The organism is Aquirufa sp. Wall-65K1, from assembly GCF_054558475.1.
Genome location: NZ_JBPXKD010000003.1, coordinates 173,015 through 230,685 on the forward strand (window position 1 = coordinate 173,015; position 57,671 = coordinate 230,685).

The 57,671-nt window shown below is 37.3% G+C and carries 48 protein-coding genes (2 of these 48 running past the window's edge); 41 read left to right on the forward strand and 7 right to left on the reverse strand.

The window, feature by feature from the left end:
- The 4 genes from ACST15_RS06065 to ACST15_RS06080 form a co-directional block, all read right to left on the reverse strand.
- A protein-coding gene (locus ACST15_RS06065; protein WP_459453798.1) for a pirin family protein crosses the window boundary here: on the reverse strand, positions 1–355 show its start. The gene continues 365 nt to the left of window position 1, outside the view; the window shows 355 of its 720 coding nt (coding positions 1–355); the start codon lies at positions 353–355; its stop codon lies beyond the left edge, outside the window.
- Between the two features lie 141 nt (positions 356–496).
- Positions 497–982 carry a hypothetical protein gene (locus tag ACST15_RS06070; protein ID WP_459453799.1) on the reverse strand — a complete coding sequence of 162 codons (486 nt, stop codon included), beginning with the start codon at positions 980–982 and terminating at the stop codon, positions 497–499.
- Positions 983–1,927: 945 nt separating this feature from the next.
- On the reverse strand, positions 1,928–2,497 hold the full coding sequence (locus ACST15_RS06075) for a Crp/Fnr family transcriptional regulator (RefSeq protein WP_459453800.1): 570 nt from the start codon (positions 2,495–2,497) through the stop codon (positions 1,928–1,930).
- Positions 2,498–2,517: 20 nt separating this feature from the next.
- Positions 2,518–2,814 carry a Dabb family protein gene (locus ACST15_RS06080; RefSeq protein ID WP_459453801.1) on the reverse strand — a complete coding sequence of 99 codons (297 nt, stop codon included), beginning with the start codon at positions 2,812–2,814 and terminating at the stop codon, positions 2,518–2,520.
- Between the two features lie 390 nt (positions 2,815–3,204).
- Here ACST15_RS06080 and ACST15_RS06085 point away from each other — a divergent pair, with 390 nt between their 5' ends.
- The 9 genes from ACST15_RS06085 to ACST15_RS06125 all read left to right on the forward strand — a co-directional run bounded on the left by ACST15_RS06085 (position 3,205) and on the right by ACST15_RS06125 (position 21,414).
- A complete protein-coding gene (locus ACST15_RS06085; protein ID WP_459453802.1) occupies positions 3,205–6,273 on the forward strand; it encodes a SusC/RagA family TonB-linked outer membrane protein in 3,069 nt (1,022 codons plus the stop codon).
- Between the two features lie 10 nt (positions 6,274–6,283).
- The gene (locus ACST15_RS06090; RefSeq protein WP_459453803.1) at positions 6,284–7,786 is read left to right on the forward strand and encodes a RagB/SusD family nutrient uptake outer membrane protein; all 1,503 of its coding nucleotides are present in this window, start codon (positions 6,284–6,286) and stop codon (positions 7,784–7,786) included.
- Between the two features lie 105 nt (positions 7,787–7,891).
- On the forward strand, positions 7,892–10,681 hold the full coding sequence (locus ACST15_RS06095) for a DUF1549 domain-containing protein (RefSeq protein ID WP_459453804.1): 2,790 nt from the start codon (positions 7,892–7,894) through the stop codon (positions 10,679–10,681).
- Positions 10,682–10,713: 32 nt separating this feature from the next.
- Entirely contained in the window at positions 10,714–12,150 is a 1,437-nt protein-coding gene (locus ACST15_RS06100) for a DUF1501 domain-containing protein (protein WP_459453805.1), read from the forward strand.
- Entirely contained in the window at positions 12,150–14,483 is a 2,334-nt protein-coding gene (locus ACST15_RS06105; protein WP_459453806.1) for a PSD1 and planctomycete cytochrome C domain-containing protein, read from the forward strand. The genes ACST15_RS06100 and ACST15_RS06105 overlap by 1 nt, the downstream gene beginning before the upstream one ends.
- A gap of 4 nt (positions 14,484–14,487) precedes the next feature.
- On the forward strand, positions 14,488–15,945 hold the full coding sequence (locus ACST15_RS06110) for a DUF1501 domain-containing protein (protein WP_459453807.1): 1,458 nt from the start codon (positions 14,488–14,490) through the stop codon (positions 15,943–15,945).
- A gap of 9 nt (positions 15,946–15,954) precedes the next feature.
- The gene (locus ACST15_RS06115) at positions 15,955–18,126 is read left to right on the forward strand and encodes a c-type cytochrome domain-containing protein (RefSeq protein WP_459453808.1); all 2,172 of its coding nucleotides are present in this window, start codon (positions 15,955–15,957) and stop codon (positions 18,124–18,126) included.
- 103 nt (positions 18,127–18,229) lie between these two features.
- Entirely contained in the window at positions 18,230–18,886 is a 657-nt protein-coding gene (locus ACST15_RS06120) for a hypothetical protein (protein ID WP_459453809.1), read from the forward strand.
- A gap of 104 nt (positions 18,887–18,990) precedes the next feature.
- Positions 18,991–21,414 carry a bifunctional YncE family protein/alkaline phosphatase family protein gene (locus ACST15_RS06125; protein ID WP_459453810.1) on the forward strand — a complete coding sequence of 808 codons (2,424 nt, stop codon included), beginning with the start codon at positions 18,991–18,993 and terminating at the stop codon, positions 21,412–21,414.
- Positions 21,415–21,731: 317 nt separating this feature from the next.
- Here the strand turns inward: ACST15_RS06125 and ACST15_RS06130 are convergent, their stop codons facing one another.
- The 3 genes from ACST15_RS06130 to ACST15_RS06140 form a co-directional block, all read right to left on the reverse strand.
- The gene (locus tag ACST15_RS06130) at positions 21,732–22,154 is read right to left on the reverse strand and encodes a hypothetical protein (protein ID WP_459453811.1); all 423 of its coding nucleotides are present in this window, start codon (positions 22,152–22,154) and stop codon (positions 21,732–21,734) included.
- Positions 22,155–22,592: 438 nt separating this feature from the next.
- Positions 22,593–24,323 carry a single-stranded-DNA-specific exonuclease RecJ gene (gene recJ, locus ACST15_RS06135; protein ID WP_459453812.1) on the reverse strand — a complete coding sequence of 577 codons (1,731 nt, stop codon included), beginning with the start codon at positions 24,321–24,323 and terminating at the stop codon, positions 22,593–22,595.
- Positions 24,324–24,533: 210 nt separating this feature from the next.
- Positions 24,534–25,094, reverse strand: coding sequence for a sugar transferase (locus tag ACST15_RS06140; RefSeq protein ID WP_459453813.1), 561 nt, complete (start codon positions 25,092–25,094; stop codon positions 24,534–24,536).
- 236 nt (positions 25,095–25,330) lie between these two features.
- On the opposite strand from ACST15_RS06140, the gene ACST15_RS06145 reads away from it, so the two are divergent.
- The 32 genes from ACST15_RS06145 to ACST15_RS06300 form a co-directional block, all read left to right on the forward strand.
- Positions 25,331–25,825 carry an ArsR family transcriptional regulator gene (locus ACST15_RS06145; RefSeq protein WP_459453814.1) on the forward strand — a complete coding sequence of 165 codons (495 nt, stop codon included), beginning with the start codon at positions 25,331–25,333 and terminating at the stop codon, positions 25,823–25,825.
- Between the two features lie 9 nt (positions 25,826–25,834).
- Positions 25,835–26,254, forward strand: a complete 420-nt coding sequence (locus ACST15_RS06150; protein WP_459453815.1) for an adenylyltransferase/cytidyltransferase family protein — start codon at positions 25,835–25,837, stop codon at positions 26,252–26,254.
- Between the two features lie 27 nt (positions 26,255–26,281).
- A complete protein-coding gene (gene gmd, locus ACST15_RS06155) occupies positions 26,282–27,370 on the forward strand; it encodes a GDP-mannose 4,6-dehydratase (protein ID WP_459453816.1) in 1,089 nt (362 codons plus the stop codon).
- Between the two features lie 5 nt (positions 27,371–27,375).
- Positions 27,376–28,308 (forward strand): GDP-L-fucose synthase family protein, encoded by a 933-nt coding sequence (locus ACST15_RS06160; RefSeq protein WP_459453817.1) that lies wholly within the window; start codon positions 27,376–27,378, stop codon positions 28,306–28,308.
- A gap of 1 nt (position 28,309) precedes the next feature.
- Positions 28,310–29,326: an N-acetylneuraminate synthase gene (gene neuB, locus ACST15_RS06165; protein ID WP_459453818.1), complete on the forward strand. Its 1,017-nt coding sequence runs from the start codon at positions 28,310–28,312 to the stop codon at positions 29,324–29,326.
- A complete protein-coding gene (locus ACST15_RS06170; protein ID WP_459453819.1) occupies positions 29,320–29,751 on the forward strand; it encodes an N-acetyltransferase family protein in 432 nt (143 codons plus the stop codon). Before neuB ends, ACST15_RS06170 begins: the two co-directional genes overlap by 7 nt.
- Complete coding sequence (locus tag ACST15_RS06175) at positions 29,748–30,590, forward strand: sugar phosphate isomerase/epimerase family protein (protein ID WP_459453820.1); 843 nt, start codon at positions 29,748–29,750, stop codon at positions 30,588–30,590. Before ACST15_RS06170 ends, ACST15_RS06175 begins: the two co-directional genes overlap by 4 nt.
- Complete coding sequence (locus tag ACST15_RS06180) at positions 30,581–32,029, forward strand: aminotransferase class I/II-fold pyridoxal phosphate-dependent enzyme (protein ID WP_459453821.1); 1,449 nt, start codon at positions 30,581–30,583, stop codon at positions 32,027–32,029. Before ACST15_RS06175 ends, ACST15_RS06180 begins: the two co-directional genes overlap by 10 nt.
- The gene (locus ACST15_RS06185) at positions 32,026–32,709 is read left to right on the forward strand and encodes an acylneuraminate cytidylyltransferase family protein (RefSeq protein WP_459453822.1); all 684 of its coding nucleotides are present in this window, start codon (positions 32,026–32,028) and stop codon (positions 32,707–32,709) included. Before ACST15_RS06180 ends, ACST15_RS06185 begins: the two co-directional genes overlap by 4 nt.
- A 6-nt stretch (positions 32,710–32,715) precedes the next feature.
- Positions 32,716–33,567 (forward strand): imidazole glycerol phosphate synthase subunit HisF, encoded by an 852-nt coding sequence (hisF, locus tag ACST15_RS06190; RefSeq protein ID WP_459453823.1) that lies wholly within the window; start codon positions 32,716–32,718, stop codon positions 33,565–33,567.
- Between the two features lie 3 nt (positions 33,568–33,570).
- Positions 33,571–34,224 carry an imidazole glycerol phosphate synthase subunit HisH gene (hisH, locus tag ACST15_RS06195; RefSeq protein WP_459453824.1) on the forward strand — a complete coding sequence of 218 codons (654 nt, stop codon included), beginning with the start codon at positions 33,571–33,573 and terminating at the stop codon, positions 34,222–34,224.
- Positions 34,221–35,384 (forward strand): N-acetyl sugar amidotransferase, encoded by a 1,164-nt coding sequence (locus tag ACST15_RS06200; RefSeq protein ID WP_459453825.1) that lies wholly within the window; start codon positions 34,221–34,223, stop codon positions 35,382–35,384. Before hisH (ACST15_RS06195) ends, ACST15_RS06200 begins: the two co-directional genes overlap by 4 nt.
- Before the next feature lie 85 nt (positions 35,385–35,469).
- Positions 35,470–36,756, forward strand: coding sequence for a lipopolysaccharide biosynthesis protein (locus tag ACST15_RS06205; RefSeq protein ID WP_459453826.1), 1,287 nt, complete (start codon positions 35,470–35,472; stop codon positions 36,754–36,756).
- Positions 36,729–38,222 (forward strand): hypothetical protein, encoded by a 1,494-nt coding sequence (locus ACST15_RS06210; RefSeq protein WP_459453827.1) that lies wholly within the window; start codon positions 36,729–36,731, stop codon positions 38,220–38,222. The genes ACST15_RS06205 and ACST15_RS06210 overlap by 28 nt, the downstream gene beginning before the upstream one ends.
- A complete protein-coding gene (locus ACST15_RS06215) occupies positions 38,215–39,204 on the forward strand; it encodes a class I SAM-dependent methyltransferase (RefSeq protein ID WP_459453828.1) in 990 nt (329 codons plus the stop codon). The genes ACST15_RS06210 and ACST15_RS06215 overlap by 8 nt, the downstream gene beginning before the upstream one ends.
- A 105-nt stretch (positions 39,205–39,309) precedes the next feature.
- Positions 39,310–40,728 (forward strand): hypothetical protein, encoded by a 1,419-nt coding sequence (locus ACST15_RS06220; protein ID WP_459453829.1) that lies wholly within the window; start codon positions 39,310–39,312, stop codon positions 40,726–40,728.
- 12 nt (positions 40,729–40,740) lie between these two features.
- On the forward strand, positions 40,741–41,358 hold the full coding sequence (hisH, locus tag ACST15_RS06225) for an imidazole glycerol phosphate synthase subunit HisH (protein ID WP_459453830.1): 618 nt from the start codon (positions 40,741–40,743) through the stop codon (positions 41,356–41,358).
- Between the two features lie 2 nt (positions 41,359–41,360).
- Positions 41,361–42,122, forward strand: coding sequence for an AglZ/HisF2 family acetamidino modification protein (locus ACST15_RS06230; protein WP_459453831.1), 762 nt, complete (start codon positions 41,361–41,363; stop codon positions 42,120–42,122).
- Positions 42,115–43,227, forward strand: a complete 1,113-nt coding sequence (locus ACST15_RS06235; RefSeq protein WP_459453832.1) for an N-acetyl sugar amidotransferase — start codon at positions 42,115–42,117, stop codon at positions 43,225–43,227. Before ACST15_RS06230 ends, ACST15_RS06235 begins: the two co-directional genes overlap by 8 nt.
- Positions 43,220–44,491, forward strand: a complete 1,272-nt coding sequence (locus ACST15_RS06240) for a glycosyltransferase (protein ID WP_459453833.1) — start codon at positions 43,220–43,222, stop codon at positions 44,489–44,491. Before ACST15_RS06235 ends, ACST15_RS06240 begins: the two co-directional genes overlap by 8 nt.
- A 3-nt stretch (positions 44,492–44,494) precedes the next feature.
- On the forward strand, positions 44,495–45,682 hold the full coding sequence (locus ACST15_RS06245) for a glycosyltransferase (protein WP_459453834.1): 1,188 nt from the start codon (positions 44,495–44,497) through the stop codon (positions 45,680–45,682).
- Positions 45,683–45,699: 17 nt separating this feature from the next.
- On the forward strand, positions 45,700–46,692 hold the full coding sequence (locus ACST15_RS06250) for an NAD-dependent epimerase/dehydratase family protein (protein ID WP_459453835.1): 993 nt from the start codon (positions 45,700–45,702) through the stop codon (positions 46,690–46,692).
- A 43-nt stretch (positions 46,693–46,735) separates the two neighbouring features.
- Complete coding sequence (locus tag ACST15_RS06255) at positions 46,736–47,755, forward strand: Gfo/Idh/MocA family protein (protein ID WP_459453836.1); 1,020 nt, start codon at positions 46,736–46,738, stop codon at positions 47,753–47,755.
- Between the two features lie 10 nt (positions 47,756–47,765).
- The gene (locus ACST15_RS06260) at positions 47,766–48,236 is read left to right on the forward strand and encodes an acyltransferase (protein ID WP_459453837.1); all 471 of its coding nucleotides are present in this window, start codon (positions 47,766–47,768) and stop codon (positions 48,234–48,236) included.
- Entirely contained in the window at positions 48,233–49,345 is a 1,113-nt protein-coding gene (locus ACST15_RS06265; RefSeq protein ID WP_459453838.1) for a DegT/DnrJ/EryC1/StrS family aminotransferase, read from the forward strand. The genes ACST15_RS06260 and ACST15_RS06265 overlap by 4 nt, the downstream gene beginning before the upstream one ends.
- Before the next feature lie 247 nt (positions 49,346–49,592).
- The gene (locus ACST15_RS06270) at positions 49,593–50,894 is read left to right on the forward strand and encodes a nucleotide sugar dehydrogenase (RefSeq protein ID WP_459453839.1); all 1,302 of its coding nucleotides are present in this window, start codon (positions 49,593–49,595) and stop codon (positions 50,892–50,894) included.
- 15 nt (positions 50,895–50,909) lie between these two features.
- Positions 50,910–51,887 (forward strand): SDR family oxidoreductase, encoded by a 978-nt coding sequence (locus ACST15_RS06275; RefSeq protein ID WP_459453840.1) that lies wholly within the window; start codon positions 50,910–50,912, stop codon positions 51,885–51,887.
- 42 nt (positions 51,888–51,929) lie between these two features.
- A complete protein-coding gene (gene asnB, locus ACST15_RS06280) occupies positions 51,930–53,804 on the forward strand; it encodes an asparagine synthase (glutamine-hydrolyzing) (RefSeq protein WP_459453841.1) in 1,875 nt (624 codons plus the stop codon).
- Between the two features lie 10 nt (positions 53,805–53,814).
- Positions 53,815–54,957 (forward strand): glycosyltransferase family 4 protein, encoded by a 1,143-nt coding sequence (locus ACST15_RS06285; protein WP_459453842.1) that lies wholly within the window; start codon positions 53,815–53,817, stop codon positions 54,955–54,957.
- 11 nt (positions 54,958–54,968) lie between these two features.
- A complete protein-coding gene (locus ACST15_RS06290; protein WP_459453843.1) occupies positions 54,969–55,958 on the forward strand; it encodes a polysaccharide biosynthesis protein in 990 nt (329 codons plus the stop codon).
- A gap of 4 nt (positions 55,959–55,962) precedes the next feature.
- Complete coding sequence (wecB, locus tag ACST15_RS06295; RefSeq protein WP_459453844.1) at positions 55,963–57,099, forward strand: non-hydrolyzing UDP-N-acetylglucosamine 2-epimerase; 1,137 nt, start codon at positions 55,963–55,965, stop codon at positions 57,097–57,099.
- Positions 57,096–57,671, forward strand: partial view of a dTDP-4-dehydrorhamnose reductase family protein gene (locus ACST15_RS06300; RefSeq protein WP_459453845.1) — the 5' portion only. Its footprint extends 291 nt past the window's final position; 576 of the gene's 867 nt are visible here — the first part of the coding sequence; it begins with the start codon at positions 57,096–57,098; its stop codon lies off the right edge, out of view. The genes wecB and ACST15_RS06300 overlap by 4 nt, the downstream gene beginning before the upstream one ends.

The window sequence follows — 57,671 nt, forward strand, 5'->3', positions numbered from 1 at the left end:
TTTGCAGGAATTTGACGGCTTGTTCTTTATGGTGATTGTACTCGCTATGGTAAATACCCGTACCTGCACTCATCACCTGAATATCTCCTTGGCGTATGACTGCTAGGTTTCCCATACTATCCTTGTGTTCTAAATCTCCTTCTAAGGGGATACTGATGATTTCCATGTTGTCATGGGGATGTTGTCCAAAACCCATTCCCCCTTTTACAGAATCATCATTCAATACCCTAAGTGCTCCGAAATGAATTCTTTTCGGATCGTAATAATTGGCGAAACTAAAAGTATGAGCGCTAACCAACCATCCGTGGTTGGCTTGGCCTCTGGATTCAGCTTTGTGAAAGATGCTCTTTTTCATATTTTTTTGAATTAGCGATACAAAGATCTGAACTAATAGTAGCGAAAAAGATAATCTAGATTAAGAAAGTAAAAAGGCTATAAAGAAAAAACAAAGCCCATTCAAATGAACGGGCTTTGTGTAATATTCGTATGTTGATTTTTATTCTCCTACAATCTTGCCACGGATGATTTGTCCACAAGTAACAGTTCCTGATTTTCCTCCCCAACGTAAAATACCATAACCATCAGTAGGCAAAAAGTGGCCATTTACTGTCAAGCGGTAATAGTTAGTAGTCCCTCCGCCGTTGTAGTTAAATTTTAATAAAGACCCAAAGCCATCTTGACACTCTGTTGTGCTACCATCGCAGGTATTCATTTTATCTGAAGAAATAGTTTCCCATTCTGTTGAACCATTAGGAGAATTTTCCCCTTTAATTCCTGAACCACTAGGAAGACAAAAGTTTTGAATTACAAAATGACTCAAACCAGTTTGCTGACTTTCTTTCTGCGTAATCTTGTACAAGAAAGTAGATTTGTTCGTGGTACTATTGTATGAACTACTTTCTAGCGATACCGTAAATCCAACTTCCGCTACTTGCATATTGGCAGCTAACGATGGAATCGCAAGCGCCAATAGTAGTAGCAAGTTTAGAACACATATTTAGGAATTGGTAATGAAATTCTTTTTCATCGTTTATGTTGATATATAATTTTTTAACACAGAGTATACTTTATTCAGTTAGACCAACAGGCACAATAATTTCCCTGTCAAAATCCTGAAGATTTTCCAAGCATTATAATCCCATGTACTGGGTTTAGACAGACAAGGATTCGTCACACGTATTCATTTTGTGTGACGATAATGATCCAAGTTGTCTTTCAAAAACAAATTTTGATTATAATTTAGAAACACGAAGAGAAATAGTACTTTTCAATGACTTTTAAGTCTTATTATTATGGTCGAATTTGTATTTTTTTTAATGGTTATTGTGATTCATTTCAAAAATTCAAATTCAATCAGCCTGTTACTATTTTTTCATGTTGACGCAAATATAGTACCATATTTATCATAAAATAATCAAGTAGATTGGCTTAGTAGACTTTCGCAGCAAATCTTGAAGCCATTAATTGATAAATGAGAACATTTTAAATCAATTTAAAATACAAATATTTTTCATATGATATTTTAGGGCAATAAAATTACATTTTCATTTAAAATAAAAATTTTGATTTTTATTTTAAATTCAGCACAAATATTAATTTGTTGGCATATGTTTATTCCTTTTTAAAAGAATTTTTAAAAGAAGACATAAATGTTTTGGTAAGGATTTTACCATCATAAAATATGAAATTCAGAAAAATATATAGCTAAATGCCACATTTTGGAAATGAGATTTTTGAATAAAAAAATGAGTTCAACAATGTTTTTTTATGAGATTCGTCAGTTTTGCATTATTCTTCTAATGGATTCAAAGCATAGGATACGACCTATAAAAATGCCTAGAAATTGAATTTTTCTAAGACCTGCCAATAAAACTTTTACTAGTGAAGTCAAACCAAGAAGGAGATTCCAGGTTTGCTTTTAAGGATACTAGGATAAGCTACGAAGGTATTCGCTCCGCATTTTACTTAAGAATTCGGGAGTAACCCCTATGTAGGCTGCAACGAGCTTTTGGGGGATATCATTGGTTAATGATGGGAAAGTCTGACAAAAATTAGCATATCGTTGTTTAGCACTTAGACTAAGATTATCTATGAGCCTTTGTCGATAGGCAACCAATGAGTTTTCTGTTAATATCCGAAAATATCTTTCTAAGGCGGGTATTTGATCAAAAAGCATTAATTGGTCTTTTCGACTGAGGAGCATGACTTCTGAGTCCATGATGGCTTGAACACTCAGATCTCCTGGTTTTTGTGAAATAAAACTGTACATATCAGTTATCCACCAATTGGCAGGAGCAAATTGCATGATGTGTTCAAATCCATTTTCATCCACAGAAAAGGATCTTAAACAACCTGAAATGACTAAGGCTGCATCTTTGCTTACCTCTCCTCGTTCAAACAAAAAGTCCTTTTTATTCAGTTTCACTCTTCTCCAGGTACTCTCTATCAATGTACATTCAGCCTCCGTCAAGTGGATGAGTTTTTTTATGTTGTTCAAGACTGAGTTTTCTGTCATCGCTAGGAAGGAATCACGGTGTAATCAATCTCTTGAAAATCTGCTACCGATGGTATCCATATGTTTTCAACAAAATGAACATGGTCAGGATGGTTTGTATAAGCTTCATATAAGGCTACGTTTTCAAACTGCATGATTAGCCCAAATTCGTATGGATTTTTAGGGCTAATTTCTTTAAGGCACTGAAAGTTTTGTACGCCTGGTATTTGTGCTAATTTTTTAGCTTCAACAAAGAAAAGATCCTGTTGCTCTTGGTTTATCGTAGACTTAAAATGAAGAAAAACGGAATGATGAATCATGGCATATATTTAATGTTCAAAGGTAGAAATATTTTGTATACCGCAGTTTTGAATCTTGAATAGTTACTATTTTTTAAAGTATGCTTTGAGGGAGAATTGGCCTCTAAGGATTCACGATACGACTATAATTTAATTTTTTTTTGATAAAAAAGCATTTTATCTGACCAAGTCATGTTTTCCGCATTGCCGTATAATCAACCTTTCGTTGTTTCTGCTTGATTATCAAAAAGATACAATAAGCAGCTTCATAAATTTATAAGGATAGTTAAGGATGGTTGACTATGCTCAAATGAGTTAGTTGTACTTTATAATATTATTGTTTCTATGAATAGTTCTATTTATGAAGCAGCTTTTATTCAACCTTTTATAACCAAACTCAAACCTCTTATTATGAAAAAACTATCATTACTAATTTTTTGTATGCTCCTGGTTTACCAAGGACTTGCTCAAAGTGTGCAAGTCCGAGGTAAGGTTAGCACTACCGGAGGAGTAGGCGTTCCTGGCACCTCGGTGTTGGAGAAAGGAACGACCAACGGTGCAGTTACCAATGCAAATGGAGAGTACTCGATCCGAGTATCTTCCAAAAATGCCGTTCTAAATTTTTCTTCAGTAGGCTTATTACCTAAGTCAGAAGCCGTTCAAGGCCGTACGGTAATCGATGTCCTTTTAGAAGAAAATCAAAAAGAATTAACTGAAGTGGTTGTTGTGGGATATGGTTCCCAAAGAAAGCAAGATATTACTTCAGCCGTTTCTGTGATCGGTATGAAGGATATTGGAGAACAACCTGCCAATAACATGAACCAATTATTACAAGGCCGTGCATCAGGAGTTGTGGTAAAGCAAAAAGCCGGAACACCAGGTGGAGCTTTTGAGGTGCGAGTGCGTGGTATAGGTTCATTGGGAGCTGGTAGTGATCCTTTGTATGTAATCGATGGTTTCCCTGTGGGTACATCCGTAGGTGCTAACTTTAACCCGAATGACATAGAAAGTATCTCCGTATTAAAGGATGCTGCTTCTACGGCAATTTACGGTGCAAGGGGTTCAAACGGGGTAGTGTTAATTACTACCAAGAATGCGCAAGAAGGAAAAGTGAATGTAAATTTCTCCGTAGACTACGGAGTTAACTCCATTCCTGACTCTCGTCGTGTGAAAATGTTGACAGGCCAGGAGTTTGCGCAATTCAAGAAAGATGTTTTCATGGATGCCATCCGTATTTTACAAAAAAGAGAGCCATCTATTGAGGAGGTTCCGCTAGGATATCGTTTTCCTGAGCAGACTAAATATTCGACAGATTGGTTTGGCGCTATTCTGAATAAGAATTCGGCATATCAAGATGCCAACCTAACCATTAGTTCAGGTAAAGGGCCAATTAAATCCATGTTTTCTGTAGGTTACTACAAGGAAGATGGAGCTATCATGAATACCGATTATGATCGTATTTCTATTCGTTCAAATAACGGTGGTCAGGTGAGTAAGTTTTTAACTGTTGGATTGAATGTCAACGGAAGTTTGACTCGTCAAAATGTAGCGAATACAGATGGTCGCAGTGCCTTAGTAGGTGGCGCATTATTGATGGATCCACGTGAGCCTATTTATAATGCAGACGGATCGATGCGACCTTATATCGGAGGTGTGGATGGAGCTTTTGGTTTCCCTAATCCAGTATTTTTATTACAAAATGTTATTCGTAAAAGAAATATATCCGATGTTTTGGCGAATGCTTTTGCTGAGTTTACCATTCTTGATGGTTTGAAATTTAGATCTTCCATCAATGGAAAAATGAACTTTAACCGCTTCAAGGAGTTTGTGCCCTCTACCATTGGAGCTTCTGTAGCTTCAGGAACAGCTGGTGCGCCACCAAGGATAGCCACAGCTCGTGATATTTCTGAGCAATTACAAAACGTTTCTTTTGATGAGTTATTGACATATTCTCCAAAAATTGGAGAAGACCATAAATTGGATGCAATGCTAGGTTTTACTTCTCAAAAAGAGCAAGTATATGGCATTGATGGTTCTGCCAATACATTTCCAGATGACTTAGTTCCTTATTTAGGTGCTGGATCTATCCGTTCATCTAACTCTTATGAGTATAGCTGGTCTTTATTAGCCTATTTTGCTCGTGTAAACTATGCATTAAAAGATAAATACCTTTTCTCTGCTTCATTCCGTAGAGAAGGAAGCTCTCGTTTTGGAGAGAATAATAAGTTTGGAGATTTCCCAGCAGCATCGGTAGGTTGGAGAATTTCAGAAGAGCCTTTCATGAAGGATATCAGCTTTATCAATGACATGAAAATTCGTGCGAGCTGGGGTGTTACAGGTAACAATAACATTGGTAACTATCCAAGCTTGGCATTCGTAGGGGCAAATAACTACATCTTAGGAAACAGTTTTGCACCAGGTAAAGTGATTAGCAACTTTGCTAACTCTTCTTTGAAATGGGAAAAATCAGATCAGTTGGACATTGGTTTAGATTTAGCCACGTTTAACAATAAGTTGACCTTCACTTTTGAGTACTACAAGAAAGTAACCAACGATATGTTATTACCAGTTTCGATTCCAGCGGTTTCTGGTTTTACTACCAGTTTGGACAACATTGGTCAGGTTCAAAATACAGGGGTTGAATTAAGCGCAGATTATCGCACTAGTTTTGGTCCTGTGAATTTCAGAACTAACATGAACTTAACGATGAACCAAAGTAAAATTTTGGCCATCAAAGGAGCCAATGACATACTTTGGTATGGTAGTTTTTATGGTGGGTATAACGTCATGAAAGTGGGTCGTCCGATTGGTATGATTTACGGTTACAGAAAAGAAGGCATTTTCAATACTCAGGCAGAAATTGATGCTTGGGCTAAGCAAGATGGTGTAATTCCTGGCGGTATGAAGTTCAAAGACATGAACGGAGATGGTGTTATTTCATATGATACACAAGACATGACTGAAATTGGAAATCCAAATCCTGCCTTTACTTGGGCTTGGACCATGGCTGCTGATTACCGTCAATGGGATTTGAACGTATTATTTGTAGGAGCTCAAGATTTTGATATCTACCGTAACATTGAAGCATCTACCATGAACATGGACGGTGTGTTTAACGTATTAGATAAAGCCAAAGATCGTTGGAGATCGGCTACTAATCCGGGTACCAATCCGAATGACAAAAACTCACAAGGAGGAACTAGTTATTTCAAGTGGTCTCGTGAAAGTAGTGAGCGTTATGTATATGACGGAAGTTATGTTTGGTTAAAGGCAGTGACTTTAGGGTATAAACTTCCTAAAATGAGCAATATATTCAGCGAGTCTAGAGTATTCTTAACGGCGAATAACTTATTCTTATTTACCAATTACCCAGGAAATAACCCGGACGCAGGTGTTAGAGGTGGAACGGAATTGAACAATGACGATGAGTCATATCCAGTTCCTAGAACAGTGGCTCTTGGTGTTAAATTAAACTTCTAATTATACAGAAATGAAAAAAATAACAGCTTCAATATTATTATCCTTTTGCTTCATTCAGTTTTCTTGTCAAGAAGACTTTTTGAAGACAACAGACCCTACGAGGATTGGTCGAGATTTGTTTTATCAAAACGAAACTCAATTCAATCAAGCTTTGAATGGAATATATGGTCAATTGCAAACGATCACCAACTCGGCCTATATTCAGCAGGAATTTATGTCAGACAATACCACGCTAGACTTCAATCCATTGGATCGTGGAGGTGCAGCTGGTTGGGAGGCATTTGAATTCTCAACGGTTAACCAAGGAAATGGAGAAATCAATACGCTTTGGAATAACCATTATGCAACGATGTACAACATCAATTATGCTTTGGAAAAATTAGCTGCTTCTACTATTGATGCAACGGCTAAGGGAGCGATTGAAGGTCAATTGAAATTCTTACGTGCTTACCATTATTTCAACTTAACGCGTTATTTTGGTGATGTGGTTTTAGCAACGAAGACTTTATCAAATCCTAATGAGTCATTTAATTTAGTTCGTTCTCCTCAAGCTGAGGTTTACAAGCAGATTGAAACAGACTTGGGTGATGCAGTGAAGTTATTACCTGCTTCATATCCTGCTTCAGGAAGAGGAAAGGCGACCAAAGGAGCTGCCGTGGCATTGCTAGGAAAAGTATATTTAACTAGAAAGAACTATACAGCTGCAGCTACTACCTTAAAAGATGTTTTGAGCTTAGGGTATTCTTTGAATGCGAATTACAAAGACAACTTTGACCCAGCTAAGAAAAATGGGCCTGAGTCCATCTTTGAAGTTCAATATCAAGGAGGTAACGACTTAGGTGAGCAAAGTAACTTTGTTTATGTGTTTGCTCCTCGTTTATCTCAAGGTGCTGTAACTGGATACGCAAATACTACGCCAAGTGGTAGAAATATTCCTACTCGTGATATGATCAACGCCTATGAGGCGGGAGACTTGCGTAAAGATATTTCCTTGAAAACAGGATATACCTTGAACGGTACTTTTGTTGGTATTCCATTCGTAGCTAAATACCAATATCCGCACACCATTTCTGGTCGCTCGGATAATAACTGGCCGGTATTGCGTTATGCCGATGCATTATTGATGTTAGCTGAATCAATCAATGAATCAGCTGGACCAACAGCCGAAGCATTAGGGTATGTGAATGCCGTAAGAAAAAGAGCTGGATTGGCTGAATTGGCAGGTTTATCCAAAGAAGGTTTACGTGCAGCTATCATGCAAGAGCGTCGTGTGGAATTAGCCTTTGAAAATCACCGCTGGTTTGATTTACAAAGAACCATGACTCCTTCTGAATTGACGGCATTTATGAATGCTCATGGAGCTAGAGAAAAAGCAAATCCTACCGTTTCAAGAGGAGGAATTGCCTTCAACGCTTTGGATTATGTATATTCTGATTTTGAATATTACTTACCTATTCCTGCTCCTCAAATTTTGATTAACAGTAAATTAACCCAAAACCCAGGGTATAACTAAGGGATTTTTTATTTAGATTAATCTTTGTAAAATTGCCGAGTGCTTGGACTTGCTCTCCAAGCCTCGGCAACACAAAGATTTAAACCTATTATAACAAACATTTCTGTGCAAAATAGTACTGAATTTATTACCTTTTTGGGTCGATTACACCCACTGATTGTTCACTTCCCCCTAAGTTTATTATGGGTAGTATTGCTGCTTGAAGCCATTTCTTGGAAGCAATCATCCAATCAATTTAAACCAGCCATTCATTTGATGCTTTGGGTCGTAAGTATTTCTGCCCTATTGGCAGTGACTTTCGGCTTGATACTAGCCAATCAAGATGATTATGCAGGTAATACTGTGGTCTGGCACCAATGGTCGGGTATTGCAACCCTCGTGTTGGCAGCTTTGGCCTTATTAGCTTTTAAAGCGGATGAGACCAAATCCTATCGGGCCTTGTTAATCCTTTCCGTGTTTGGCGTAACTTTTGCCGGACATTATGGAGCCATGTTAACCCATGGTGACGATTATTTGAGTTCTGTTTGGAATCCTGAAATAGCCAAAGATTCTACTTCGGTAGCCCCTAAAATAGATGTTAAAAAATTACAAGGCGACATCAACGTCGATCAGAAAGAAGCTTTAGCCATAGAGGCTAGAAGTATTTTGACAAAACATTGTACCAGTTGTCATGGTACCAAAAAAGTAAAAGGGAAACTTCGTCTTGACGAATTAAAATACGTCTTAAAAGGGGGAGAAAATGGAAAGGCCTTGATTATCGGCCATCCAGAAAAAAGCGATATCATTCATCGCATCAAATTACCAGCTAGTCATGATGACGCTATGCCTACCAAGGGTAAGCGCCTGACCAAAGCAGAAATTGAAGTATTGGAAACATGGATTAAGCAGGGCGCTCCTTGGCCTAATTCTCCCAACACCACTCGTCCATTAGCTTTGCCTGAAGAAACAGATTTATCAGTTTCCAATGACCTACCTACTGGACCTGTTCCTGCTGCTTTTCAAGAAGTAGAAAGTGCTACAGTAAGTCCAGCAGCACAAATTTTAAATGCGAATCAAGTAGATGAATTGAACATAAAAGTTCGAACCATCTTAGCCCATAATTGTTACAGTTGCCATAATGCTACCAAAACCAAAGGAAAACTTCGTTTAGACAAAAAAGAATTTCTGTTTAAAGGGGGTGAAAACGGGCCTATTTTAGTAGCTGGTTATCCAGAGAAAAGTGATATCATTCGTCGGGTTAAATTGCCGGAAGGTCATGATGATGCCATGCCTACTAAAGGAAAGCGTTTAACCAAGGAAGACATTGCCTTACTCGAATTTTGGATTAAACAAGGTGCTCCTTGGCCAACTGGTCCAGAAAAAAGTTTGTATCGAGTAGCTGCCTTGGAGCCTCGTTTACCTAATTTACCTGCGGCTAATGCCCAGGCTCAGCAGCCCATTGATTTATTCGTGGATCAATATTTCAAGAAAAATAAAATTGCTTGGAAAAAACCAGTGGATGATGCTACCTACATCCGTCGGGTTTATCTAGATGTTCAAGGTTTATTACCTTCTCCACAAGCAATCCAAAATTTCATCACAGATAAGCGTCCAAACAAAAGGGAGCAATTAGTTCAATCTTTACTGAACGATAATTCTGCTTATGCCCAGCATTGGTTTAGTTTCTGGAATGATGCTTTGCGGAATGATTATACAGGAACCGGTTATATCACGGGTGGCCGATTTGCCATCTCCAAATGGCTTTATGGTTCATTGAAAAACAATAAACCTTATGAGCAATTTGTCAAGGAATTAATCAGTCCAAACAAAGAGTCTGAAGGGTTTATTAAGGGAATTAAATGGAGAGGAACCATCAACTCTAGCCAAAGTACCGAGATGCAGGCTGCTCAAAACGTAGCTCAAGTATTTTTAGGATTAAATTTAAAATGTGCTTCCTGCCACGACAGTTTTATCAGTGATTGGAAATTGGATGATGCTTATGCCTTTGCCAATGTTTTTGCGGATCAAACCTTAGAAATTCATAAATGCGACTTACCTACAGGCCGCATGGCTGGGCGAGGTGTTTTGTATAATTCTTTAGGTAAAATTAAAGAAACCCCGATTACAGCTGATCGTTTAGTGCAATTAGCGGATATTTTAGTTCAGAAGAAAAATGGCCGCCTTTACCGTACTTTGGTGAATCGGGTATGGGCTCAATTGATGGGAAGAGGAATTGTGGAGCCAGTGGATGTGATGGATAATGAACCATGGAGCCAGGATTTGTTGGATTACTTAGCCTATGATTTTGCCAATAATGGTTCAGATATGAAGCGTTTAATGTATCAGATTTTGACGTCTAAAACCTATCAATTGCCGACGGTTGGATTCAAAGAAGTATCCATGTTGACAGCTTCCAATTATGTCTTTAAAGGAATGACGAAAAGACGCTTAACAGCGGAACAATTTGCTGATGCCGTGAGTCAATCGTTCTTCCCCTTATATTCAGATTCTGCTCTAGCTGTAAAAATGTTACCAGCTGATATCAAGAAAGAAATTCCTTTTGCTCGGGCAGCTTTGGTTAAAAACGATCCATTCTTAACGGCTTTAGGAAGACCTAACCGGGAGACGGTTTCTACCAGTAGAACCTCACAAGCTAACTTATTACAAGCTTTGGAATTGACGAATGGTGTTAAATTTAATTATACCTTAAATACGGGCGCTAAGATTTGGGTTGCTAAATATGCTACCAGTGACGCTTTGGTAAATACCTTGTATCGTCAGGCATTGGGTCGTAATCCGAGTCCTCGCGAGATGGAATTGGCTATTAGGTACTTGGGCAAAAAGCCTACAGTAGAAGGTGTTCAGGATTTTGTTTGGGCTATTACCCTACTTCCTGAATTTCAATTAATTATCTAAGTTTTGAATTAGAATATCGTGTATTTTTGTATATGAAGACGAATTACAACAGAAGGGAATTTTTACAGAATACGAGCATGGCCACTTTGGCAGCTATGGGAATGAACTCGCCTATGGCAAGTTTGCTCGCAGGTTCTAATAATCCAATTGCCCAAAGGGCCGCTACGGCGGATACCGTTATCTTACTTTGGATGGCGGGTGGAATGGCTCATACGGAAACCTTTGATCCCAAACGATATACTCCCTATGAAAAAGGTATGGAGGGGAATCGGGTTTTAAGTACATTTAAATCGGTACCTACTAAGCTGGATGGCATTCATTTTTCAGAAGGTTTGGAAGGAATAGGAAGTGTTATGGACAAAGGAACCTTAATCCGTTCTTATGTAGCTGCCGACTTAGGTCACATCTTACACACGCGCCATCAGTACAATTGGCATACTTGCTATGAACCACCTCAAACGGTAGCGGCTCCGCACATGGGAGCTTGGATAGCCAAAGAATTAGGCCCTAAAAATCCAGTAATTCCAGCGTTTATTGACATTGGACAGCGATTCACCGTAGGTGAGGGGGAGGAATTAAAAGCTTTTCATTCGGCAGGATTTTTAGGAAATGAGTTTGGTCCATTTTTCATCCCAGATCCAAGTCAGGGATTGGACAGCGTTCGCCCTCCTGTAGGAATGAACATGAAGCGTTTTGAAAGCAGAAATAAGTTATACAATGATTTAATCAGCAAGAGTCCTTTTGGAGATTTTGGCAGTGATTATCAAAAAGAATCTCTTCGCCGTTCTATGGAGCAGGCTTATATTTTATTGAATTCTCCAGAATCTAAGGCCTTTAATTTAAGCTCTGAACCCAAAGAAAGCTATGATATTTACAATACAGGCCGTTTTGGTTTAGGATGTCTTTTGGCTCGTCGATTAACGGAACAAGGAGCTCGCTTTATTTCAGTGACCACTGAATACGAACCATTCTTTGGTTTTGACACCCATGAAAATGGCCATACGCGCATGGCGGGTATGAAAAAACAAATTGATGGACCTATATCTCAATTGATCAAAGATTTGGATAAAACCGGCCATTTAGATAGAACTTTAGTCATTGTGGCATCAGAGTTCAGTAGAGATATGATGGTAGAAGGGCGCCCTGATCAAACCGTGAAAGAACAAGTGAATCAGCCAGAAATTCTGAATGATATGAAGTTTTATGGAATGCATCGTCACTTTACAGATGGTTGCTCTATTCTGATGTTTGGAGGAGGCATTAAACGAGGACATGTTTATGGTAAAACAGCCGATGAAAGGCCATGTAAAACCATTGAAAATCCAGTGAAAATTGCGGGAATTCACCAAACAATGTACCATGCTTTGGGAATCAAACCTGATACACAGTATGAAATTGAAAAAAGACCTTTCTACACGACACCTGATGGTAAAGGTCAAGTAGTCAAAGATTTATTGATAAAAGCCTAATGAAAGGAATTTACCTTTTTTATACGTATTGTTTGGCACTTGGTTTTGTTCTGACTTTAGATGCATGCTCTTCAAGTAGCGCTTCTCAAGTAAAGGAAGAGCCAATACCCGAATTGGTCAGTTATAATTTTGATATACGGCCTATTCTTTCTGATAAATGCTCTGCTTGTCACGGACCAGATGCCAACAAACGAGAAGCCGGTTTACGACTAGACGATTCCGTTAGTGTATTTAAGGCATTAAAAGAGCATCCGAATGCTTATGCTTTAGTACCTGGAAAACCAGAATTATCGGAAGTTTTTCTTCGTATCACTACCGAGGATACCATCAAAATGATGCCCCCTAAAGCATCGCATCTGAAGCTTTCTGCAAGGGAAATAGACTTAATAGAAAAATGGATTAAGCAAGGTGCCAAATACGAAAAACATTGGGCATTTGTGGCGCCTAAAAAACCCACACTTCCCGAGGTAGATCAGAAGGACTGGGTAAAAAATGAGATTGATTATTTTGTGCTTCATAAAATGGAGCAAAAAGACCTAAGCCCGAATGAGGAAGCCGACAAAGAGCGTTTATTGAAGCGGGTCGCGTTGGATCTTAATGGCTTACCTCCAAGCATTAGACAAATGGATCGTTTTTTGGCGGATAATTCACCCAAGGCCTATGAAAAAATGGTGGATGAGTTATTGCGAAATCCAAGTTATGGTGAAAAGATGGCGGTGTATTGGTTGGACTTAGCGCGCTATGCCGACTCACATGGTTATCAAGATGATGGCTATCGTACTCAATGGCCTTGGAGAGATTGGGTCATTCATGCACTCAACAAAAATATTCCTTACAGTCAGTTTGTTACGTGGCAATTGGCAGGGGATTTAGTACCAACTTCTAATCCTGCGCAAGCTAAGGAGCAATTATTGGCCACGGGTTTTAACCGTAATCATAAAATTACGGAAGAAGGGGGCGTCATTCAAGAGGAATATCGGGTCAGTTATGTGGCCGACCGAAGCGATTTATTTGGAAAAGCATTTTTAGGGGTGACCATGGAATGTGCTCGTTGTCATGACCATAAATATGACCCCATTACACAGAAAGATTATTACCAGACATTTGCCTTTTTTAATAATGTAAAGGAAGTAGGGATAGAGTCGGTGATAGGTGGTCCAGAAACCTATGCCAAAAAGCCTTTGATGGAAATCAGTAATGAAGATGTCAAAGGGATTTTGAAGTTTATCAATAAACAGGATACATCGCGATTGATCGTGTCGGTTATGAGTGATTTAGATACCCCACGTGTCAGCACTATTTTAAAAAGGGGAAATTATGATGCCCCTGGCGATGTGGTTCAACCAGCCATGCCGAGTGTTATTTTGCCATTTGCTAAAAATTTGCCTAAGAATAGGCTTGGTTTAACCAAATGGTTATTTGACAGAAAAAATCCTTTAACATCACGCGTTTTTGTGAATCAAATGTGGCAGGAGTTTTTTGGTAAGGGTATTGTTAAAACGGCGGGAGATTTTGGTATGCAAGGAGAATTACCTACTAATCCAGCCTTATTGGATTGGTTGGCAGTAGACTTCATGGAGCATGGCTGGAATATCAAACGCCTAGTCAAGCAAATGGTGATGTCAGCCACTTATCGTCAGTCAGCCAAACTCAGCCCAGAAAAATTAGCCAAAGATCCAGAGAACATCTATTTGTCTCGTTCTTCTCGTTCACGTATCAATGCTGAATTCATTCGCGATGTGGTTTTGTCTAGCAGTGGTTTGTTAGTACCTCAGGTAGGTGGACCTAGTGTGAAGCCATATCAACCACCTGGATTATGGGAGGGTGCTACATCAGGCCGCGGTTTATTGTCTATGTATGTTCAAGACCATGGGGCTAGTTTGTACCGTCGGGGAATGTATACCTTAATTAAAAGAACAGTTCCTCCTCCCACCATGAGTATTTTTGATGCGAGTAATCGCGATGTTTGTGAGGTAAGAAGGTTGAAAACCAATACCCCTTTACAGGCTTTGGTTATGATGAATGACCCGACCGTGCTGGAAGCTTCACGAGTTTTAGCAGCTAAGCTTTTACAAGAAAATAATCAGGTTCCTGATAAAATCAAAAAAGCATTCCGATTGATTGTTTGTCGAAAACCTACGGAAAAGGAATTGACTATTTTGACCACTTATTATAGCAAAGAGTTGAAGAAAATCAATTTGAAACAAGCCAATAAAATATTGGCTGTGGGGGAATATCCTATTCCTAATCAAGTAGATAGACAACTTTTAGCGGCCTTAATGCGTGTGGTTAATACCATTTATAATTTAGAGGAAACCATTACTAGAACCTAAGCTGATGTTAGAAAAAGAGATATTAGAACACGGGCTAAGTTTTAATCGGAGAAGATTCTTATCTACGATGAGTCTAGGGCTAGGAAGTGTGGCCTTGGGCTCCCTTTTGGTCCCTAGTTTATTAAATGGTGGCGACCAAGATGGAGCAGATTTTACACCCGGTATTCCTCATTTTGCCCCGAAAGCAAAACGGGTAATTTACCTATTTCAAAATGGGGCACCCTCTCAGTTAGAGACTTTTGATTACAAGCCCAAACTTTGTGATATGATGGGTTTAGATCTTCCTGCTTCTGTACGAGGTTCGCAGCGTTTGACGGGAATGACGGCCAATCAGGCAAGTTTTCCTTTGGCGCCTTCCTTTACAAATTTCAAACAATATGGACAATCGGGAGCCTGGATAAGTGATATTATGCCTTATACATCTAAGATTGTAGATGATATTTGCATCATACGGTCCATGTATACGGAAGCTATCAACCATGACCCTGCCTTGACCTTTTTTCAGACGGGTTCTCAGCAGGGAAACCGTCCTAGTATGGGTTCCTGGTTGAGTTATGGTTTAGGAAACGAGAATAAAAATTTACCTGACTTTACTGTATTACTTTCACGTGGCATTGGTAATGGGCAAGGGGTATATTCAAAATTGTGGTCCAATGGTTTCTTAGACTCCATTCACCAAGGAGTACAATTTAGCAAAGGAGAGGATCCTGTTTTATACCTGAGAGATCCAGAAGGTATGGGTCGCAAAGAAAGAAGAGAGATGCTAGACCATTTAGCGGAACTCAATGATTTGTCATACCAAGAGTTTGGAGATCCAGAAATTTCTGCCAAAGTCAAGCAGTATGAAATGGCTTACCGCATGCAAACCGCCGTTCCTGAGGTGATGGATTTGTCGAAAGAGTCGGATGATATCATCAAATTATACGGTCCAGATTGTTTGGTTCCTGGAACCTTTGCGGCGAACTGCCTTTTAGCTAGAAAACTCTCTGAAAATGGGGTACGTTTTGTACAGTTATATCACCAAGGTTGGGATCAACATGGAAATCTGCCTTTTGAAATTCAAAGTCAGGCGAAAGATACAGATCAAGCATCTGCAGCCTTAATTACTGATTTAAAGCAACGAGGATTGTTGGATGAAACATTAGTCATTTGGGGCGGAGAGTTTGGCCGTACTTGCTACAGTCAAGGTAAATTGACTATTGAAAATTATGGTCGAGATCACCATCCACGTTGTTTCAGTATTTGGATGGCCGGCGGTGGCATTAAGCCTGGTATGGTATATGGTGAAACGGACGAATTGGGCTATAACGTTCAAAAAAATCCAGTCCATGTACATGATTTTCAAGCAACTGTATTGAATCAATTGGGCTTAGATCATGAAAAATTAGTCTATAAACATATGGGTCGTAGGTTCCGTTTAACTGATGTATCAGGAAAAGTGGTTCGAGATATCATTAGTTAAGTGCTTTATATGAAGAACAGTAAGCTTACCGGTATATTTGAACAGATATTATTAGCCTCTTTTTTCTTTGTAGGCTTTTTACTGGTATTCGAAAGTGAATTAAAAATCCCGGTGTATTTGCAACCAATCGGTCGACTGCACACACTTCTTCTGCATTTCCCCATTGTCTTGTTATTACTGGCTATGTTCATGGAATTTTTCCGTTTTCAAGCTAGCTTACATGAAAACAAGACCTATCTTCAGTTGACAGAATACCTGCTGCTTGTTGGGGCCTTAAGTGCTGGAATAACGGTTATTATGGGTATTTTCCTTGCCAAAGAGCCTGGCTATGGAGGAGGAGATTTATATTGGCATCGCTGGTTGGGTGTAAGCACCTATGTGTTGGCAGCTCTGATATATTGGATTCGAAATAAGAATTGGTATCAAGCCAATATAGCCAAGAGTACTTCGATTGGTATGGCTTTGCTGCTCGTTTTAGTGGGCCATTTTGGAGGGAATCTTACTCACGGAGGAAACTTTGTCCTAGAGCCTTTGATTAAAAGTCAATCAGTGCCCTTGGAAGAAGCAGTCGTATTTCAAGATGTAATACAACCTATTCTAGAAAAGAAATGTGTGGCTTGCCATAATCCAGATAAAATCAAAGGAGAGCTTTTATTAACGGATGCGAAGTCCATGGCTATGGGAGGTAAAACAGGACCACTTTGGGTAGCCGGAAAGCCGGAATTGAGTTTATTGATTCAGCGTGCCCATTTGTCCATAGACGACAAAAAACATATGCCGCCAATCGGGAGGCCACAGTTAAGCGATGATGAATTGCAATTATTAACTTGGTGGGTTAAGGAAAAAGCCTCCTTCACTAAAAAAGTGGTGGATTTAGCCTCCAATGATTCTTTACGGATATTTTCAACTAAACTTCTTGCTTCGGCTGGCCCGCAAGAAGAAGTGTATGATTTCCCAGAAGCAGATGAAGAGACTATTCAAAAGCTTTCCAATGAGTATCGAACCATAATGTTATTTGCCAAAGATTCGCCAGCTTTATCGGTTAATTTTTTTAATAAGGCTCAATATAAAGCCCAAAAATTAGAGGAGCTTACAGAGATCAAAGAACAAGTAGTTACCTTAAGTCTCGCTAAAATGCCTGTTCAAAATACCGATTTGGCATTTGTGAAAGTCTTTGAACATCTGCACACCTTGAATTTGAACTTTACGGATGTTACGGAAGCTGGCTTGAAGGAATTAGCAGGAATGAAGGAATTGATGGTCTTATCCCTTTCTGGAACCAAGTTAAAAGCAGCTGGATTGTCTTCAGCCTTGAAATCTATATCTAGCTTAAAAAAGGTTTATGTTTGGGATGCAGGATTAAGTCGAGAAGATATTTCATTGCTTCAAAAACAGCTGAGAGGCATTCAGGTAATAGGCGGTTTTCAAGATGATGGTAGCAATCCATTAAAATTGAATCCACCACAAGTTAAAAACCCATCGACCATTTTTGATGAGTTTATTGTGGCCCAATTGGGACACCCTATCAAAGGAGTTGAAATCCGATATACAACGGATGGAAGTGTCCCTGATAGTGCCCAATCACCTATTTTTGTAGGTAATTTACGCTTGAATCAGAATACATCCATTCGAGCGAGGGCGTTTAAAGCAGGCTGGATAGGTAGTGACGAAGCCATTTTTGATTTTTATCGGGGTCATTTTAGGCCAGATAGTTCGGTATTATTGACTCCACTTAATCGGGTTCATCAAGCTGCTGGAGCCAAGACTTTTTTTGATGGTAGATTAGGATCATTTAATGCCAACAGCCCTGCTTGGGCAAATAATTGGGCAGGCGTAAGAAATAATGATTTGGTTTTAGTTTCTATGTTTAAGCAAGCCATTTCCTTGTCCTCTGTGGAGTTAAGAATCATGGTGGAAACACAAACAGGGATTTTCCCCCCAGAATTAGTAGAAGTTTGGGGAGCAACGTTAGAAAACCAATGGAAGTTATTATCCAAGTTTAAACCAGCCATTCCAAAGGAAAATTTCACTCATACGCTGCCATTAATTGGGACAAAATTTAAGGCCTCAAGCGTTAAATATATCAAAATAGTGGTGAAGCCATTAGAGAAGATTCCTGGATGGCATCCTGCTAAAGATAAGCGAGCCTTATTTTTGGTCGACGAGATGTTTTTTAACTAGTTGAACTATTTTCATCCTGAAGATTTAGGGCTTTTGTCGCTTTATGCTTGACTCTGCGCAAAATAAGGTTTGTTGTCAAAAAATCCCTTTTATCTTTGTCGCCATGAAAAATAGCCTTTTAATTTTGGGAAGTACACTTCTATTTAGCGTTACATCCTTATTTGCTCAGCAAGCTGGCCCTCCACCAGCACCTATCCCGGTTGAAGTGATGTTTGGAAATAATCGTATGAATTTTCAATTGATTCTCAATAAACCCATCGATGCCAAAGGAAAATTCTCATTTTTTAATGTGACGAATGGGGCAGTGGATTATCATAATAAAAATGAAGAAACGGAGATTGTGGTAGTGAATTCCATAAACTACGAATTAGGTAATAATTTCAAGGCTAGTGCAGGAGCACAGTGGCATTTTAAATTAGGACTAGTGCCCATATTGGGTGTTCAATACTTTAAAGCTAATCCTACCTGGTTACTTTTGGTGTCTCCTAATATCTGTCTTTTACCAACCACCAATATGGAAGTGGTAAGCTTAGTGGAATACAAGCCTTCCTTGAGTCCTAAAACGAGGCTTTACACCAGAGCCCAAATTTTATATAATCAAGTGTTGGATGGAGGAATTCATGCCCGAAGTGGTTATACATTCCGAGCTGGAATAAGTCGCCAAAAGTTTACGTATGGTATTGGTATGAACTTCGACTATTATGGACCGTTCAAAGCCGAAAAATTGAATACTGGAGCCTTTGTTCGTATAAGCTTATAGCTTGATTTAGAGGAGTATAGGCATATTTAACAAACAGTTTATGTATGCTTATTGGTATTGCTAAGGACTTCCCTTAACTTGCCAATCTAAACCTCCTTTGAACCATGAAAAAGCTCTGTTTTTTACTAGGCATTTGCTGCTTTTCTTTTCTCTCATATTCACAGCATATAGGTGCTACCGTTTCCTTACCTAACGGATGGAAATTAAGCCCAGCTGGTAAATCATTTCCATTGGGCGACTTGCCGCTTAATATGGCCATTAGTCATTCCAAAAAATGGGCCGCGGTGACAAATAATGGGCAAAGTAAACACAGTGTTTATCTTGTTGATATCGCTAAACAACAAGTGGTTGATTCCATGACCGTGGCCAAGGCTTGGTATGGATTAGCATTTAATTCGGACGATTCCCAATTATTTGTTTCAGGGGGGCATGATAATAAAATATTAAGGCTGGGGGTTTCAGGAGGGAAACTAAGTTTATTAGGTGAGATCAAATTAGGAGATGCATGGCCCAATCGAATTGCGCCATCGGGATTAGCTTTTGATGATGCCCGTCAACGCTTGTATGTGGTTACACGCGATAATCGAAGTTTATATATTCTAGATGCCAAAAGTAATCAAGTCATTAAGCAATTTGGCATGGATGGAGAAGCCTATATGTGTTTGTTAAGTCCATCTAATAATGAACTTTATATTTCTTGCTGGGGGTGCAACCAAGTTTTGGTATTTGATTTAAAGACGAACCTATGGAAAAAGTCAATCGAAGTGGGGGATAATCCCAATGAAATGGTGCTCCATCCCAATGGAAAAACATTGATGGTTTGTAATGCGAATGACAATAGTGTTTCCGTAATTGATTTAAAGACACAGAAGGTAATAGAGACCTTGGATGTGGCTTTATATCCCAATTCTCCAGCTGGATCTACGACCAATGGTTTGGCCATAGATTCTAAAAGCAAATACCTCTACATTGCCAATGCGGATAATAATTGCTTGGCGGTATTTGATGTTAGTATTCCTGGAAAAAGTCAAGCTAAAGGTTTTATTCCTGTGGGTTGGTATCCCAGTAATGTTAAAGTGATTCAAAATCAAATCTGGGTCATCAATGGAAAAGGGAATACATCCATGGCTAATCCTTATGGTCCAAGACCTATTCGAAAAGGAGAAGAAGTGAATTTACACGCTGGGGATTCTAATGCCCCTAAAGAAGTGCAATACATTGGCTCTATGTTTAAAGGAACGATGAGTGTTATTCCTAGTCCTAGGCCTCAAGAATTACCTGTTTATACGAAGGCGGCCTATCAAAATTCAGCTTATCGGCCAGAAAAGTCTGATATAGCAGATAAGCAGGCTCCGGGTTTCCCAATTCCTATGAAAGCGGGTCAAGTTTCTCCCATTAAATATGTGTTTTATGTCATTAAGGAAAATAGAACCTATGATCAGGTTTTGGCAGATGTCAAAGGAGGCAACGGGGATACAACTTTATTGCTTTTTGGGAAAAAATATACGCCGAATCAACATGCCATTGCAGAATCATTTGTGCTATTGGATAACTTTTATGTGGATGCCGAAGTAAGTGCGGATGGCCACCATTGGACTATGGGTGCTTATGCTACTGATTATATGGAGAAAAGTTGGCCAACAAGTTACGGTGGCCGAGGCGGAGGAATTTATGGGGAAGCTGAGCGTAATGTATCTCAAAATAAAAATGGCTACATCTGGGATCAATGCAATCGATATGGTATAAGCTTTCGAACATATGGGGAGTTTGTTACCAATGGCAAGGCCAATATTCCCGTATTGAATAATCGCTTTCATCCAACTTTCCCGAGTTACAATTTAGCTATTCAAGACACGACTCGCTTAGCCATTTGGAAGAAGGAATTTGAGCAAATGGTCAAGGAGAATCGAGTGCCTCGTTTTAATTCTTTACGTTTGGGAAATGATCATACAGAAGGGTTACGTATTGGTAGACCGACACCCTATGCACATGTGGCCGACAATGATTTAGCGGTAGGTCAATTGATTGAAACTTTAGCAAAAAGTCCGATTTGGAATGAAACTGCTGTATTTATCTTAGAAGATGATGCCCAAAATGGGGCTGATCATGTGGATGCACATCGCAGTACAGCCTATGTAGCAGGAGGTTTTGTGAAAAGGAATTTTGTAGACCATACCATGTATACTACGAGCTCTATGTTACGAACGATGGAGTTGATTTTGGGTTTACCTCCTATGACTCAGTATGATGCAGCAGCGATGCCCATGTGGAGAAGTTTTGATGCTGTAGCTAAGCCCTTCGAGTTTAAAGCGATAATTCCTCAAATTAATTTATTGGAGAAAAATGTGGTTCGTAATGAATGGCAAAGACAATCGGAGCTATTTAATTTTGAAAAAGAGGATGCCAATAATGATGTGGCATTTAATCGAGTATTGTGGCATGGATTGAAGGGAAATATTCCTTTTCCTGGACCTAAAAGAGCCGCCTTTATCTTTCCGGTAAAGAAAAAGGATCAGGATGATGATTGATATATTCAAAGGTGGCTGAGGCTCTCGAAGCCACCTTTGATTATTATACGGTGACTTCGAGAACCTCGGTCACCTTGTAAGTTTAATCAGATAGTTATTACACGGAGACTTCGTGTATCTTAGGCACTTTTGAATTATAAGGACAAGGTTATTCCACGGTGGCTGAGGTTCTCGAAGTAACCGTACATTAGCTGTGCCTTTCAACAATAACTTTGAAATTTACCAATATGGTTATTATACAGTGGCTGAGGTTCTCGAAGTAACCGTACATTAGCTGTACCTTTCAACAATAACTTTGAATTTTACCAACATGGTTATTATACGGTGACTGAGGCACTCGAAGTCACCGTATGAGCCTCACGAACAAACCAAGCAGTTGATAAAAGTGCCAGGTTTTTGATGATGTATTGTCCTATTAAAGTTGGCGTAAAAATGAATTGCCAAGTGTCATTTGGAAGAAAAATGGTAGGAAGAAAAGTCGCGATGAGGTGCAATATCAGCGCGTAAAATGCCCAGGAAGTGAGTGCTGGGAATAGCCAAATTAGGCCTAAAGCACATTCAATAAATCCAAAATAAAAGGAGAAAGTATCTAAGCCTAATGTTTGATGTAGGGTCGCTTCATACAGATGTTCGACTAATTTTTCTGCAGGCGAAATCCCAATAACTTTTAGTGCACCAAACCAGAAGTAGATGATAAATAAGGAGAATCTACTGAACCAAATGATTGTCTTTCTTTCCATATTTGAATCCTTTCATTCAAAACTAAGTGAAGGTGAAATAATTAAAAATGACAATCATCAGCTCTCTGTTGGCTGAGGCTCTCGAAGCCAACAGAGAGGAATTCTGCTATTCGACATTTGTAATGTCGAATATTGGTAAAGTAGGCTGGCTTCGAGTGCCTCAGCCAGCGAAGTGCCACATATTCTGCTATTCGACATTTGTAATGTCGAATATTGGTAAAGTAGGCTGGCTTCGAGTGCCTCAGCCAGCGAAGTGCCACATACCACGGATATGCTAAATCGAATGGTTAACTACACTTCATAAAATTCTTAAACCATTTAAATATAAATATCATGGTGGCTGAGGCCCTCGAAGTCACCATTATTGCGGAGTGAAAATTGTTATTTAGGTGGCTGAGGTTCTCGAAGCCACCGTACCTGAGGTTCTCGAAGCCACCATTACGCCATATCCAAAGCTCTCAACTGTAATTTTCGATTGCCTCTAAACTCATTCACCTCCAAGTGATAGACCAATGAAATGGGCTTCTGATTTAAATAGGCATCCATTAAACCTTCGTAAAAATCCGCTCGTAAGTTAAAAGCGATTACCTCCATCACTGGATTTTCGGGTTTATCTTGGACAAATAATTTCAGATGTGCTTCCTTCATAATCGTCGGAGGGGCACTTTGAAAAAGTTGGTTGCTTTGAAAAAGCGGAATCATATTTCCAGGTCCGAAAGGAGAAAGTCGGATTAATAATTTATCGTGAAAAGCCAGATTGAGAGCAGAAAGTGGAACTTCCATATCTATTAATAATTCGGCTTGAGGTGGATTTTCTGTTAGACCTATTTTAACTAATTCATCGAACCGCTGAATAAAGGCCGGTAAATCTTCTGGTTTAAGATGTAAGCCTGCTGCATGGGTATGTCCTCCGAACTGAACCAATAAATCCGCGCAAGATTCTAGTGCAGCATGAATGTCAAAACCTTTGACAGAACGGGCTGAACCAACTAAATGACCATTTGATTCTGTTAAAATGATGGTCGGACGGTAATAATGCTCTTGTAGTTTACTTGCCACAATGCCCACTACACCTTTGTGCCAAGAAGCATGAAATAGTACCGTAGAAAAGGCAGTTGGTAAAAATGCATCTTGCTGGAAGATTTCTAAGGCTTGTTGAACAATTTCTTTTTCTACTTCTTTCCGACTTTGATTTTGTTTCAAAACAGCCTCGGCTAATTGGCTTGCTTCTAGTGTATCAGATGCCAACAATAATTTAACGGCACCATGTGCATGGTCCATTCTACCGGCTGCATTAATGACCGGAGAAATAGAAAATACGATATCTGTAACTTGAATGGGAGCAGTTCTTCCTGCGTTTTGAAGTAAAAAGGCTAATCCTGGAGAAGCATTGTTGCTTAGTTTTTCTAGTCCAAAATATGTAAATATTCGGTTCTCGCCTGTGATGGGAACCATGTCAGCCGCTATACTACAAGCCAATAAATCGATACGTTCCCAGAGTGGTTCAGGTTCTAAAAAATTGGCTTCAATGAAAGCTTGTAGGAGTTTAAATCCAACCCCGCAACCCGTTAATTCCTTGAATGGGTAGGGACAATCTTTCCTTTTTGGATCCAAAACAGCCAATGCCTCAGGTAGTTGCTCCTCGGGTAAATGGTGATCACAAACGATAAAATCGATACCTTGTTCATTGCACCAAGCGACTCTTTCATGAGCTTTGATACCACAGTCCAATGAAATAATTAGACTGTAGTCATTGTCTTTGGCATATTGAACACCAGCTTGAGAGACACCATAGCCCTCTGTGTATCGGTCGGGAATGTAATAGTCGCAATCCGCCCCAAGAATTTCACTTAGATATCCATAAACCAAAGCGACAGAAGTGGTCCCGTCTACATCATAATCACCATAAATCAATATTTTCTCACCTGTTTCCAAGGCTAGGCCTAAACGCTCTACGGCCTTATCCATATCTTTCATGAGGAATGGATCATGAATCAATGATATTTCAGGCAACATAAATGCCTTGGCTTGGTCAAAACTTTTTATGCCCCTGGATAATAGTAATTGTAAGAAAAAAGGATTTTTAACGGTACTTAATTCTTGAGAAAGCTGTTGTAATGCTTCTTTTTCTGGAGGAGGCAACAGCGTCCATTTCTTTTTAGGCAACATAAAGGGTCGGCTTGTAGAGGTACAAAATAGTATGACTGTTTTTTATAATAAGGCTTAGAATGGAAGAATAGGAGGATGTTTCAATTAGGAATTTATTAAACAGGTTTTTAATCATCAAATCTCATAATAAATCTCCAAATTAAATGGCAAATTAGCAGATTATCATAAACATGATATATCCCACTAATCACTAATACCTAAACACTAAATCTAATGAGCCACCCCATCCCGTTTCACCACCTTCCAAGCAGTTAAACACATGATTTTCAGGTCAAAGAAAAAGGATTGTCTTTGAAGGTATTCGGCGTCGAAAGCCACTTTTTGTTCATTTGGAATTTCATCCCGGCCATTCACTTGGGCCCAGCCGGTTAAACCAGGAACCAATGTATGAACAGATGCTTCGGTTCTTGCGGTATTAAGATCGGTTTGGCTTGGTAGTGATGGACGTGGACCAACGAAGGACATATCGCCATTTAATATACACCACAACTGGGGGATTTCATCTAAACTCGATTTTCTGAGAAAAGAACCAATGGGCGTTAGAAATTGATCAGGATTGGTTAATAAATGGGTGGCCACCACAGGGGTATGGGTCAGCATGGTTCTAAACTTAGGCATGGGGAAAGTGACATTGTTTTTACCCATGCGAGTGGACCAATAAATGATGGGGCCAGAAGAGGTAAATCGGACCAACAAAGCAATGATGATAGCAGGAATTGCCAAAATTAGGCTCAAAATGATGGCTAAGAGTAAATCAAATAATCGCTTCATGGTTCATTGTAAGCCACAAATATAAGGAATTTGAAGCCTGTGGAGGCTTTTATTGAATTTATTACCACAAAATAAATTTTATTTCCCTATTTAATCTAAAATGTATATTTTTGTTACTCAATTTTGTATCAGTCTGCTCACTTAATATGTGAGTCAGGTGGGCGAAGCCGTAGCAAGCCATTCCTTTTCCTTTGCAATTAGACTCCATTTTTTCAGGTAAAATTCGTGTCAAGCTATTGACCAAACTCCTGCTTAACCCAGCAAGTAAGGTTTACTTACGTGGTTTAGAAAGGGAGTTGGGCGTGAGCAGTAATACCGTACGTTTGGAATTGAATAAATTGAATGAAATGCACCTGATTAAAGTTCAGGTAGATCCAGAAAACTCCAAGGTGAAACATTATTCGGTAAATACAACGCACCCTATGTTCAGTTCTTTGCGGGGAATCATCATGCAATTTGTAGGATTGGATCAAATCATAGAGCAGGTCATAGATAAATTGGGGAATGTGGAGAAGGTTTATTTGACTGGAGATTTGGCAGAAGGGAAAGATTCTCCTTTTGTGGATTTAGTGTTGATAGGTGATGTCGATAAAGATTATTTGTATCAATTAATTCAAAAGGCAGAGGGACTTATTCCTCAGAAAAAAATACGCGTAGCGGTGTATGCTAGCCAAGAGCAACATGCTTTCTTGGACAATTTTAATGGGCCGTATTTTCATTTGTTAAATTAGGTAGGTGGGATGAAGAAAAGAGTCATAATTGTCAGTGGGTATTTTAACCCTATTCACAAGGGACATATCGAGTATTTTAAACATGCTAAAGCACAGGGCGATTTACTTTTCGTCATTGTGAATAATGATTTTCAAAGAGCTTTAAAAGGAAGCAAGGAGTTTCAAGACGAAAAAGAGCGATTGTTTATTGTGGAGAATTTGAAAATGGTAGATCGATGTTTTTTATCTATTGATCAAGACCGTACCGTCATCACCACATTAAAATGGATTCATCATCAATTTGCAAAGGAGTTTCAACTGGTTTTTGCGAATGGCGGTGATCAAAATAATGATACAATCCCAGAAAGGTCCATTTGTGAGGACTTGGGTATTGATCTAATAGATGGGCTTGGGAATAAGATTCAATCTTCCTCCTGGCTGCTTAAATAAATTTACTAACAATAACACTGGTATAAAGTGAAAAAAGCAATCATTACAGGTATTACAGGACAAGATGGAGCCTATCTTGCTGAGTTTTTACTTCGCAAAGGATATGAAGTACACGGAATAAAAAGACGGGCTTCTTCTATCAATACACAGAGAATAGATCATTTATATCAGGATTCCCATGTACCTGATAGAAATTTGCATTTACATTATGGTGACCTTACTGATAGCACTAACTTGATTCGAATCATTCAAGAAGTTCAGCCAGACGAAATTTATAATTTGGCAGCGATGAGTCATGTGGCAGTAAGTTTTGAAGAACCAGAATATACGGCCAATGCGGATGGAATAGGAACCTTACGTATTTTAGAAGCGGTTAGGTTATTGGGATTAACCCAAAAAACGAAAATTTATCAAGCATCCACTTCTGAATTGTACGGATTAGTACAGGCTGTTCCTCAATCAGAAACGACTCCATTTTATCCTAGATCGCCTTATGCGGTGGCAAAATTGTATGCTTATTGGATTACAGTCAATTACCGAGAGGCATATAACATGTTTGCATGTAATGGTATTTTATTCAATCATGAATCTCCGCAACGAGGAGAAACTTTTGTGACCAGAAAAATTACCAGAGCTGCAGCTAAAATAGTATTAGGGATGGAGGATTGCTTGTATTTGGGAAATCTAGATGCCAAAAGGGATTGGGGGCATGCGAAAGATTATATCGAAGGAATGTATTTGATTCTTCAACAAGAAAAGCCAGAGGATTTTGTTTTGGCTACCGGAATTACCACGACCATCAGAGATTTTGTTAAAATGAGCTTTGCAGAGTTAGGCATAGAAATAGGCTTTAGAGGGGAAAATGAAGCAGAGGAGGGTTATATCCTAAGTAATAAAGGGGAATATCCACTGGAAGTGGGGAAAGTAATCGTAAAAGTAGATCCTAAATATTACCGCCCTACCGAAGTAGATTTGTTGATTGGAGATCCTAGCAAAGCCATGAAAAAATTGGGATGGAAGCCTAAATATGACTTGCCGGCTTTAGTGAAAGAGATGGTAGCTAGTGATATCCAATTATTTAAAAAGGAGGATTTCATTAAAAGAAATAATCTCTAATTTTCATGGAAAAAACTTCCAAAATTTATGTGGTTGGTCATAGAGGCATGGTGGGCTCTTCTATAGAGCGTAAACTACGTAAAGAAGGATTCCAGCAAATTATAGTTAGAACTTCAAGTGAATTAGACCTAAGAAATCAGCAAAAGGTCAACGAGTTTTTTGAAGAGCAAAAGCCAGAGTATGTCATCCTTGCAGCTGCTAAAGTAGGGGGTATTCTTTCAAACAATACGTATCGAGCTGAATTCATTTATGATAATCTCATGATTGAAGCTAATGTAATTCATGCTTCTTATGTACATGGGGTAAAAAAATTATTGTTTTTAGGATCATCCTGCATTTATCCGAAAATGGCTCCTCAGCCATTAAAAGAAGGGTATTTATTGAGTGGCTATTTGGAGCCCACCAATCAACCATATGCCATTGCAAAGATTGCGGGAATTGAAATGTGTCAGAGTTATCGCTTCCAATATGGATGCAATTTCATTTCGGCCATGCCTACCAATTTATATGGCCCTAATGATAATTACGATCTAAATAATAGTCATGTGCTTCCTGCCTTGATGCGAAAATTTATGACAGCTAAGCGCGATAAAGATCCCAAGGTTACTATTTGGGGAACAGGTTCGCCTAGGAGAGAATTTTTGCATGTAGATGACCTAGCAGATGCTTGTTTGTATCTATTATTACATTATAATGAAGCAGGTATTGTCAATATCGGGACCGGAGAAGATGTTGCGATTTCTGAACTGGCAGCCATGATAAAAGAGGTGGTTGGGTATGAAGGAGATCTAGAATTTGATCATTCAAAACCTGATGGCACGCCTAGGAAATTGCTAGATGTTCAAAAGCTTAACAGTTTAGGATGGCAATTTAAAATTCAATTGAAATCTGGATTACAATCAGTATATGACGATCTAGTAAAAAGTCAACCATTTTAGCATGATGAAGAAAACATATATTATTGCCGAAGCTGGGGTAAATCATAATGGAAATATTGATATAGCCATAGAATTAATCAATAAGGCGAAAGAAGCTGGTGTAGATTGCATAAAATTTCAAACATTTAAAGCAGAGCAAATAGTCACGCTCAATTCTCCCAAAGCAAATTATCAACTGCTGGTAACAGATTCCAATGAATCTCAGTATGAAATGTTAAAAAAGTTGGAATTGAGAATGGAGGATTACCCTCTTTTACTCAATCATTGTAAAAAATTGGGGATTGATTTTATGTCTACCCCTTATAATTTCGAAGATGTTGATTTTCTTGATTCGCTTAACATCGATAGTTTTAAAATAGCATCGGGACAATTAACCGAGATTCCTTTTTTGCAATATGCCGCTAGAAAAATGAAGCGGATGATTATATCGACAGGTATGGCAAACATGTCGGATGTTTTTTTAGCTGTTCAGGCTATCAGAAATGAGGGGAATGACGATATCATTGTTTTGCAATGCACCACCAACTATCCTTCTAAAATTGAAGATGCTAATTTGCTAGCTATGTTGGCTATTAAGGATGCTTGTAAAGTAAGGGTAGGGTATTCAGATCATGTAGAGAATAATTATGCCTGCCTTGCTTCTGTTGCACTTGGTGCAGAGGTTGTGGAAAAACATTTTACACTGGATAAAAACATGGAAGGTCCAGACCATTCTTGCTCTCTTGAACCAGATGAATTGAAGGAATTGGTTATTGGTATTAGAAATGTAGAATTGGCATTAGGAAGTGGATTAAAAATTCCGAGTAAGGCAGAAATTGACAATTCTGCAGGAATGAAAAGAAGTATTGTCGCCATTTCAAATATCAAGAAAGGCGATGTGATTCAAAAAAATAATCTTGGCTTTAAAAGACCTTCCAACGGCTTGTCGCCCAATATGCTCGGAGAAATTGTGGGTAAAGTGGCCTTGATGGATATAAATAAGGATGAGCCCATTCAAATGAATTCCATCAAGTGGTAGGAATAGAAATAGTAGCATTGAATGTTGAAAATATTGATTTGTTAAATCAATTCTTGTCAAATGCTGGCTCTTCTCTTCAAACTTTTAGGTACTTTCAAAAAAGGAGTATCAATACCATTCAAAATCATCTAATTACGTATGTTCTAAAAGAAAATGAACAAGTTATTGGATATGGTCATTTGGAAAGGGAGGATAATAAAGTGTGGTTAGGGATTTCATTAATTGAGTCAGCCAAAGGAAAGGGCTTTGGATTAATGATGATGAATTCCTTGATAGAAGCGGCAAGAAAAATGGACATTCCCTTACTTTATCTATCCGTCGATAAAATCAATTTAGCGGCAATCAATTTGTATAAAAAAGTGGGTTTTACAGAGCACGAAGATTTAAATGAGCATGTACTTTTAATGGAATTGAGATTGGTATGAAATTATATATAAGTACTCTTGCCTTTAAAAATTTAACCATTGAGGAGCTAATAAATATAGCCAAAGAGAAAAATTGGGCCATTGAATTTAGTTCAGGGATTCCCTTTCATGAAGGTAATGAGTTAATCTACCAAGAAGCGCCAATTGAAAAAATACCACATAATTATTTCCCAGCACCCCAAATTCCCTTTGTTTTAAATCTGGCAAGTTCAAATCCAGAAATACGGCAAAAATCAATTGATCATTGTAAAAAAGGATTACAATTGGCCAAACTTGCCAATGCACCATTTTTTTCAGCACATGCGGGTTTTTGTATCGATCCTAACCCCAACGAACTTGGTAGGAAAATAGAGATTAATAGTGTAATTAATAAAGAAGTACACATGGATTATTTTATTGAATCAATCCATGAGGTTTTAAATTATGCAGTTGAATTAAATCTTGACTTTTTGATTGAAAATAATGTAATAGCTCCATTTAATTTAGTTGGAAATGTAAATCCTTTACTATGTACTTGTAGTGAGGAAATTATAGAGGTTTTGGAGAGGGTAAATAGATCTAATTTTCATTTACTTCTAGATACTGGGCATTTAAAAGTTAGTTGCCAGACGTTGAGCAAGGACATAGATGAAGAAATTAAAAAGCTTAATAAATATATTAAAGCTATTCATCATAGTGATAATGATGGTCTGAAGGATTCAAATGACCTTTTAGATCAAAATTATTGGTTCCGTAAAAACATATCCAATTTCTCTGATATCATACATGTCTTAGAGGTAAAGGCACAATCAATTTTCGATATCGAATCTCAAATTAAACTGATTAATACATGGATGTAAACCAACTTACCATCACGGAAAACTGTGATATAAAAGTTGCCCTTTCTACGATTGATGCAACAGGTTTAGGGACTTTATTTGTAGTAAATGAAAACTCTGAATTAATTGGTGTTTTAACGGACGGAGACATTAGACGAGCCTTATTGCGCGGAGTAGGTTTAGATGTCTTAGTTACGGTCATCATGAATAGATCGTTTATTTCTTTGCCAGTTGAAACGGATGCCGCAGAAATTTTAAACAACTTAAATGAAACGATAAAAATCATTCCTTTAGTTGACTTTAAGAACAAGTTAGTGGATTATGCTTCTTCCAATAAAATTAGAAGAATATCAGTTTCTACCCCATTGTTGAATGGAAATGAGCTTGCTTACGTGACGGAATGCATTAAAACGAATTGGGTTTCCTCACAAGGCAAGTACGTTAAAAAATTTGAGGAGGTTTTTTCCCAGTATCATGAAGGCAGAAAATCTTTGGCCGTTAGTAATGGAACAGTGGCTTTACATCTTGCTTTGGAAGCATTAAAAATTGGGCCTGGAGATGAGGTAATTGTGCCAGACTTGACTTTTGCCGCATCAGTTAATGCCATACTTTACACGGGGGCCATTCCAGTACTGGTCGATATTGATCCTGTAACTTGGAATATAGATATTTCTAAAATTGAAAAATCAATTACAGAACGCACCAAGGCAATTATGCCAGTGCATTTATATGGGTTGCCTTGTGAAATGGATGATATAATGTCCTTGGCTACTAGGTATAACCTATATGTCATTGAGGATTGTGCTGAAGCTCTTGGGAGTACTTATCATGGTAAGGCAGTGGGTACTTTTGGTGATGTGGCTACTTTTAGTTTTTATGGTAACAAGACAATTACCACAGGTGAAGGAGGAATGATTGTGTTTAAAAATGAGGCTACGGCTGATTTTGGGGCATTATTAAGAGATCATGGCATGAGCAAATCAAGACGATATTGGCATGATTATGTAGGATTCAATTATCGCATTACGAATTTGCAGGCGGCATTAGGCGTAGCGCAGTTTGAAAGATTAGACGAGTTTGTTTCATCTAAAATTCAGAATGCGAAATTTTATAATGCGCTTTTCAATTCCCTATCTTATTTTGAGACCCCTTTTGATGACAAAAATTCTAAAAATTCGTTTTGGCTCTATACATGTCTAGTGAAAAAAGAGGCTCCATTCACTCGAGATCAATTGATTGAGTTTTTGAATCAGAAAGGAATTGAAACCCGACCTGTATTCTATCCAATGCACATGATGCCTCCCTACACTCAATTTGTGCCTCATTTAATTGAAAATTCAATTGATATTTCACAGAGAGGAATTAGTTTACCTTCTTCGGCAAGCTTATCTAACATTGAGTTAGAGTACATTAAGAAAATGGTGGTTTCGTTTGTCAATCAATTTGGAGTAAAGTCTTGAAAAAAATATTAGCCATCATTCCCGCTCGAGGCGGTAGTAAAGGACTTCCAGGTAAAAATATCATTGATCTTGGAGGGAAGCCTTTGATTAATTGGACTATCGATGAGGCAAAAAAGTCCAAGTACATCAATGAAATTTTCGTCAGTACAGATGACTTAGCCATTAAAGAAGTTGCTGAAAAAAACGGGATAGTTATCAATAGGCTTCGTCCGAAAGAATTATCGCAGGATGACACCTTATCTATTGATGTGATATTAGATGTTTTAAGTCAGCCTGAGTTTGCAAAATATGAAATTGTTTGCATGCTTCAGCCTACCTCTCCACTGCGTAAGGTCCAACATATCGACGAAGCATTTGAGCAATTTTTTGAATTGGATGCTTCATGTTGTGTTAGTGTTTGTGAAAATGAATATTCCCCATATTGGTCTTTTGAAATTCAAGAAGGCAAATTGAAATCGTTGTTTTCCGAAGACAGTATTCCTTTGCGTAGACAAGATCTTCCCCAAACTTATTCTCTAAACGGAGCAATTTATATTGCTAAAGTTGACTGGTTGAAAGAGACCAAGTCATTTCTGACGAAGCAAACAATAGCTTATGTGATGGGAGCAAAAGATTCCATTGATATTGATGATCAAGAAGATTTAGATGTAGCAAAATCAATTTTGAAAAATACCCAGTAGTGTAATATGAGTATAAGAATAATTCCACGTTTAGATATTAAAGGTCCCAATTTGGTAAAAGGGATAAATCTTGAGGGATTAAGAGTTCTCGGAAAACCCTCGGATTTTGCCAAGTACTATTATGAGCATGGTGCAGATGAATTATTGTACATGGATGTGGTGGCAAGTCTTTATGAGAGGAATAGCCTCCAAGATATCATTGAACAAACTGCCAACGAAGTATTTATCCCAATTACAGTGGGTGGAGGAATAAGAAGTTTGGAGGACATCAACCAGGTCTTGAGAAAAGGAGCAGATAAGGTGTTGATTAATACGGCCGCCATTAAAAATCCAAAACTTATACAAGAAGCCTCTAATTATTTTGGCTCATCTACTATTGTGATTGCAATGGAAGTCATTAAGCAATCCGGCAATAAGTATATGTGTTTCACTGATAATGGAAGGGAATATACGGGGGTTGATGCGGTAGAATGGGCTCAGAAAATACAAGATCTCGGAGCAGGAGAATTAGTGCTAACTTCAGTAGATAGAGAAGGAACGGGTAAAGGAATAGATTTGGATTTGATTATGACCATTTCTGAAAAATTATCTATTCCACTAATTGTCCATGGAGGGGTTGGTAAAAAAGAGGATGTATTAGAAGCTGCATTGGCATGTCCTAAAATTGATGGTTTTGGAATTGCTTCCATGTTTCATTATGACTTCCTCAAGGAATATGATGTAATGAATAAAAACTTTGAAGAAGGCAATCTTGATTTTGTGAAAAAAGGCTTACATCCCAAAGGAATTAATCCCACGAGCATTAATAGCCTTAAATTATTTTTATCAGAGAATAATATTGATGTAAGATTAACTTAAATTATGAGTTCTATCAATAAAATTGCTATCATCGATTATGGCATTGGTAATTTATACAGTGTCAAGAAAGCATGCGAGTATGTAGGTCTTGATCCGATCATAACTGATAATAGAGATCAAATTGCAAATTCAGAGGCATTAATTCTACCTGGTGTGGGAGCATATGGTAATGCCATCAAAAATCTTCAGGATAAGGATTTAGTTGATTGTATCCATAAATTTTCACAAAGTGGAAAGTATATCATGGGCATATGCCTAGGCATGCAATTATTGATGGATTATAGTGAGGAATTCGGTATACAAAATGGACTTGGTTTGATAGAGGGAGGATGTAAGAAATTTAATTTCAACGATGATACTAAAGTTCCCCAGATAAATTGGAATAGGATTTATATATCTGAAAACGAGGAAGATAGATTTGATGTCAATTCATCTTTAAGTAGCATAAATAATGGTGCTTACATGTATTTTGTTCATTCATTTTATGTAGACCCTACTGACAAGGGGCATATTTTAAGTAAAACTAGCTATAGTAATTTCGAGTACTGTTCTTCCGTGAAGAAGGATAATATTTTTGGCTTTCAATTCCATCCAGAAAAAAGCGGGGTGGAAGGTTTAGACATTTACAATAATTTTAAAAAATTGATAAAAAAATGATAGAGAAAAAAAATACGAAGGAACGGTATAACTTACCCGAAGAAGTGCGTTTTTGTAAAAAATGTGTGATGTCGAATCAACGACCAAGAATCACTTTTGATGAAGAGGGAGTTTGTTCTGCCTGTAATTTTGCGGAGTACAAAAAGCACAAATTTGATTGGAATAAACGCGAAGAAGAATTGGTAGCTTTATTGGATAAGCATAGGAGAAATGATGGATCCTATGATGTGCTAGTGCCATGTAGCGGAGGAAAAGATGCCGCTTACATTGCGCACGAGTTAAAGCATAAGTATAATATGAACCCTTTGACAGTTACTTGGGCTCCTCATATTTACACTGAAATTGGTTTTCAAAACTTACATAATATGATTCGAGTGGGAGATTTGCCTAATATTTTGGCCACTCCTCCAGGTCTTACCCATCGCAAGCTGACTAAATTGTCTTTTGAAGTTTTAGGTGATCCATTTCAGCCTTTCATCTATGGGCAATATAACTTTCCATTGAAAGCTGCTGTTCAGTATAATATTCCCCTAATCATGTATGGAGAAAATGGTGAGGTAGAGTATGGTGGAGATATGAAAAATGCATTTAAGCCTACTAGGGATTACAAAGGCGATCAAGCTAAACATTACTTTTCAAATTTACTTCCTGAAGATTTTGTTAAATATGGTCTGAAAAAAGAGGATTTATTGCCATACATGCCACCTAAAGATGAGGAGCTTGAGAAAATAGGAACAGAAATACATTTCTATGGGTATTACAAAAAATGGGTTCCACAAGAAAATTTCTATTACTGCGTTGAAAATACGGGATTTAAACCAAACTCAGTAAGAAGTGAAGGTACATATTCCAAGTATGCTTCTTTGGATGATCAACTGGATGGTTTCCATTATTATTTATCGTTCATCAAATTTGGTATCGGAAGATGTACATCTGATGCGGCTCACGAAATCAGAGATGGTCATATTACTCGGGAAGAAGGGGTAGCCTTAGTCAAGAAATTTGACGGCGAATTCCCACAAAAATATTTCCAGACCTTCCTTGAATACTGTGATATTACAGAAGAATATTTCTTCGATGTAATTGATAGTTGGAGGTCTGATCACATTTGGGACAAGAATCCTGATGGAACATGGGCCTTAAAAACGACAATTTCATAGGCCAATTATATAGTCATTTATTGAATACCGATTTAGGAATAGCGTAATCAAGTAGTAATATCTAACAAATCAACAACACTTGCTTGTGAATGCTCTATTAGGGAAGCTTACTAATTCAACCTTATTTAAGTCCTCTCTTATTTATTCCTTTTTCGGTATCTTAAATGCGGTGGGACCATTTATACTTTTACCCGTTTTATCTCACCATTTAAGCACTGAAGAATATGGATATATAGCCATGTTTTCCGTGTTAATAAGCTTTATTACACCCATCATGGGATTGGGAATTAATACTTCGCTTCCCCGGTTTTTTTACAGCTTAGAAAACAAGGAGTTTATTGAACTCATATCCATTTGTCTGTATTTTGTATTAATCACTTTAGTGCCCATTCTCTGTATAAGTTATATTTTAAGAGAATTCATTTATCAATTTACTTCACTTAGTTATTACAGAATTGCTTTCGCATTGGTGATATCAGCCTGTCAATTTATACATTCGCTATGTTTGTATTATTGGCAAGTCAAACAAAAACCGATAGCTTATGGCTTATTTCAACTGGGCTATATATTGTTGAATCTATCATTGTCATTGTATTTTGTGCTTTTAAAAAACTATCAATCGGATGGTAGAATTTATGGCTGGCTATTATCTGCCTTAACCATGTCCCTGATTGCGGTTATTATTCTTTTGCGTCAAAATCTACTGGTCTTCTCTTTTCCAAAAGCCATATTCCAACAAGCCCTAAGCTTTAGCTCACCCTTGATTTTTCATAATCTGGGAGGTTTTTTTCTGAATATCATCGATCGAGTAATTATTAATCGGATTATCGGTTTAGATGGGGCGGGCATTTATGCCATTGCCTATCAAATTGGAAGTATATTTAACGTTTTCCTAAGCGCCTGCAATACAGCTTATACGCCTTGGTTGTTCTCGACATTAAATTCAAATAAAGATACCCTGGTTAAAAGAAAGATTGTTGGTCTTACCTACGTCTCATTTATCGCCATTTTAGTATTTGTCATCATTTTCAGTGTATGCGCCACTTTCTTATTCCCTTACTTTGTAGGGAATTCTTTTGCAGAATCAAAGACGCTTTTACCCATTATATTTTTGGGTTTTGGGTTAGGGGGAATGTATTTATTAGTAGCCAATTTTATTTTTTACGCGCAGAAAACAGCGCTCATTGCTCAGAATACTATTTTATTGGGATTCCTTAACTGCGGAATTTGCTACCTGTTTATTTCCAATTTTGGATTGAAAGGGGCAGCTATTGCTATGTGTGTTGCCAATTTCATTTTGTTTTTATCCAATTGGTTTATTTCAAACAGCGTGTATAAAATGCCATGGAAGTCGCCATTGTTAAAGACATAAAGGATATGAAGAGTCCAAGTGATGTCATACATTATATCGAGTTCCTCGAGAAAAAATATCGTCCATTTTCGTGGACCTGTTCAGATATTGAAATTTGGCCATTACTGAGAATAGAGATATATCAGAAATTGTCATTGGAAGTATTAAAAAGTGATCATCAGCCTAGTAAAAGAGGAGCAGTAGAAAGAATAAAATCGATTATAGGGACTTTTGAAGGGGTTAGGACGGAGAAGGAAACAGATTTTCTTTTCATCAGTGATAATACTTCTTTTTTAAAAATTAATGATATCACGATTGACAAGTTATGTGATCCCATCATAGACATCGTGTCCTCCAAGCAGTTTACTTGGCAAAAGTGGACCTATACCCAATCCCCTAAGTTCAGATTATATTTTAAGTCCCAGTGCATAGGCTTCCCCATTTTCATGGCAAAAATTAAGTCATTATTGAAAGGGAAACGTAAAACTGAAATTCAGCATGAATTAGCCAAGACCCAATTGTTTGAATTACTGGATGAACTTAATCTGGAATTCCCAGGAAGATTTAGTCTTAATTCCTCCAATATTGTCAGTGTACTCAATTCCTTCATTGAATTGGTCAATTGGTTTATGGGGCGTTTATCCAAGATTAAACCTAAATTTATTTTTATTGTAGACTACTACAACTTGAATAATATAGCACTACTTATAGCGGCTAATAAGTTGAAAATTCGTTCGGCTGATGTACAGCATGGGGTTCAGTCAGTATTGCATGCAGCGTATTCCGGATGGGTAAATGAGCCCCATAAACGCTATGAAAGCTTACCTTCGCATTATTTCGTTTGGTCTGAATATGAAAAAAGCCTCATAGATTCTTGGGCTAAAGGAGCCTATCATCCCGTTGTTTTGGGTAATTTAATTAGGTCCTTATATAAAAAACTAGAATCTTCCGGAATGGAGCTAAGCACAGATAAAATTCGGAATCTGATTCATGAGAGAAACAAGGAAAATATTAATGTCCTTTTTACGATGCAATATGGAATCGTCTATGAGGATGATTTTTATCAAATGATTAGCCAAACTCAGGAAAAGTTTAATTGGTTTATTCGATTGCATCCCGTAGATAATAATGAAAATGGCTGGGGAAAAATGGCGGGACTTTGTGAAAAACATAAGCTCGACCGAGTAGATTTTAAAATATGCTCTTCTCTGCCATTAGAATTGTTGTTGACAGAAATGAATATTCATGTATCGCATAGTTCTTCCGTCGTATTGGATGGTCATTCCTTTGGCTTGAAATCCATTCTTTTTGATAACTATGGGAAATTATTTTTTAAAGAGCGACTTGAAGAAGGCTTTATCTTTTTTGTAAATAATTACGATGAAATACCTAATTTGATACTTCGTGAATCAGTAGTGGCCAACAAAATTTTGGATGATTTATCCAATGAAATTATTAAAAAAAATATTTCAATTATTTATGAATAGTTTAAATTGTAAGTCTTGTGGTTCATCAAATACTTTAAGCCGCAATTATGTAGATAAGTTTTTCGATAAAACTCATTTATTTAATGCTCATATCGTTATTTGTTGCAGAGATTGTGGCTTTGGATATTCTTTCCCTCATTTGGATGAAAAAGTTGTATATGAATTTTATAAAAATGTTTACAGAGGTGTTGAATCTCCCTACTATATAAATTTTGATCAATTAATTCCTCAAGGGAAAGATAGAGCAAGCGCGCAATTACAATTAGGGTTTAAATACTTAACTGGCAAAAACAAAGGTAATTTGAAATTTTTAGATATTGGACCTGGAGATGGATCTTCATTCATTGCAGCAAAAGAAAAAGAAATTAAAAATTCTTATGCAATTGAACTTTCTAAAGATTGTAGTAATGCATATGAAAGGCTTTTTAAAGTTTCCACTGTTGAGTCTATTGAAAGAATTCCAAAAAATTTATTTTTTGACATAATATTGTCTAGTCATTGTTTCGAACATTTTTATTATGAAGATTTAATTTTATACCTAGAAAAGCTCAAATTGTTAATCAACAAAGATGGGGTGTTAGTAGTAGAGGTTCCTAATGATGATTTTCGAATCATGAAAAATTATTCAGATTCACCACATTTTTGTTTTTTTTCAATGGAAAGTTTAAAAAAACTATTTACTTATTGTGGATATGAAATTCTTTTTTGTGATTCTTGTGGGCACAAAATTCATGAGTATGATGAAATTACTAATAAGAGTTATACTCTTTTTAGTAATTTAAAAACAAAAAGTAAAAATTTAATTTCAAAATCTGCTTTTGGAAGGACTGTTATTGAATTTTTGAAGTCCAAGCTAATTTATTTTAAAATTCTTCCTGACCCAATTAGTTATTTAATTGATTTTAACAACAAAACCTATGAATATGGCGGAGATAGGAATTGCCTTAGAATAGTTGGCAAAGTAAAAAACAATCAAATCTAATATTGAATACGAAAAGTTAAATTTCTGAACTCATTAAAATTGGTTATCCAATTTGTGTATTTAAATATCTAATTAAATGATTATATCGGATTATATATATAAAATTTGAACAATTTAGAAGAGATATTATTTGGGACTTATAAATATAAGCAGCTTTTATATGTTGCTTTTATTTATGCTATCGCACTAATATTTTTTCAGGAGTATGTTAGTTTTGGATTCTTCTTTTCCCAAATATTCCTGATTAATACTATCACGGCCATCAGTTTAATTAAGAATCGCTTAGGGGTAATTCCTTCGGCACGGTATCTGTTTATTGTATCACCTGGGTTTTTACAAAGCCTATTCTGGTCATTTTCCGATGGCAGTGTGAGAGTGGCTTTCCTAGCCAATGATTATATTACGGAAGAGATAGTTAGGCAAGTCGCATTAATGTCCACCATCGGTGGGGTTTCAGCCATGATAGGATTTGTGGTGATTCCCATTCGTTTTAAAATTAAGGTTCCTTCCATTTCAATTACAAGGCGTCATACGCAAATTATTTTTATTCTTTTTCTGGCTTTTGCATTTTGGCATGCGAAAAATCTGGGCTCTTCGATGCTAACTTCTGGTGCATATGGAGGTGATACGGAAGAATCTACCAAATCTCCCATTGGGACAATAAATGTGTTCTATTTTCTTTTTTTCTCTATATTTTTTATTTATAGATTGTTTCATCAAAAAATTAATCGGCTTACTAAATATTCCTATTATATTATTGCCTTAATTATAATATTGTATGTAGCATTACGTGGTGTGAGACAAGATTCCTTGGGGTTTATATTAGCAGTAATTACTATTTTATATTCTAGTGGAATAGATTTTAAAAAAAAAACACAATATCGAATAGTTTTTAGCCTATTTTGTTTTAGTTGGTTGGGTTCTATTTTGACTGGTATTCTTCGTTCCGAATTTAGCTTAGCTTACCTGGTGCAAATTTTATCAGATCCTTTAAGTCTATTTTTCTTTTTAAAGGATGAGTATTTAGTAGTGAATTTGGATACAGCCTCCATGACTATAGGAACATTGAATGTTATACCTTACAAGATAAAAGAAGGGGGTTTTTTACTAGGAAAAACTTTTTTTGATTGGCTACCTAGAACTTTTCCTGAGTTTATTTATCCTAATAGGCCAGAAGATCCTTCTTATTTAATGCAGTACCAAGGAGAATGGTTTGGATGGGGTGGAATTCATGAAATTGCTGAAGAATTTTGGAATTTTGGATATCTCGGTGTCATCATCATGCCATTTTTATTCTCCTATCTGATTCATTCTTTGGGCAAGTCATTTATTCGCTCTGCCTCATTTTTCACAGCCATTCCCATTGTTTGGTTGATCATGATGCCTCGGTGGTCATGGTATCAGATATTTGCTTTATATAAATCGACGGTGGTGATGGTCATTATTATTTACCTACTCTATTTCATTATTGGTATAAGTTCCAGAGGGGGAATGAAAATTAGCTCCAATAAAAGTAAATCGTAAAAGTTGTATTAAATGGATTCAAATTCTATTGTAATTATTGACTATGGAATGGGGAATATTGGATCTGTCGCCAATATGATTAAAAAGGCCGGGGGGAATGCCATCATCACATCAGATCATGAACAAATATTAAAGGCTAAGAAACTGTTATTGCCAGGTGTGGGGGCTTTTGATGCAGGAATGACAAACTTACATGATAAAGGATTAACCGAGGTTATTAAGGAAGCAGTCAGTTCTTCCAATACGACATTATTGGGGATCTGCCTGGGCATGCAATTATTATTTGATAAAAGTGAAGAGGGAGAATTACCTGGAATGGGATTGATTTCAGGTAGTGTGCACCGTTTTGTCTCTAATAATATGTCCATGAAAATTCCACACATGGGCTGGAATAGCATACACATTAAAAATAATAATCCGCTGATGGACTCATTGGAGGACAGCCGTTATTATTTTGTTCATTCCTATTATGTTAAATGCAATCATCCCGAAGATGTTGTTGCCACCACGCAATACATTGTAGATTTTGATTCCATTGTCCGTAAAAACAAGGTGTATGGAGCTCAATTTCACCCAGAGAAGAGCCATAAATTTGGTTTAACCCTTTTCCAAAACTTTATAGCCCTGTAACTATGTTTTTGCCGAGAGTTATCCCATGCCTCTTAATTGAATCTGGAAGACTAGTTAAAACCAGGAAGTTCTCCGAACCAGGTTATATTGGTGACCCTATTAATGCGGTTAAGATATTCAATGAGTTAGAGGTGGATGAACTAATTTTATTGGACATTGCGGCTTCTAAAAAAAATGTCGAACCCAACTATGAACATATAAGTGAGATCGTTAGTGAAGCATTTATGCCAGTAGCCGTGGGTGGTGGGATTAAAACATTTGAACAAGCTTCTAAACTAATTAACATTGGTGTGGAGAAGGTTATTGTCAACACAGGCAGTTTTGAAAGTTATTCAGTGATTAATGAAATTGCCAACCATTTTGGTTCACAGAGTGCGGTGTTGTCAGTTGATATAAAAAAAACCTTGTTTGGAGGATATAAAGTGTATGACCATCGGTCTAAAAAAACAGTAAGTATTGATTTTTTAGAGCATATTCAACATGCCATCTCGGCAGGTGCAGGGGAGATATTCATAAACTTTGTGGACAATGACGGGATGGGTAATGGATACAACTATGAGGTGATACGAAGTGTATCATCCGCCGTACAGGTGCCATTGATTGCTTGTGGCGGCGCGGGTCAACTAGAAGATTTTTATAAAGCGGTACAGTCTGGTGCCACAGCAACCGCGGCAGGAAGCATGTTTGTTTATTCAGGGAAACATCGTGCTGTCATGATTAATTATCCTGGCTACGAAGTATTAAAAAGACTTTTTAATGAATAATGAATATAGGCGATGCACCCGATGCATCATGGATACCACAGCGGCTAACATCACTTTTGATGAGCAAGGTATATGTAATTTCTGTACGGATTACCTGAATGGCTACCATAAGCATGTAACTACAGGCGGCTTACCCGCTTTAGTAGAAAAAATTAAAGCAGATGGTAAGGGAAAAGAATATGATTGCATTGTAGGAGTAAGTGGTGGGGTGGACAGTTCTTTCACCTTGTATACCGTGGTAAAATCAGGATTAAGACCCTTGGCCGTGCACCTTGACAATGGCTGGAATTCAGAGCTAGCGGTGAGTAACATTACCAATCTAATTAAAAAGCTTAATGTTGATCTTTACACGCATGTTATCGAATGGGAAGAGAACCGGGATATGCAGCTTTCTTTTATTAAAGCGAATGTGCTAGATATTGAGATGTTAATGGATAATGCTCAGGCTGCGCTCAATTTCAGAGTGGCAAAAAAATATAATCTCCACTATATTTTGTCGGGCTCAAATACCGCTACGGAAGGTATATTAGCCCCTAATTCATGGGTGCATTACAAATACGACGTAAAAAATATCAAAGCAATCCATAAGAAATTTGGTACGGTGAAAATAAAAACTCACCCCTTGATGTCAACGATCGATTACCTTGTTTATACTAAGATTCATAAAATTAAATGGGAGCTATTCCTGGATTATATGGATTATAATAAGCAGGAAGCAATAGAAATTTTGAAGAGAGAAATTGGCTATAAGCCTTACCCTTATAAACACTACGAATCGGTATTTACCCGATTTTATCAAGGATATATTCTACCAGAAAAATTCAATATTGATAAGCGAAAAATACATCTTTCCACGCTGATCATGAGTAAGCAGTTGAGTAGGGAGGAGGCATTGGAACACCTGGAAACCTCACCATATCCAGATCCAAATTTATTGCAACAAGACATCGAATATGTGATGAAGAAGTTTGGTATGACCAGAGAGCAGCTCGATAATTATATCGCCCAGCCAGGAGTGCCACATGATGTCTATCCTACAGAAGAGCCATTGTTTAAGTCGCTTGTAAAATTCTATCAGTTATTTAAGAAAGGTAAGCATGCCTAACAAGCATCTGGTATTAATAGCATACTATTTTCCTCCCTATAATATCATTGCAGCGCAAAGGGCAGCCAAACTTGCTACAAACCTGGCGAATAAAGGATTTAAGGTAACAGTTCTCACCTTAGATGAACAGTTTGTTCATCCGGACAAAATCGACTACGAGTTTTGTAAAGAAGTCTATTCGCGTCCAGAGATAGAAATTCAAAAAATTCCTCTGTATGGAATAGGCTATGAAAATTCAGAAAAGGCAGGAATTATTAGTAGGTTGATTTCAGGATTCCTATCTAGATTACTTTGTAGCAATGGCATTTTTTGGTATCCCTTGCTTCGCAAAAAAATAAAAGCACTATTGAAAGAGAATCCGGTAGATAAGATAATCGCTACGGGCTCACCTTATCTTCCATTTTACCTTCTTTATCAATTGAAGAGGAGTAGTGGTTTAAGTTATATTCTGGATTACAGGGATTTGTGGACGGGCAATCCCCGGGCACAATATTTTGGCTGGGCGCGTAAACTCGTGGGGGCTACCCTAGAAAAACAATCTTTAAAATATGCACATGGCGTCATGACTGTTTCGGATGGATGTGCAGAAGCATTAAATGACTCCATGGGCATGAGTGCCAAAAAAGCGATGGTTGTTCGAAATCTTCCAGACGAAACCTATAAAGAATTTTTCTACCGTTCTTATGCTGACACTTCACATGCACAAAATAAAATATTATTTGTCTTGAGTGGGACGGTGTATAAATCTTGCACATTTAGTTCCATTCTTAAGGCCTTACCAGCTGTAGATCAAAAATTACTGGAAAAATTAGAGTTTCATTATTGTGGTACCTCTGCGGATTTGGTCCAACAAGAATTTGATGCCGCGGGTTTTAGTCACTTGCTTGTGAACCATGGATATGTAAAAAAAGTGGAGGCTTTTGAGCTACTTAAAAAAGCTTCCGTGCTTATTTCATTAATTGACGATGGTAAACTTACCTACGATGCTTCTGTAGCTGGCCTCATGACGACCAAAATCTTTGATTATTTTCTAACAGGCAAGCCCATACTTAATATTGGTCCTGCCGGATGCAATACAGAAGCTTTTGCGAAAGAAATAGCCTATCCCGAGTTTTATTCTTTCGAAGGTAAAGACAAAGAGGGCATCACAAAATTTATAGAGAAAATGCTAAATAAAGATACCCACCAAGTATCCTATCAAAGGGTAAGTCTACCTGATTTTGATGCTGATTTTCAGCATGCCATGACCTTATTTGAATCCTAGTACATGAAAAAATGTGTCATTATAGCTCCCTTAGTCAGCCATGCAACGGCTGGTAGGGTAGCTGCTTTACTGAGTACGGGTATGGAGGTGTCGCTGATTGATATCAGCGGAAGGAGAATTGATTCGGATGTAGTGAATATAGCTCCCTATTCCAAGCTAAAACAAATTCATTACCTCGACATCACCTCATTGGATCCATTTTACCGAGTACCTACTATTGGGGAAAGGATAAAGGATGTTTTGAGAAGCTATGGCTTTTTACAGGAAAACCCAGCTATTTGCACTAAAATTCAGGAAATACTAAGTCAAGAAAAACCCGATGTAGTAGTCGGTTTTTACGGACCGCTAGGTATACATATGTTACGCTTAGTGAAAAAAGTATCTCCGAAAACGAAAACCGTTTTTATACCCAACCTGGTGCCAAGTACCATTCTTGATGGGAACCCACTGATCAAGTTTTTGAAAAAAAGGCTTATCAATGAGTTCGTTGATTATACAAATTGGATAAGGAAAATCGATTTCATTTTTTGTGCGTCTAAAGAGATGCAGGATTTTATTCATCGCAAGTTCAAGTATCCTGTTGAAAAGATGCGTATTATCCCCGATTTCCACCCAGCAGCATTTAAAGCAGCTTCCTTGCAACAAGAAGTATCCGATTCAAAAACTGGGCTAAAAGGGCTTATTTTCTTGGGCGCACCAGAACGTTGGGGAGGAAAGATTGATAACTTGGATGGTCAATTAAATGCATTGGTAGATGGTGGCATCCCAGTACATACTTCATCTTCCTTGTCGGGCGGTAATGTTACATGGGGAACTTATCCCTATTTCAGTGACAAAGATGTATTTGAAGGCAAACTGTCGGATTACGCTCACGAGTTTGATGCAGCCTTGGTTACTTATAATATTTCTAAAAGATCGGAGCGTTTTCGCTCTACCTTGCCCACTCGTTTTTTTTCGGCTTTAGCAGCCGGCCTACCCATTGCTCTTCGAGGAGGTATTTTTGATGCTGCGGAGACATTTATACAGACACATAACAATGGATTTGTATTTCAAACAATTGCCGAATTGAAAAGTAAACTTGAGGATAGCGATAATATGCGTTTATGCAGGGAAAATGCTATTCAAAAAATAGATACTTTTACGGCTGAAAATCAGAGAGAGGCAATTTTGGAAGCCTTCGGTAAATTATGATTCAATAAAACACACATATGGAAATTAAAAAAATCCTTGTAACAGGCGGCGCCGGCATGATTGGTTCCAATCTGGTTGCAAAACTACTTAGCGAAAATTTTGAAGTTACCATCATTGATAACTTTTGGAGAGGAAGCATTGAAAATCTTAAATATACTTGTAAAGAAAACTTTTCAAAAATTAGAATTATAACAGCCGATCTCTCTACTCCAGGTGATTGGTATCGTTATTTTTATGAAGTTGATTGCGTGTATCATTTAGCTGATATTGTGGCTGGAATCGGATATGTATTTGCCAATGAAGGCTCTATTTTCCGCAAGAATCTACTGATAAATGCCAATGTAACTCAGGTAGTGGCTGCTGCTAGTAATATTAAAAGATATATTTATGTTGGTACGGCCTGCTCTTTCCCAAAACAGCTCCAAACTGGCGTCACCGCCAAACCGCTTGAGGAAATCGATCAATTTCCCGCTTATCCAGAATCAGCCTATGGTTGGAGTAAGTTAATGGGAGAGTTGGATGCCACCTACTTGTCTGCTGAAAGAAAGATTGACTGTGTTACACTTTCTCTACATAATGTATATGGAACACCATGCGAGTATAAATCTAACCGTTCACAAGTTATTCCATCTCTAGTGTACAGAGCACTTTCGAGAGCTGACCAGAAATTGGTCGTTTGGGGAAATGGAAAACAAGGACGTGCATTCATCCATGTTGATGATGTAGTGGCAGGATTATATTTGTCGCTTACAAAAGGAGAAAATGCAGGGACTATTCAGCTTGGTCCAGATGTTTGTACTTCTATTGGTGAAATTGCGGAAACGATAGTTGATATCATCGATGCTGGTATTGAGGTTGAATATGATATCACAAAACCGATTGGAGATTTAGGCAGATGTGCCAATTATTCAAAGGCGGTTGAGCAACTTGGATGGGAACCTAGCATTAAATTGAAGGAGGGTCTCAGGGGAGTTGTTAATTATGTTCAAGTAAAAGAATCAACACTCTGAAATAAGGGTACTCAATAATTAATTCAAATATATAATAAGATAAATGGCTGAGAAATCAATAAAATTTGCGCTATTGGGATGTGGTCGAATTGCACAACGCCACGCAGAACATATTGCTAATAATGGTGAGCTTGTAGCAGTTTGTGATACAGATAATAAAAAAGCTGATGAATTAGCAGCAAAATACAAATCTAAAGCTTACTATGATGTAGATACATTATTGCAAGAAGAAAAAGATCTAGATGTTATTTCTATTTGTACACCCAATGGATTGCATGCCCAGCATGCCATCAAATCTTTGAAAGCAGGTTTTCATGTTTTATGCGAAAAACCGATGGCCATTAGTGTACACGACTGTGGCGAAATGATTAAAACTGCAGAACAATACAATAGGCGTTTATTTGCCATCAAACAGAACAGGTTTAATCCACCAGTATCAGCTGTAAAAAAGTTGATTGATAATGGCAGCTTAGGGAAAATTTACAGCATACAGCTAAGTTGTTTCTGGAATAGAAACGCTGACTACTATGCCAATTCCTGGAAGGGGACCAAAGACTTAGATGGCGGGACGCTTTACACCCAATTTAGTCATTTTATTGATCTTGTATATTGGATGGTTGGCGATATCAAGCGCACCTATGCTTTTACAAGAAATTATTCTCATCAGGATACCATTGAGTTTGAGGATACGGGTGTAGTTATAGCTGAATTTCATAATGGTGCTATCGGGACAATTAATTACACGGTTAATTCTTTCAGCAAAAATATGGAAGGTTCACTCACGATTTTTGCTGAAAAAGGTACCGTTAAAATTGGAGGTCAGTATCTAAATGAACTTGAATATCAGGATATTCAGGGTATCGTTATTAAAGATCTTCCTAAAGGGAATACAGCCAATAATTACGGAACATATGTAGGTTCCATGTCGAATCATGATAAAGTGTATGAAAATCTTGTTGATGTCTTGAGAAATGGAAGCGCCATTTCTACCAATTTCTTTGAGGGCTTGAAGACCGTAGAGATTATTGATAAAATATATAACGCGGCAAAATCACTCAACTAAAAAAGATTGTATGTACACAAAATTATCCATATCCATTAAAGATGATGTTGTTTTCGGACAAAATGTAAAAATCGTGGAGCCATGCAATTTATATGGATGTAAATTGGGCAATGATGTTTTTATTGGCCCTTTTGTTGAGATACAAAAAGACGTCATTATTGGAAATAGATCAAAAGTTCAATCGCATTCATTTATTTGTGAATTAGTTGAAATTGGAAATGATTGTTTTATTGGTCATGGTGTGATGTTTATTAATGATCTTTTTGCCAAAGGAGGTCCAGCAAGAGGAGATAAAAATTTATGGAAATCCACATGTATTGGAAACAACGTATCCATCGGTTCTAATGCAACAATTTTACCAGTTGAGATATGTGATGATGTAGTGATTGGAGCAGGAAGTGTTGTTACTAAATCGATAACTGTACCGGGAACCTATGCTGGTAATCCCGCTAAAATGTTAAACCAGAAATATAAATTATGAAGATCCCATTTGTCGATCTAAAAACACAGTATCAGAATCATAAAGAAGAAATTGATGAAGCAATAAGTTCAGTTATTGAACAGACAGCATTTATTGGTGGAAAATTTGTGAAGGAATTTGAACAGAAATTCGCAGAGAAATATGGGGTAGCTCATATGATTAGCTGTGGCAACGGAACGGATTCATTATATATCATCATGAAAATGCTAGGTATTGGTCATGGTGACGAGGTGATAACTGTATCCAATAGTTGGATTTCTACTTCGGAAACTATCTCCCAAACAGGAGCAAAACCAGTCTTTGTGGATTGTGATCCAGTTTATTATACCATCGATGCAGATCGTATTGAAGATAAAATTTCGAATAAAACGAAAGCCATTTTACCTGTTCATATATATGGTCAAATGTGTGACATGGATAAGTTAACCAATATAGCCCAAAAGTATTCTCTTTACCTGATTGAGGATTGTGCACAAGCGCATTTTTCAACTTTTATGGGAACGAAAGCGGGAATGTTCGGTATTGCTGGATCCTTTTCTTTTTATCCAGGTAAAAACCTGGGGGCTTATGGAGATGCAGGAGGGATTATCACAAACGATCCAATTTTGGCTGAAAAAATGACGATGTTTGCTAGACACGGTGCATTGATTAAGCATAAACACAAGATGGAAGGAATCAATAGTCGTCTTGATTCGCTGCAAGCTTCTATTTTAACGGCAAAGCTAAATCATATACTAGATTGGACAAAGAAAAGAAGGGAAAATGCTGAGAAAATAACCCGGCTACTTACTGGAACGGGAGACGTAATAGTACCAGCTGTACGAAAAAATTCCGAACATTCATTTCACTTATATGTGATTCAAACTGCTCACAGAGATAAATTGGCAGCATGGTTAAAAGAAAAGGGTATAGAAACTTCAGTTCACTACCCAACACCTTTGCCTTTGCTAGAAGCATATGGTTATTTACAACATATTCCTGAAGATTTTCCTGTGGCACATCAATTGTCAAAAAGAATTCTCAGTTTGCCTTTATATCCAGAATTGACTGATGAACAGATTGCTTACCTAGTGGATTCAATTAAAGAATTTTTCCAAAGTCAATTTTAAGTCAGTATTTAATATAAATGGTTACCGATGAATTCAAAAAAAATAAATACTGAATTAAATGGGAAACCATCTTAGCAGCTTCCTAATTGAGGTAAGTTGAATAGCTAGGAACTCTGAAAGTTGGCTATTGTATTGACATACTTTATTTTTAGTATTGAGTCTCCACTTCAATATAGTACCAATATTATTGGTTAAAGATTATGGCTTATACGATGAAAGTAAGCTATCACTTTATTTAAATATATAAATGAAAAAAAATAGAATTGGGATAATCGGTTTGGGCTATGTAGGTTTACCTCTAGCAGTAGAATTCTCACATAAATACTTTACTGTAGGATTTGACATAAATGTGGAGCGAATTCGAAAATTGAGTGAAGATCGTTTCGATGAAACCCATGAAGTTGAACGAGAGACTTTACAAAAAGTAGTAAGGGACAAAGTCGCGGTATCTGATGAAGATCATGGGCTTTTTCTAACGTCCGATGCACAGGCTCTTGAAGCTTGTAATATATATATTGTTACGGTGCCTACTCCTGTTGATAAAAATAATAGACCTGATTTAACTCCTCTATATAAGGCAAGTAAGGTCGTAGGAGATGTATTAAAGAAAGGAGATATCGTTATTTACGAATCTACAGTATATCCAGGTGTAACCGAAGATGAATGTGTTCCCATTCTAGAGAAAACATCAGGCCTAAGGTTTAATATAGACTTTTTTTGTGGATACTCTCCTGAAAGAATAAATCCAGGAGACAAATTACATACAGTTTCTAAAATTCTGAAAGTAACCTCAGGTTCTACCCCAGAATCAGCACTTATCATTGACGAACTCTATAAATCAATAATTAGTGCAGGAACGCATTTAGCTTCATCCATTAAAGTAGCGGAAGCGGCCAAAGTAATCGAAAATGCCCAAAGGGACATCAATATTGCTTTTATTAATGAATTGGCCAAAATTTTTAACCGATTGGGAATTGATACCAATGAAGTATTAAAAGCAGCAGGTACCAAATGGAATTTTCTCAATTTTAAACCAGGTCTTGTAGGCGGACACTGTATCGGAGTGGATCCATATTACCTAGCTCAAAAAGCACAAGAAGTAGGTTATAATCCAGAAATTATATTGGCAGGAAGAAGGTTAAATGATGGGATGGCTAATTATATAGCCAATGAGGTTATTAAATTAATGATTCAGAAAGATATCAAAGTCAAAGATTCGAATATCCTGGTTTTAGGATTTACGTTTAAGGAAAATTGTCCAGATGTCCGTAATACCAAAGTCATCGATATCGTGAATACATTGAAAGAGTATGGGGTACGTGTGACTATTCATGATCCTTGGGCCGGTCCTGATGACATTCAAAATCAGTATAAAGAGACTTCAATTCAGTCTCTAGAGGATGTTAACCAGAAATTTGATGCCATTATTCTAGCTGTTGCTCATGATAAGTTCAATGAAATTGAAATAAATAATTTTAAGTCTTCCAATTCAGTAATATATGATATAAAAGGAATTTTACCGAAGGCTATTGTAGATGGTTGTTTGTAATTACAAAGTATAAAAATGAATACAGAAAAATATCATGATATTGATCTCTCTAAATCCAACTTTCTCATTACGGGAGGTGCAGGATTTATAGGAAGTAATCTGGTCAAATATTTATTGAAGTACAATGCCGGCAAAGTTCGTGTACTGGATAATTTGTCGAACGGGTATAAGAATAATATTGAAGAATTCCTTGATGATAAGCGTTTTGAATTTGTTGAGGGAGATATCAGAGATTTCAATACCTGTAAACAGGTATTGAAAGATATACATTATGTAAGCCATCAGGCAGCTCTTGGGAGCGTACCTAGGTCCATAAAAGACCCCATTACCTCTAACAGTGTAAATATTGACGGCTTTTTGAATTTGATTACGGCTGTCAAAGATGAACCTACCGTAAAAAGAATGGTATATGCTGCTTCTTCCTCTACCTATGGCGACAGTGAAAATTTGCCAAAAACTGAAGGAGAAGAAGGCTCTCCTTTATCTCCCTATGCAGTTACTAAAGTAGTGAATGAATTGTACGCCGATGTGTTCTCCCGGGTTTACGGATTACATACACTTGGTTTACGATATTTCAATGTCTTTGGACCTAAGCAAAGTCCTGATAATCCCTACGCCGCGGTCATCCCACTTTTTATTAAAGCAGCCAAAGAAAGTAGATCACCTTCGATTTTCGGTGACGGTCTAACATCAAGAGATTTCACATTTGTTGAGAACGTGATTCAAGCAAATATCAAAGGGATGCTTTTAAATGATCTTCCTAAACACGAAGTTATTAATGTGGCATGTGGAGAAAGAAATAGTTTATCACGTATTTGGGAAATACTCGGAGAAATTTCTGGAAATACAATGATGCCGGTCTTTTTGGACGAACGACCTGGCGATATTAAAGTTAGTCTTGCTAGCATAGATAAAGCCTTCAAATTAATCGGATACAAGCCTACTATATATTTTGAGGAGGGATTAAAATATACTTTCGAGTATTCAAACTAGGCTAAATAATTATATGGCACAAAATGAAAATTTGAAGTAGGTATGTGTGGTATCAGTGGGTTTAATTTCAGGAATGAATCTTTAATAAAGGCAATGAATCAACGCCTGGCACATCGCGGGCCAGATGGTAGTTCATATCATATAGAAGATAATCTGAGCTTGGGACATGCACGTTTATCTATAATAGATTTGAGTAATGCAGGCCAGCAACCCATGTTTTATAGTTCTAAGAATCGGAATATAGGAATTATATTTAATGGAGAGATATATAACTATATTGAGTTAAGAGAACGATTAAAGAAGCTGGGCTATTCATTTACAACGCAAAGTGATACTGAAGTTATACTTGTAGCCTATCTCGAATGGGGTGAAAATTGTGTGCATGAGTTTAATGGAATGTGGTCATTTTGTATTTATGATGTAAGTGCTCAAGTGCTATTTTGTTCACGTGATCGACTAGGCGTAAAACCTTTTCATTATTTTTATGAAAATGGAAAATTTGTTTTTAGCTCTGAATTAAAATCCATCCTTTTACACACAGATCTTCAGTTGAATAGAGCTGAGAACATTAATACTAAATCCCTTGAACTGTTTTTCTCCCTTGGATACATTCCCTCTCCTTACTCCATATATAAAAATATATCTAAACTTCCTGCAGGAAATAATTTAATCTTTGATCTTAAAAGTTCAGAGATAAAAAAAGTATATCAATATTATCATGTTAAGGTTACTGATAAATCATTGAATAAGTACGATTTAATAGATGAAGGAAAAAGTATACTACGGGATGCCGTTCAATTGAGAATGAGGAGTGATGTGCCAGTGGGGGCTTTTCTGAGTGGGGGATTAGACAGTTCAACTGTGGTGGGAGAAATGAAACATTTTACCCATGCGGATAAGCTCCATACATTTTCAATTGGTTTCGAGGATAAGGCTTATGATGAGTCAAAATATATCAATATTGTAAAGGAATATTTCAAAACGCAACACCATCATTATATCTATCGGGAAGACGATTTTAAATCGATGTGGTCAACATATTCAGAAGTTTTTGATGAACCCTTTGGAGATTACTCTTCATTCCCAAGTTACCAGGTTTGTAAAATGGCTCGTGAAAATGCAAAGGTTGTTTTAAGTGGAGATGGTGGAGATGAAATATTTGGAGGTTATCCAATTTATAGTACAGGGTATTTGACGGATAGGTTGCAATCTATTCCGTTTGCTATCAGGCAAGTATTTTATAATATAGCAAAAAGAGCAAAACCTCTTGATCGTAGGTTGGCTAAGGTATCAGAATTACTAAGATTGTCTTTGCAACCCAAAAGTAGTTTTTACAGTCAGATGTTTAACTTGGATAGGTATAAACCAGAATCATATGTGGCATTTACGACCGAAAAACTAACTGAAGCTCTAAGGATTTCAGAGAATGATTTGGCAGAAGCATTCAGGGTATATGATCTTTTGTATAACACTCTTGCGGACAATTACCTTGTTAAGGTGGACAGAACCTCTATGCGTAATTCCATTGAAGTGAGGAGCCCTTTCCTTGATTATCGATTTATTGATTATGCACAGAAAATACCCGTTAAAGAGAAGGTAGGGATATTTAGCAATAAAATCCTGATGAGAGAAATCATTAAAGACATCGTGCCAAACGAAATTTTGACAAGAGACAAAATGGGATTTACTCCACCAATTAAAAACTGGCTTTATCAGTCTATACCTACTGAAAAGTTTCAAAAATATTGTACTTATTTAAAGGAACTGAACGCACCTTTATATGAATTTTATCAGAAAATGATGTATTCAGGCCAAATTTCTTACATGAATGATTTTTACATGATGAAACTTGCAATATTCGGGAAATGGTTCGAATATTGGATTTTAAATATAAAAGACGGATCCAATAATAAATAATACCGCTTTTATGACATTAGGTATCGATGCATCAACACCAGGTTCAGGCGGAGCAAGACGACATTTATTAGAAATCCTCAAATGTTTTAATCCTACTGAAGATAGTTTTGAAAAAATAAAAATATGGGGAGTAAAAAGAAATCTCGATCAGATTCCTGATTATCCTTGGCTTGAAAAAATAAGTCACCCATATTTAAATAAGAATTTTTTTTACCGAACATGGTGGCAAATTTTTATAAGGAGTCGGACCTTTCAAAAATCTGAAATTGATGTACTTTTCAGCCCCTTTGGTACGTTCACGGGTAGCTTTAGACCCTATGCAACTATGTCAAGAAATATGCTCATTTTTGATGTAAATGAGCAACGTCGTTTTGGGTGGTCTTGGTGGCGCCTAAAACTGATGATACTGAATTTTACTCAGAGAAAATCCTTTAATAAAGCATCTGGACTTATATTTATTTCCGAGCACGCAAAGAGTGTAATTTCTAAAGTGATCAATACTTCCAATAAAAAAATATCGATTATTCATCATGGAGTTTCATCGGTTTTTCGGTCAAAACCCAAGGAGCAGCGATCCTTTGAATTATATGATATCAGTCACCCATTTCGGTTATTATATGTATCTAGTATTTGGATTTACAAACATCCATGGAACGTTGTTCAAGCAGTAAATAATTTAAGGGCTAAAGGATACCCAGTAATATTGGATATTGTAGGAGCAAATGAAGAAAAAAAGGCGGGTGATAAATTGTATGATGCCATCAAAGCAGTAAGTGGTAATGAGACTTTTGTCTTTTGGCATCAAGCTGTAGGGCTTGATGAAATATCCTCTTATTACAAGCAGAGTGATGCTTTTGTTTTTGCTTCAACTTGTGAGAACATGCCCAATATTTTAATAGAAGCCATGTCCTCCGGCTTACCAATTGCATGTTCAGATTATGCACCTATGCCAGAATTTCTAGGTGAAGGTGGATTATATATTGATCCGTTGAATATAGCGGATATTGAAAAAAAGCTGGAAAAACTATTACTGGATGTTAAACTTCGCCAAGAGATTTCAGACTTATCTTACCAAGAATCATTTAAGTACAATTGGCAAAAGTGTGCGAAAGAAACTTTTGCATTTTTAGCTACGCTAACAAATCATAATTAATAGCCCTTTATATGTTCACAGGAAAAACAATTTTAATAACTGGTGGCACAGGTTCTTTTGGAAATGCTGTATTGAAAAGGTTCTTGCATACTCCTATTAAAGAAATAAGGATTTTCAGTCGTGATGAAAAAAAGCAACACGACATGCGCTTGGAAACACAGAATGAAAAGTTAAAATTTTACATTGGAGATGTAAGGGACTATAGCAGTATTGAATCTGCCATGAAAGGTGTAGATTATGTATTTCATGCTGCTGCCTTAAAACAGGTGCCATCCTGCGAATTTTATCCTCTAGAAGCCGTAAGAACCAATATTCTAGGCACAGAAAATGTATTAAATGCGGCAATTGCAAATCATGTAAAGAAAGTTATCTGCCTTAGTACTGATAAGGCAGTTTATCCAATAAATGCTATGGGAGTTTCTAAGGCCATGATGGAAAAGATTATGGTGGCAAAATCTAGAATTTCCGAAGATACAATTTTGGTAGGAACAAGGTATGGGAACGTTATGGCTTCACGTGGGTCTGTCATTCCTTTATTTTATGAGCAGATTATGAATAATCAGCCTATTACTGTTACGGATCCTCAAATGACTCGCTTTATGATGACCTTGGATGATGCGGTGGAACTTGTACTGTATGCTTTTGAACATGGTAAATCGGGAGATATTTTTGTGCAGAAGTCTCCAGCTTCAACCATTGGTGAACTGGCAAGTGCGATGAAGAAAATATATAATTCTGATGTGCCAGTAAATGTTATTGGTACAAGGCATGCTGAAAAATTATATGAAACACTATTAGGACGTGAGGAATTGTTAAATGCTGAGGATCTTGGAGAGTATTATCGTGTAGCTGCAGATAATAGGGATTTAAACTACAATAAATTCTTCACAGAAGGGAATGGTAGCGTGGCAGAGTTAGATGATTATCACTCACACAATACTAGGGGATTATCTCAAGACGAACTAATCATTTTACTCAATAGAATTGGGTATAAATTATAATAAAATGGCCAAGCTTAAAGTAGTAACCATCGTTGGAACAAGACCTGAAATCATTCGGCTAGCAGAATGTATCAAGAAATGTGATCTAGTATTTAATCATATTCTTGTTCATACTGGGCAGAATTATGATTATACACTTAATCAGATTTTTTTTGACGATTTAGAGTTGCGACAGCCGGATTATTTTCTGAATGTAGTAGGAAATGATTTGGGGGAAACAATTGGGAATATCATTGCAAAATCGTACAAAATTCTATCTGAAGAAATGCCAGATGCCATTCTTGTGCTTGGTGATACCAATAGTGTGTTATGTACAATTGCTGCTAAAAGGTTGAAAATACCCATTTTCCATATGGAGGCAGGTAATCGATGCTTTGATCAAAATGTTCCTGAAGAGATAAATCGTAAAATATCTGATCATATAAGTGATATTAATATTGCCTACACTGAACATAGCCGAAGGTATTTACTAAGTGAAGGATTTAGAAAAGACCATGTATTTGTATGTGGATCGCCATTGAGAGAAGTGCTTAATAAATACATGCCTAACATTGAACAAAGCAATGTATTAAGTAGGTTAGGGCTAGAGAAAGGTAAGTATATCGTTGTAAGTGCACATCGTGAAGAAAACATAGATATTAAAAATCATTTTGAAATACTATGTGAATCTTTGAATGCTGTGGCTAATGAACATCAAATTCCGATTATTTTCTCAACACATCCACGAACTAGAAAAAGACTAGAAAGCAAGAATATTACTTTCCATCATTTGATTCAAAATGTTGATCCTCTTGGTTTCTTTGATTATGTGGCATTACAAAAAAATGCGTTTATCGTTTTGTCAGATAGCGGAACAATTAGCGAAGAATCTGCCATGTGTGGATTTCCTGCGGTTAGTATTCGTACAAGTACGGAAAGGCCAGAGGCTGTTGATGCTGGAACGATTGTACTTGGGGGGATTAGTAAAGAGGAGATTCTGAATGCAATCAATGTAGTGAGAACAATGAATTCATTTGGAGAAAAAGCAGAATTACCTAAAGAATATGACATTAACAACTGTTCTGAAAGAATTATTAGACTGATTCAAAGTTATACCTCTATAGTGAATGATGTCATTTGGAATAAATCTACTTTAAAGTGAAAAGGATATTGATACTCGGTTCGGCTGGAATGGCTGGACATGTGGTTAAAAAGTATTTGAGTGATACTGGTAAATATATCATTGGAGAATTAGCCAGAACAGCAGCTCCAGTTAAATTCACTTATTCAGTTGATGTGACAGATATCCATGCACTTGACCATGTTTTAAATGAATTCAACCCTGAGGTAATAATTAACTGTATTGGGGTCTTGAATAAGGATGCGGAGGACAATCCAGAAAAAGCTATTTTTCTAAATAGCTTTTTGCCTCATTATCTTGCAAAAAAAGCAAGTACTTTAGGAATTCGCTTGATACATATTAGCACGGATTGTGTTTTTTCTGGCTCGAAGGGTAATTATTTTGATACAGATGAGAAAGACGGTATAGGGTTTTATGCACAATCAAAGGCTTTAGGAGAAGTAAATTACGGTGCACATCTTACCATAAGGACTTCTATTATAGGTCCTGAGATTAAAACTACTGGCATTGGCCTCTTGCACTGGTTTCTCCGTAATGATGCAAAGGAAATTAAGGGTTATACCCAAGCCTATTGGGGTGGAGTGACAACAATT

Excerpts from the sequence above, each read along its gene's own strand:
- ACST15_RS06080 (WP_459453801.1), bottom strand. The coding sequence starts at position 2,814 with ATGATTCATCATTCCGTTTTTCTTCATTTTAAGTCTACGATAAACCAA.
- ACST15_RS06085 (WP_459453802.1), top strand. The coding sequence starts at position 3,205 with ATGAAAAAACTATCATTACTAATTTTTTGTATGCTCCTGGTTTACCAA.
- ACST15_RS06090 (WP_459453803.1), top strand. The coding sequence starts at position 6,284 with ATGAAAAAAATAACAGCTTCAATATTATTATCCTTTTGCTTCATTCAG.
- ACST15_RS06100 (WP_459453805.1), top strand. The coding sequence starts at position 10,714 with ATGAAGACGAATTACAACAGAAGGGAATTTTTACAGAATACGAGCATG.
- ACST15_RS06105 (WP_459453806.1), top strand. The coding sequence starts at position 12,150 with ATGAAAGGAATTTACCTTTTTTATACGTATTGTTTGGCACTTGGTTTT.
- ACST15_RS06110 (WP_459453807.1), top strand. The coding sequence starts at position 14,488 with ATGTTAGAAAAAGAGATATTAGAACACGGGCTAAGTTTTAATCGGAGA.
- ACST15_RS06115 (WP_459453808.1), top strand. The coding sequence starts at position 15,955 with ATGAAGAACAGTAAGCTTACCGGTATATTTGAACAGATATTATTAGCC.
- ACST15_RS06120 (WP_459453809.1), top strand. The coding sequence starts at position 18,230 with ATGAAAAATAGCCTTTTAATTTTGGGAAGTACACTTCTATTTAGCGTT.
- ACST15_RS06125 (WP_459453810.1), top strand. The coding sequence starts at position 18,991 with ATGAAAAAGCTCTGTTTTTTACTAGGCATTTGCTGCTTTTCTTTTCTC.
- ACST15_RS06130 (WP_459453811.1), bottom strand. The coding sequence starts at position 22,154 with ATGGAAAGAAAGACAATCATTTGGTTCAGTAGATTCTCCTTATTTATC.
- recJ (WP_459453812.1), bottom strand. The coding sequence starts at position 24,323 with ATGTTGCCTAAAAAGAAATGGACGCTGTTGCCTCCTCCAGAAAAAGAA.
- ACST15_RS06140 (WP_459453813.1), bottom strand. The coding sequence starts at position 25,094 with ATGAAGCGATTATTTGATTTACTCTTAGCCATCATTTTGAGCCTAATT.
- ACST15_RS06150 (WP_459453815.1), top strand. The coding sequence starts at position 25,835 with ATGAAGAAAAGAGTCATAATTGTCAGTGGGTATTTTAACCCTATTCAC.
- ACST15_RS06160 (WP_459453817.1), top strand. The coding sequence starts at position 27,376 with ATGGAAAAAACTTCCAAAATTTATGTGGTTGGTCATAGAGGCATGGTG.
- neuB (WP_459453818.1), top strand. The coding sequence starts at position 28,310 with ATGATGAAGAAAACATATATTATTGCCGAAGCTGGGGTAAATCATAAT.
- ACST15_RS06175 (WP_459453820.1), top strand. The coding sequence starts at position 29,748 with ATGAAATTATATATAAGTACTCTTGCCTTTAAAAATTTAACCATTGAG.
- ACST15_RS06180 (WP_459453821.1), top strand. The coding sequence starts at position 30,581 with ATGGATGTAAACCAACTTACCATCACGGAAAACTGTGATATAAAAGTT.
- hisF (WP_459453823.1), top strand. The coding sequence starts at position 32,716 with ATGAGTATAAGAATAATTCCACGTTTAGATATTAAAGGTCCCAATTTG.
- hisH (WP_459453824.1), top strand. The coding sequence starts at position 33,571 with ATGAGTTCTATCAATAAAATTGCTATCATCGATTATGGCATTGGTAAT.
- ACST15_RS06200 (WP_459453825.1), top strand. The coding sequence starts at position 34,221 with ATGATAGAGAAAAAAAATACGAAGGAACGGTATAACTTACCCGAAGAA.
- ACST15_RS06210 (WP_459453827.1), top strand. The coding sequence starts at position 36,729 with ATGGAAGTCGCCATTGTTAAAGACATAAAGGATATGAAGAGTCCAAGT.
- ACST15_RS06215 (WP_459453828.1), top strand. The coding sequence starts at position 38,215 with ATGAATAGTTTAAATTGTAAGTCTTGTGGTTCATCAAATACTTTAAGC.
- hisH (WP_459453830.1), top strand. The coding sequence starts at position 40,741 with ATGGATTCAAATTCTATTGTAATTATTGACTATGGAATGGGGAATATT.
- ACST15_RS06230 (WP_459453831.1), top strand. The coding sequence starts at position 41,361 with ATGTTTTTGCCGAGAGTTATCCCATGCCTCTTAATTGAATCTGGAAGA.
- ACST15_RS06235 (WP_459453832.1), top strand. The coding sequence starts at position 42,115 with ATGAATAATGAATATAGGCGATGCACCCGATGCATCATGGATACCACA.
- ACST15_RS06240 (WP_459453833.1), top strand. The coding sequence starts at position 43,220 with ATGCCTAACAAGCATCTGGTATTAATAGCATACTATTTTCCTCCCTAT.
- ACST15_RS06245 (WP_459453834.1), top strand. The coding sequence starts at position 44,495 with ATGAAAAAATGTGTCATTATAGCTCCCTTAGTCAGCCATGCAACGGCT.
- ACST15_RS06250 (WP_459453835.1), top strand. The coding sequence starts at position 45,700 with ATGGAAATTAAAAAAATCCTTGTAACAGGCGGCGCCGGCATGATTGGT.
- ACST15_RS06255 (WP_459453836.1), top strand. The coding sequence starts at position 46,736 with ATGGCTGAGAAATCAATAAAATTTGCGCTATTGGGATGTGGTCGAATT.
- ACST15_RS06260 (WP_459453837.1), top strand. The coding sequence starts at position 47,766 with ATGTACACAAAATTATCCATATCCATTAAAGATGATGTTGTTTTCGGA.
- ACST15_RS06265 (WP_459453838.1), top strand. The coding sequence starts at position 48,233 with ATGAAGATCCCATTTGTCGATCTAAAAACACAGTATCAGAATCATAAA.
- ACST15_RS06270 (WP_459453839.1), top strand. The coding sequence starts at position 49,593 with ATGAAAAAAAATAGAATTGGGATAATCGGTTTGGGCTATGTAGGTTTA.
- ACST15_RS06275 (WP_459453840.1), top strand. The coding sequence starts at position 50,910 with ATGAATACAGAAAAATATCATGATATTGATCTCTCTAAATCCAACTTT.
- asnB (WP_459453841.1), top strand. The coding sequence starts at position 51,930 with ATGTGTGGTATCAGTGGGTTTAATTTCAGGAATGAATCTTTAATAAAG.
- ACST15_RS06285 (WP_459453842.1), top strand. The coding sequence starts at position 53,815 with ATGACATTAGGTATCGATGCATCAACACCAGGTTCAGGCGGAGCAAGA.
- ACST15_RS06290 (WP_459453843.1), top strand. The coding sequence starts at position 54,969 with ATGTTCACAGGAAAAACAATTTTAATAACTGGTGGCACAGGTTCTTTT.
- wecB (WP_459453844.1), top strand. The coding sequence starts at position 55,963 with ATGGCCAAGCTTAAAGTAGTAACCATCGTTGGAACAAGACCTGAAATC.